The 56,893-nt window shown below is 61.3% G+C and carries 47 protein-coding genes, 1 pseudogene and 1 riboswitch (1 of these 49 cut by a window edge); of the genes and pseudogenes, 32 read left to right on the top strand and 16 right to left on the bottom strand.

Annotated elements, in window-relative coordinates; genetic code table 11:
- On the top strand, window positions 1-1,761 hold the 3' portion of the coding sequence (locus ACQ7C1_RS16345) for a L,D-transpeptidase family protein (RefSeq protein WP_430959026.1). The gene continues 141 nt to the left of window position 1, outside the view; only the last 1,761 of its 1,902 coding nucleotides appear in the window; the start codon falls outside the window, past its left edge; it ends in the stop codon at window positions 1,759-1,761.
- A 298-nt stretch (window positions 1,762-2,059) separates the two neighbouring features.
- Here the strand turns inward: ACQ7C1_RS16345 and ACQ7C1_RS16340 are convergent, their stop codons facing one another.
- Window positions 2,060-2,764: an HAD family hydrolase gene (locus ACQ7C1_RS16340; protein ID WP_430959025.1), complete on the bottom strand. Its 705-nt coding sequence runs from the start codon at window positions 2,762-2,764 to the stop codon at window positions 2,060-2,062.
- 238 nt (window positions 2,765-3,002) lie between these two features.
- Here ACQ7C1_RS16340 and rpiA point away from each other — a divergent pair, with 238 nt between their 5' ends.
- The 3 genes from rpiA to ACQ7C1_RS16325 all read left to right on the top strand — a co-directional run bounded on the left by rpiA (window position 3,003) and on the right by ACQ7C1_RS16325 (window position 4,671).
- Window positions 3,003-3,701 carry a ribose-5-phosphate isomerase RpiA gene (rpiA, locus tag ACQ7C1_RS16335; protein ID WP_430959024.1) on the top strand — a complete coding sequence of 233 codons (699 nt, stop codon included), beginning with the start codon at window positions 3,003-3,005 and terminating at the stop codon, window positions 3,699-3,701.
- Window positions 3,702-3,716: 15 nt separating this feature from the next.
- Window positions 3,717-4,292 (top strand): DUF2059 domain-containing protein, encoded by a 576-nt coding sequence (locus tag ACQ7C1_RS16330; protein ID WP_097599180.1) that lies wholly within the window; start codon window positions 3,717-3,719, stop codon window positions 4,290-4,292.
- Between the two features lie 94 nt (window positions 4,293-4,386).
- A complete protein-coding gene (locus ACQ7C1_RS16325) occupies window positions 4,387-4,671 on the top strand; it encodes an acylphosphatase (RefSeq protein ID WP_183700147.1) in 285 nt (94 codons plus the stop codon).
- Window positions 4,672-4,711: 40 nt separating this feature from the next.
- Here the strand turns inward: ACQ7C1_RS16325 and ACQ7C1_RS16320 are convergent, their stop codons facing one another.
- Window positions 4,712-4,930: a hypothetical protein gene (locus ACQ7C1_RS16320; protein WP_041678876.1), complete on the bottom strand. Its 219-nt coding sequence runs from the start codon at window positions 4,928-4,930 to the stop codon at window positions 4,712-4,714.
- 202 nt (window positions 4,931-5,132) lie between these two features.
- Between ACQ7C1_RS16320 and gor the strand changes: the two genes are divergently transcribed.
- Entirely contained in the window at window positions 5,133-6,518 is a 1,386-nt protein-coding gene (gor, locus tag ACQ7C1_RS16315) for a glutathione-disulfide reductase (protein ID WP_183700149.1), read from the top strand.
- A gap of 6 nt (window positions 6,519-6,524) precedes the next feature.
- On the opposite strand, the gene ACQ7C1_RS16310 is transcribed toward gor, so the two are convergent.
- The gene (locus ACQ7C1_RS16310) at window positions 6,525-7,808 is read right to left on the bottom strand and encodes a pilus assembly protein TadG-related protein (protein WP_430959023.1); all 1,284 of its coding nucleotides are present in this window, start codon (window positions 7,806-7,808) and stop codon (window positions 6,525-6,527) included.
- Between the two features lie 187 nt (window positions 7,809-7,995).
- On the opposite strand from ACQ7C1_RS16310, the gene ACQ7C1_RS16305 reads away from it, so the two are divergent.
- Window positions 7,996-9,369 (top strand): class II 3-deoxy-7-phosphoheptulonate synthase, encoded by a 1,374-nt coding sequence (locus ACQ7C1_RS16305; protein WP_430959022.1) that lies wholly within the window; start codon window positions 7,996-7,998, stop codon window positions 9,367-9,369.
- Between the two features lie 55 nt (window positions 9,370-9,424).
- Here ACQ7C1_RS16305 and ACQ7C1_RS16300 read toward each other — a convergent pair whose 3' ends face one another.
- A complete protein-coding gene (locus ACQ7C1_RS16300) occupies window positions 9,425-11,263 on the bottom strand; it encodes an ABC transporter ATP-binding protein (protein ID WP_430959021.1) in 1,839 nt (612 codons plus the stop codon).
- 286 nt (window positions 11,264-11,549) lie between these two features.
- Here ACQ7C1_RS16300 and ACQ7C1_RS16295 point away from each other — a divergent pair, with 286 nt between their 5' ends.
- Entirely contained in the window at window positions 11,550-11,951 is a 402-nt protein-coding gene (locus tag ACQ7C1_RS16295; protein ID WP_183700158.1) for a GFA family protein, read from the top strand.
- A gap of 17 nt (window positions 11,952-11,968) precedes the next feature.
- Here the strand turns inward: ACQ7C1_RS16295 and ACQ7C1_RS16290 are convergent, their stop codons facing one another.
- The gene (locus tag ACQ7C1_RS16290) at window positions 11,969-12,499 is read right to left on the bottom strand and encodes a DUF1003 domain-containing protein (RefSeq protein WP_430959020.1); all 531 of its coding nucleotides are present in this window, start codon (window positions 12,497-12,499) and stop codon (window positions 11,969-11,971) included.
- A gap of 189 nt (window positions 12,500-12,688) precedes the next feature.
- Between ACQ7C1_RS16290 and ACQ7C1_RS16285 the strand changes: the two genes are divergently transcribed.
- Window positions 12,689-14,368 carry an NAD+ synthase gene (locus tag ACQ7C1_RS16285; protein WP_430959019.1) on the top strand — a complete coding sequence of 560 codons (1,680 nt, stop codon included), beginning with the start codon at window positions 12,689-12,691 and terminating at the stop codon, window positions 14,366-14,368.
- A 44-nt stretch (window positions 14,369-14,412) separates the two neighbouring features.
- Window positions 14,413-15,243, top strand: a complete 831-nt coding sequence (locus ACQ7C1_RS16280) for a TolB family protein (RefSeq protein WP_430959018.1) — start codon at window positions 14,413-14,415, stop codon at window positions 15,241-15,243.
- Window positions 15,244-15,919: 676 nt separating this feature from the next.
- Here ACQ7C1_RS16280 and ACQ7C1_RS16275 read toward each other — a convergent pair.
- Complete coding sequence (locus ACQ7C1_RS16275) at window positions 15,920-16,987, bottom strand: 3-deoxy-7-phosphoheptulonate synthase (protein ID WP_430959017.1); 1,068 nt, start codon at window positions 16,985-16,987, stop codon at window positions 15,920-15,922.
- 281 nt (window positions 16,988-17,268) lie between these two features.
- Window positions 17,269-17,454, top strand: a riboswitch (cobalamin riboswitch).
- A gap of 42 nt (window positions 17,455-17,496) precedes the next feature.
- Between ACQ7C1_RS16275 and bluB the strand changes: the two genes are divergently transcribed.
- The gene (bluB, locus tag ACQ7C1_RS16270; protein ID WP_430959016.1) at window positions 17,497-18,186 is read left to right on the top strand and encodes a 5,6-dimethylbenzimidazole synthase; all 690 of its coding nucleotides are present in this window, start codon (window positions 17,497-17,499) and stop codon (window positions 18,184-18,186) included.
- A gap of 3 nt (window positions 18,187-18,189) precedes the next feature.
- Here the strand turns inward: bluB and ACQ7C1_RS16265 are convergent, their stop codons facing one another.
- Window positions 18,190-19,290, bottom strand: a complete 1,101-nt coding sequence (locus tag ACQ7C1_RS16265; RefSeq protein WP_430959015.1) for a DUF2865 domain-containing protein — start codon at window positions 19,288-19,290, stop codon at window positions 18,190-18,192.
- Between the two features lie 437 nt (window positions 19,291-19,727).
- On the opposite strand from ACQ7C1_RS16265, the gene ACQ7C1_RS16260 reads away from it, so the two are divergent.
- Window positions 19,728-20,255 (top strand): ribonuclease H family protein, encoded by a 528-nt coding sequence (locus tag ACQ7C1_RS16260; RefSeq protein ID WP_430959014.1) that lies wholly within the window; start codon window positions 19,728-19,730, stop codon window positions 20,253-20,255.
- Window positions 20,256-20,428: 173 nt separating this feature from the next.
- Here the strand turns inward: ACQ7C1_RS16260 and ACQ7C1_RS16255 are convergent, their stop codons facing one another.
- Window positions 20,429-21,070, bottom strand: a complete 642-nt coding sequence (locus ACQ7C1_RS16255; RefSeq protein ID WP_085778371.1) for a GntR family transcriptional regulator — start codon at window positions 21,068-21,070, stop codon at window positions 20,429-20,431.
- 175 nt (window positions 21,071-21,245) lie between these two features.
- Here ACQ7C1_RS16255 and ACQ7C1_RS16250 point away from each other — a divergent pair, with 175 nt between their 5' ends.
- The 7 genes from ACQ7C1_RS16250 (at window position 21,246) to ACQ7C1_RS16220 (ending at window position 28,449) form a co-directional block, all read left to right on the top strand.
- Entirely contained in the window at window positions 21,246-22,670 is a 1,425-nt protein-coding gene (locus ACQ7C1_RS16250; protein ID WP_430959013.1) for a M20 family metallopeptidase, read from the top strand.
- The gene (locus tag ACQ7C1_RS16245) at window positions 22,663-24,339 is read left to right on the top strand and encodes a M28 family peptidase (RefSeq protein ID WP_430959012.1); all 1,677 of its coding nucleotides are present in this window, start codon (window positions 22,663-22,665) and stop codon (window positions 24,337-24,339) included. The genes ACQ7C1_RS16250 and ACQ7C1_RS16245 overlap by 8 nt, the downstream gene beginning before the upstream one ends.
- Window positions 24,340-24,395: 56 nt before the next feature.
- A complete protein-coding gene (locus tag ACQ7C1_RS16240; RefSeq protein ID WP_430959011.1) occupies window positions 24,396-25,250 on the top strand; it encodes a transporter substrate-binding domain-containing protein in 855 nt (284 codons plus the stop codon).
- A gap of 81 nt (window positions 25,251-25,331) precedes the next feature.
- Window positions 25,332-26,054 (top strand): ABC transporter permease, encoded by a 723-nt coding sequence (locus ACQ7C1_RS16235; RefSeq protein ID WP_430959010.1) that lies wholly within the window; start codon window positions 25,332-25,334, stop codon window positions 26,052-26,054.
- The gene (locus tag ACQ7C1_RS16230; RefSeq protein WP_430959159.1) at window positions 26,054-26,794 is read left to right on the top strand and encodes an ABC transporter permease; all 741 of its coding nucleotides are present in this window, start codon (window positions 26,054-26,056) and stop codon (window positions 26,792-26,794) included. The genes ACQ7C1_RS16235 and ACQ7C1_RS16230 overlap by 1 nt, the downstream gene beginning before the upstream one ends.
- Window positions 26,791-27,558 carry an ABC transporter ATP-binding protein gene (locus tag ACQ7C1_RS16225; RefSeq protein ID WP_430959009.1) on the top strand — a complete coding sequence of 256 codons (768 nt, stop codon included), beginning with the start codon at window positions 26,791-26,793 and terminating at the stop codon, window positions 27,556-27,558. Before ACQ7C1_RS16230 ends, ACQ7C1_RS16225 begins: the two co-directional genes overlap by 4 nt.
- Before the next feature lie 69 nt (window positions 27,559-27,627).
- Complete coding sequence (locus tag ACQ7C1_RS16220; protein WP_430959158.1) at window positions 27,628-28,449, top strand: transporter substrate-binding domain-containing protein; 822 nt, start codon at window positions 27,628-27,630, stop codon at window positions 28,447-28,449.
- Between the two features lie 77 nt (window positions 28,450-28,526).
- Here the strand turns inward: ACQ7C1_RS16220 and ACQ7C1_RS16215 are convergent, their stop codons facing one another.
- Window positions 28,527-30,839, bottom strand: a complete 2,313-nt coding sequence (locus tag ACQ7C1_RS16215; protein ID WP_430959008.1) for an NADP-dependent malic enzyme — start codon at window positions 30,837-30,839, stop codon at window positions 28,527-28,529.
- Between the two features lie 235 nt (window positions 30,840-31,074).
- Between ACQ7C1_RS16215 and ACQ7C1_RS16210 the strand changes: the two genes are divergently transcribed.
- The gene (locus ACQ7C1_RS16210; RefSeq protein WP_430959007.1) at window positions 31,075-32,514 is read left to right on the top strand and encodes an FAD-binding oxidoreductase; all 1,440 of its coding nucleotides are present in this window, start codon (window positions 31,075-31,077) and stop codon (window positions 32,512-32,514) included.
- 65 nt (window positions 32,515-32,579) lie between these two features.
- On the opposite strand, the gene ACQ7C1_RS16205 is transcribed toward ACQ7C1_RS16210, so the two are convergent.
- Both ACQ7C1_RS16205 and ACQ7C1_RS16200 read right to left on the bottom strand, forming a co-directional pair.
- Window positions 32,580-33,329, bottom strand: coding sequence for a histidine phosphatase family protein (locus ACQ7C1_RS16205; protein WP_285193857.1), 750 nt, complete (start codon window positions 33,327-33,329; stop codon window positions 32,580-32,582).
- Between the two features lie 182 nt (window positions 33,330-33,511).
- Window positions 33,512-33,844: a hypothetical protein gene (locus tag ACQ7C1_RS16200; RefSeq protein WP_085780089.1), complete on the bottom strand. Its 333-nt coding sequence runs from the start codon at window positions 33,842-33,844 to the stop codon at window positions 33,512-33,514.
- 265 nt (window positions 33,845-34,109) lie between these two features.
- Between ACQ7C1_RS16200 and ACQ7C1_RS16195 the strand changes: the two genes are divergently transcribed.
- Together ACQ7C1_RS16195 and ACQ7C1_RS16190 are read left to right on the top strand one after the other, a co-directional pair.
- Window positions 34,110-34,922 carry a UDP-2,3-diacylglucosamine diphosphatase gene (locus ACQ7C1_RS16195; RefSeq protein ID WP_430959157.1) on the top strand — a complete coding sequence of 271 codons (813 nt, stop codon included), beginning with the start codon at window positions 34,110-34,112 and terminating at the stop codon, window positions 34,920-34,922.
- A gap of 165 nt (window positions 34,923-35,087) precedes the next feature.
- Window positions 35,088-36,305, top strand: a complete 1,218-nt coding sequence (locus ACQ7C1_RS16190) for an MFS transporter (RefSeq protein ID WP_430959006.1) — start codon at window positions 35,088-35,090, stop codon at window positions 36,303-36,305.
- Here ACQ7C1_RS16190 and dgcA read toward each other — a convergent pair.
- Window positions 36,257-37,240, bottom strand: coding sequence for an N-acetyl-D-Glu racemase DgcA (gene dgcA / locus ACQ7C1_RS16185; protein ID WP_097599205.1), 984 nt, complete (start codon window positions 37,238-37,240; stop codon window positions 36,257-36,259). The two genes, ACQ7C1_RS16190 and dgcA, sit on opposite strands and share 49 nt — an antisense overlap.
- Before the next feature lie 97 nt (window positions 37,241-37,337).
- Here dgcA and ACQ7C1_RS16180 point away from each other — a divergent pair, with 97 nt between their 5' ends.
- The 5 genes from ACQ7C1_RS16180 to ACQ7C1_RS16160 all read left to right on the top strand — a co-directional run bounded on the left by ACQ7C1_RS16180 (window position 37,338) and on the right by ACQ7C1_RS16160 (window position 42,772).
- Complete coding sequence (locus tag ACQ7C1_RS16180) at window positions 37,338-38,507, top strand: MlaE family lipid ABC transporter permease subunit (RefSeq protein ID WP_285193821.1); 1,170 nt, start codon at window positions 37,338-37,340, stop codon at window positions 38,505-38,507.
- A 1-nt stretch (window position 38,508) separates the two neighbouring features.
- Window positions 38,509-39,354, top strand: a complete 846-nt coding sequence (locus ACQ7C1_RS16175; RefSeq protein WP_085778360.1) for an ABC transporter ATP-binding protein — start codon at window positions 38,509-38,511, stop codon at window positions 39,352-39,354.
- Window positions 39,355-39,362: 8 nt separating this feature from the next.
- Window positions 39,363-40,733 (top strand): MlaD family protein, encoded by a 1,371-nt coding sequence (locus tag ACQ7C1_RS16170; protein ID WP_430959005.1) that lies wholly within the window; start codon window positions 39,363-39,365, stop codon window positions 40,731-40,733.
- A gap of 25 nt (window positions 40,734-40,758) precedes the next feature.
- Window positions 40,759-41,370: an ABC-type transport auxiliary lipoprotein family protein gene (locus ACQ7C1_RS16165; RefSeq protein ID WP_085778358.1), complete on the top strand. Its 612-nt coding sequence runs from the start codon at window positions 40,759-40,761 to the stop codon at window positions 41,368-41,370.
- A gap of 148 nt (window positions 41,371-41,518) precedes the next feature.
- Window positions 41,519-42,772 carry a sensor domain-containing diguanylate cyclase gene (locus ACQ7C1_RS16160; protein WP_430959004.1) on the top strand — a complete coding sequence of 418 codons (1,254 nt, stop codon included), beginning with the start codon at window positions 41,519-41,521 and terminating at the stop codon, window positions 42,770-42,772.
- 36 nt (window positions 42,773-42,808) lie between these two features.
- Here ACQ7C1_RS16160 and ACQ7C1_RS16155 read toward each other — a convergent pair whose 3' ends face one another.
- Window positions 42,809-43,684 carry a D-alanyl-D-alanine carboxypeptidase family protein gene (locus ACQ7C1_RS16155; protein WP_430959003.1) on the bottom strand — a complete coding sequence of 292 codons (876 nt, stop codon included), beginning with the start codon at window positions 43,682-43,684 and terminating at the stop codon, window positions 42,809-42,811.
- A 369-nt stretch (window positions 43,685-44,053) separates the two neighbouring features.
- On the opposite strand from ACQ7C1_RS16155, the pseudogene ACQ7C1_RS16150 reads away from it, so the two are divergent.
- A pseudogene (locus ACQ7C1_RS16150) lies at window positions 44,054-44,802 on the top strand (aminoacyl--tRNA ligase-related protein).
- A gap of 81 nt (window positions 44,803-44,883) precedes the next feature.
- Here ACQ7C1_RS16150 and ACQ7C1_RS16145 read toward each other — a convergent pair.
- Together ACQ7C1_RS16145 and ACQ7C1_RS16140 are read right to left on the bottom strand one after the other, a co-directional pair.
- Complete coding sequence (locus ACQ7C1_RS16145) at window positions 44,884-45,444, bottom strand: cysteine hydrolase family protein (RefSeq protein ID WP_430959002.1); 561 nt, start codon at window positions 45,442-45,444, stop codon at window positions 44,884-44,886.
- Window positions 45,445-45,548: 104 nt separating this feature from the next.
- Window positions 45,549-52,655, bottom strand: coding sequence for a hypothetical protein (locus ACQ7C1_RS16140; RefSeq protein ID WP_430959001.1), 7,107 nt, complete (start codon window positions 52,653-52,655; stop codon window positions 45,549-45,551).
- Window positions 52,656-53,118: 463 nt separating this feature from the next.
- On the opposite strand from ACQ7C1_RS16140, the gene ACQ7C1_RS16135 reads away from it, so the two are divergent.
- A complete protein-coding gene (locus ACQ7C1_RS16135; protein ID WP_085778354.1) occupies window positions 53,119-53,502 on the top strand; it encodes an Hpt domain-containing protein in 384 nt (127 codons plus the stop codon).
- A gap of 206 nt (window positions 53,503-53,708) precedes the next feature.
- Window positions 53,709-54,029: a 2Fe-2S iron-sulfur cluster-binding protein gene (locus tag ACQ7C1_RS16130; RefSeq protein ID WP_011425597.1), complete on the top strand. Its 321-nt coding sequence runs from the start codon at window positions 53,709-53,711 to the stop codon at window positions 54,027-54,029.
- Window positions 54,030-54,379: 350 nt separating this feature from the next.
- On the opposite strand, the gene ACQ7C1_RS16125 is transcribed toward ACQ7C1_RS16130, so the two are convergent.
- The gene (locus ACQ7C1_RS16125) at window positions 54,380-55,006 is read right to left on the bottom strand and encodes a DUF922 domain-containing Zn-dependent protease (RefSeq protein WP_183700216.1); all 627 of its coding nucleotides are present in this window, start codon (window positions 55,004-55,006) and stop codon (window positions 54,380-54,382) included.
- 102 nt (window positions 55,007-55,108) lie between these two features.
- On the opposite strand from ACQ7C1_RS16125, the gene folP reads away from it, so the two are divergent.
- Genes folP through folK form a run of 3 tightly spaced genes read left to right on the top strand, consistent with a single transcriptional unit; the run spans window position 55,109 to window position 56,851 of the window.
- Window positions 55,109-55,978, top strand: a complete 870-nt coding sequence (gene folP, locus ACQ7C1_RS16120) for a dihydropteroate synthase (protein WP_183700218.1) — start codon at window positions 55,109-55,111, stop codon at window positions 55,976-55,978.
- Window positions 55,975-56,340, top strand: a complete 366-nt coding sequence (folB, locus tag ACQ7C1_RS16115) for a dihydroneopterin aldolase (protein ID WP_008525873.1) — start codon at window positions 55,975-55,977, stop codon at window positions 56,338-56,340. Before folP ends, folB begins: the two co-directional genes overlap by 4 nt.
- Window positions 56,333-56,851 carry a 2-amino-4-hydroxy-6-hydroxymethyldihydropteridine diphosphokinase gene (folK, locus tag ACQ7C1_RS16110; protein WP_430959156.1) on the top strand — a complete coding sequence of 173 codons (519 nt, stop codon included), beginning with the start codon at window positions 56,333-56,335 and terminating at the stop codon, window positions 56,849-56,851. The genes folB and folK overlap by 8 nt, the downstream gene beginning before the upstream one ends.
- Window positions 56,852-56,893 lie beyond the last annotated feature (42 nt).

Below are 56,893 nucleotides of genomic sequence, written 5' to 3'. Positions count from 1 at the left end.
GATCAGATGCCGCCCGGGCGTGTGGCGCCACGTGGCGGCGAAGGCGGATCGCTTGGCGGGCTTGATCCGGAGGCGCCGCTGCCGAAGGTGAGCGGTCCGCGTTATTACACCTATAAGACCGAAGCCCTGCAGTTCGTCGATACCAGCAAGTTTGCCGATCCTATCGTCACTGGTGCGGTTGCTGAGGTTTCTCCTGGGAGCGATTCCGAACCGGTGGTGCAGCGCCGCTTCCTGGCGCAGGCCAAGGTTCGTGCCAATGCCGACGTCGCCAAGGCGCTCGAAACCTATTACAGCGACAGCCGCAATCCGCTCGTCTGGGTCGACGGCAACCAGATCAACGAGCGCGCCCAGTCGGCAATGGCGGCCCTGGCCGATGCGGCTTCCGTGGGTCTCGACCCTGCCGATTACGCCGTGCAGGCGCCGGCGGTCGATCCGGCCAATCCCGATCCTGCTGCGCGCGACCGGGCGCTGACGCAGTTCGAGCTGGAACTTTCGGCCAAGGTGCTTGCCTTCGTGCAGGACACGGTCCGCGGCCGCATCGATCCGAACAAGATTTCCGGCTATCACGATTTCCAGCGCAAGGTCGTCAATCTGGCGCCGGTGCTGAAGCTTGCCCGCATGAGCCCCAATGCCGGCGCCTACATCGCCAGTCGTTCGCCCGATAGTACGCAGTTCGAGGCGCTGAAGGCGGAGCTTGCCAAGCTTCGCGCTGCCGATAGCAATGAGGAGCAGATCGTCATTTCGCTCCAGGGCCTGCTCAGACCCGGCGACAGCTCGCCCGAGATCGCCAATATCGTCAAGGCGCTGCAGAAGCACGGGTCCGAGACACTGAAGACCGATCATGCGGCGACGTTCGCAGCTTACGCCGGAGGCAGCGACTATTCGCCAGATATCGTCTCACTCATCGAGGACTTCCAGAAAGAGCACGGCCTGAAGCCGGATGGTGTTATCGGCCAGGCGACGGTGCGCGCCATGACCGGCGGCGACACCAATGCCTCGAAGATCGACAAGCTCGTCGTCGCCATGGAACAGGTCCGCTGGCTGCCGGAAGATCTGGGTTCCCGTTACGTCATGATCAACCAGCCGGCCTACATGGCCTACTACCACAATGACGGCAAGGAACAGCTGTCTATGCGCGTGGTGGTCGGCGGCAAGAACAACCAGACCTATTTCTTCAACGACGAGATCGAGACGGTGGAGTTCAACCCGTTCTGGGGCGTGCCGCAGTCGATCATCATCAACGAAATGCTGCCGAAGCTGCGCTCGGACCCCAACTACCTCGATCAGCTCGGTTATGAGGTTGAGGTGAATGGCCATGCCGTCGCCTCGTCCAGCGTCGACTGGTACGGCTCGACCGCGAATGTTTCGGTGCGCCAGCCGCCAAGCGGCGATAACGCCCTCGGCGAACTCAAGATCCTGTTCCCGAACAGCCACGCGATCTACATGCACGATACGCCCTCGAAGAGCTTCTTCAAGCGCGACATGCGGGCGCTCAGCCACGGTTGTGTCCGTCTTGCCAATCCGCGCGCGATGGCGGCCGCCGTGCTCGGCACGACGGTTGACGATGTCGCCAGGCAGATTGCAAGCGGCCAGAACCATGCGGTGAAAGTGCCGCAGAAGATCCCGGTCTACGTCTCCTATTTCACCGCCTGGCCGAACAAGGACGGCGTGGTGGAGTATTTCGATGACGTTTACGGCCGTGACGCCTATGTCGACAAGGCTTTCGACGCCACGACCAAGGCGCGTGGGGCGCAGATCTGACGCCTGATTTGTGGCGGTTTTGACGGGCGGTCTTTGGGCCGCCCATTTTGTTTTAGGTGGTGGTGTTTCAGATAGGATGTGCCGTGTGGTACCCCCCTCTGTCCTGCCGGACATCTCCCCCACAAGGAGGGAGATTGGCTGGTAGCACCGGTTTCCCCAAACAATCAGCGGCGCAAGCTGCGCAACGTTAGTGATGCGCGAAGGTTAGGCCTCTGGCCAATCTCCCCCCTTGTGGGGGAGATGGTCGGCAGACCAGAGGGGGTGCCTCACCGAATGCCGTCAGAAGCCAGCCTCGTCTCTAAACGGCAACCTTGGCCGCAGAACCCTTCAGCAAACCTTCCACCAGTTCCGGCGTCAGCTCATCGTAATGGGTGATGATGACATCCGGATCGAGGCTTGAGACCGGTACATCCGAGTAGCCGAAGGGCACGGCAATCGACGGCACGGCGGCGTTTCTGGCCACGGCGATATCGTTGATGCTGTCGCCGATCATCACGGTTCGGGAAATATTGCCGCCGGCGCGCTCGATGGTGCCGGTGAGGTGACGGGCGTCGGGCTTGCGGTATTGGAAGGTGTCGCCGCCGATGACTGCTTCGAAATAGTGGGCGAGGTCGAGCTTGCCGAGCAGACCGAGCGCGAGGCTCTCCATCTTGTTGGTGCAGACGGCGAGGCGGTAGTCAGCGGATTTCAGGCGGTTCATCGCGGCGACCAAACCGGGATAGGGTTCCGTATGGCCGGGCATATTGCCGGCATAATGGGCGACGAAGCGTTCCACCAGCAGCGGCAGGCCGTCTTCCGCGAGCGAATGGCCGCGCAGCCGGCAGGCGCGCTCGATCATCACCCGCGCTCCCTGGCCGACGAGGTGAGTGAGGTCGTCATAACTGACCGGTTCGAGGCCGAGGGCTGCGATCGTATGGTTCAGGCTTTCGACGAGATCGGCATGGGTGTCGAGAAGGGTGCCGTCGAGATCGAAGACGACGAGCGGGGCGGGGGCAGGGGTCAAGGGGTTTGCCTCTTTGAGCGATGGGCGTCTTGCGAGCGGCTTCGATGGACGACGCGTCATTCCCAGGAATGATGATATCGGTAGGCGATCGCGGGGACGAAAGCAACGGCCTGAGGATTAGCGGTAAGCCGCAGGCGTTTGTTTCGGCTTTTCATTTTCCGTGATGATTTTGACTTTCGTTTGCCAGGCGAGCCGTGTAAACAGCACACCCAACGCAATAATTCGGAGCTGGCGGCGCATGGATGCGCGCGAAATGAAGATCAAGGCCGCCGAGGCCGCGCTCGCCCATGTCGAAAGCGGGATGCGACTCGGCATCGGAACTGGGAGTACAGCGGAAGAATTCGTCCGTCTGCTGGCGGAGAAGGTCGCAGGCGGCTTCCAGGTCGAAGGTGTTCCGACGTCCGAACGGACGGCGCGGCTCTGTGTCGAGCTCGGTGTGCCGCTGAAGTCGCTCGACGAGCTGCCGGCGCTCGATCTGACGGTTGACGGTGCCGACGAGGTCGATCCGGCGCTCAGGCTGATCAAGGGCGGCGGCGGCGCGCTGCTGCGCGAAAAGATCGTCGCCGCCGCTTCGCAGATGATGATCGTCATTGCCGACGAGAGCAAGCTGGTCGAGACACTCGGCGCCTTCGCGCTGCCGATCGAGATCAATCCGTTCGGTCTCGTCTCGACGCGGATCGCCATTGAAAAGGTCGCCGCTCGGCTCGGGCTTTCCGGCGAGCTCAACCTGCGCCAGTCCGGTGACGGAGAGTTTACCACGGATGGCGGCCATTACATCATCGATGCATCTTTTGGCCGCATTCCTGATGCAGAGGCGCTTTCGAGCGAGCTGAATTCCATACCCGGCGTCGTCGAACACGGGCTCTTTATCAATATGGCGGCACTTGCGATCATCGCCGGTCCTGCGGGTGCGCGCACGCTGCAGGCAAACAGATAACAGGAGCATACACTTATGATGAACATTGCAGGTCTTGGCCGTCTTGCCGCTGCGACCATCGTTCTTTCCGGGCTTGCCTTCGGCTCCGCCGTCAAGGCGCAGGAAGTTTCCGAAGAGCAGCTGAAGGCTGCGCGCGCGGCGATTGACGCGATCGGCGCCACCGCCCAGTTCGACAATATCCTGCCCGGCCTCGCCGAGCGCCTGAAGGCCGGCCTGATCCAGGATTCGCCGAACTATCAGGACATCATTTCATCGACCGTCGACGCGCAGGCGCTGAAGCTGGCGCCGCGCCGCGGTGATCTGGAAAAGGAGGCGGCGCTCACTTATGCCAAGGCCTTCACGGTCGACGAGCTGAAGGCGATTGCGGATTTCTATAATTCCGACGTCGGCAAGAAGCTGCTGCGCGATGGTCCAGTCGCCTCCCGCGAAACGGCCAAGGCTGCCGACATCTGGGCGCAGGGCATTTCGCGAGACCTGGAAAAGCAGAGCAATGCCGAGCTGTCCAAGGTCATCAAGGCGCCACCGCCGGCAACCGAGAGCCCAGTGGCCCCTGCACCCGCTCCGGCGCCGGCCCCGGCTGCCCAGAAGTAAGGGCTGCCTCCGCAGATTTGCAAAAGCCCGGCATCGTCCGGGCTTTTTTGTTATGATGGATACGGCAATAACGGCGAGGTTTTGGTGAGGCTACATGTCCGATCATCACGAGGCGGTGCAAGTGCGGATATCAGGCAGGGTCCAAGGTGTCGGTTTTCGCATGTGGACTCGCGATGAGGCGCTGCGGCTCGGCGTAACGGGTTGGGTGCGCAACGAAGCGGACGGATCTGTCTCCGTCTTGATCGCTGGAGCGGATAATGCGATTTCGACGATGATCGAGCGTTTGAGGCGCGGACCTGCAGGGGCATCGGTCTCAAGCGTCGAGACGGAAGCGGCTCAGCTCGAGAATATGCCGAGGGATTTCCGCATTACCGGCTGAGAGCGTCAAATCCTCGAGAGAGAAAATACGCCACGGGCGATCAGCCCCAATCCTTCGAACTCTTGGCCAGCTGCCATACGCCGGTCTCATCCGGCTCTACGCGCTTGTTGCCGCGGTAGAAGATCGGCAGCCCTGTTTTCTTGTCCATGGCAAAGCGGCTTGGCGTGAATTTTTCGCCCTCGTGGCCCTGGATGGCGAGGTTGAGCGCTTCCTTGAACTTGCCGGCCCTGCACAGGTTGGCGAAGAGAGTTTGATCCATCTTTTGCTCCGGCATCCTTTCAGTCTCGTGCATTGCCTGCCAGCCTCTGCCGACGCGGTCAACCGTAAACGGTGACCGGGGCACCTTCCGATCAAGATTCGGCCATGGAGTACGGTAAGACGCAGCAGCGGGGCTTTTGTTTTTATGATGATCACCCCTATATCAGCAACGTCCTTCCAGCGATTCCCTTCCGGAGCTTCTCATGTCTTCCTATGATTACGACCTTTTCGTCATCGGCGGTGGTTCCGGAGGCGTGCGCGCTGCGCGCGTCGCCGCCTCGCTCGGCAAGAAGGTGGCGATTGCCGAGGAATATCGCTATGGCGGGACATGCGTCATCCGCGGCTGCGTGCCGAAGAAGCTCTTCGTCTATGCTTCGCAATTCCACGAGCACTTCGAGGATGCGGCGGGTTTCGGCTGGACGGTCGGCCGAAGCAGCTTCGACTGGAAGAAGCTGGTGGCCGCCAAGGATGCGGAGATCGCGCGGCTGGAAGGCCTCTACAAGAAAGGGCTCGCCGGCGCCAATGCCGAGATTCTGGAAACGCGCGCTGAACTCGTCGATTCCCATACGGTGCGGCTCGTGAAAACAGGGCAGACGGTGACGGCTAAGACGATCGTAATCGCCACCGGCGGACGCCCGAACCCGCATGTCGCGCTTCCCGGACACGAGCTTTGCATTTCTTCCAACGACGCATTTCATCTCGAGGAACTGCCGAAATCGATCGTGATCGCAGGCGGCGGTTACATCGCCGTGGAATTCGCCAATATCTTCCATGGCCTCGGCGTGGCGACGACACTGATCTATCGCGGCGCCGAGATCCTGTCCCGCTTCGACGAGGATCTAAGGCGGGGGCTGCACGAGGCGATGGTCGCCAAGGGCATCCGCATCCTCTGTCATGACACGCTGCAGCAGGTTTCGAAGACCGACGATGGGCTGGTGCTGGAGACGCTGAACAGCGGCACGCTGCAGGCCGATGTCGTGATGCTTGCGCTCGGGCGCGATCCGAATGCGGAAGGCCTTGGCCTCGAGGCAGCCGGCGTCGCCATCGACGAGCGCGGCGCCATCATAGTCGATGATTATTCCCGTACAAACGTAGAAAATATCTATGCTCTCGGTGATGTCACCAATCGGGTACAGCTGACGCCGGTGGCGATTCACGAGGCGATGTGCTTCATCGAGACCGAGTACAAGAACAATCCGACCCGGCCGGACCATGACCTGATCCCCACCGCCGTCTTCTCACAGCCCGAGATCGGCACCGTCGGCCTGTCGGAAGAGGAGGCGGGCAAGCGTTATGGCGAGCTCGAAGTCTACCGGGCCCAGTTCCGGCCGCTGAAGGCGACGCTTTCGGGCCGGTCCGAGCGGATGATCATGAAGCTGATCGTCGATGCGGCGAGCCGCAAGGTGGTGGGGGCTCATATCCTCGGGCACGATGCCGGTGAGATGGCGCAGCTGCTCGGCGTCACGCTCAAGGCCGGCTGCACCAAGGACGATTTCGACCGGACGATGGCGCTGCACCCGACCGCGGCCGAAGAGCTCGTCACCATGTATGCGCCGAGCTACCGCATCCGTGATGGGCAGCGCCTCTGAGCCCTGTTAACTGGTGATGCGCGGCGCGCGGATGACTTTGAGGAAAAGCGCCTTCATCGCGTCGGCGATGCCGTCGGTCGGCGTGACTTCGAAATAAAGGCCGGGCGAGGCGCAGGCCTGCATTTTCGTCGGTATCTCGCTCTGGAAGGGCTTGATCCAGGTGTTGTACCAGTTGTTGCTGGGCAGCGGCAGGTAAGTGGTATAGAGCACGGCGATCTTGACGCCTCGGTCCTTCAGCGGCTTGCAGAAAGACGTGTCGATCGGCTCCTGGCAGCGACCGCCGGTCGTCTTCTTGGTACATGTCGAGGGCTTGTAGCTGTCGCCGACGCCGTCGGCGACGAAAAACAGGATTTTTTCAGGGCTGATATTCGAGGTTCCGTCGCCCGCGGGGTCGATGATAGTGTTGATCTGCGTCATCGCGCTGTCGAAGCTCGTGAGCTGGTCACTGTTGTAATTCTGGTAAGGAATTGTCATCAGGTCGACCGCGTCGGTATAATTCTTGACTTTTGTCAGGTCGGAGGTGAGGCCGGAAATCGTCGTCAGCTTCGCGTCCTCGGCCTTGGTGCCGAAAGTGTAGACACCCATCCGAAACTGATCGCTGCTGACGCGCTCGGCCTTGGCCGTATCGGTCAGCGCCTGGGTAGCCTGGCGAACCACGTCGATGCGCATGGTGACGCCGAGGCTCTTGGCTATGGTGTAGTTGTTGGTGCTCTGGTCCATCTGGTGACAGGCGAAAGCGCAGCCGGTCTTGGCTTGCAGCTTCGAAACGTCGGTTGCGGTCGCGCCGACGCCCATGGAAGGCGTGTTGTCGAGCAGGATGTAGAAATCCATGAAGGCGGCAGTCTGGTATTCAGCTGTCGCCGTGCCGGAGATGGTGATCGAATCCCGGCCAAAAATGCGCATGAAGGTAGTCGGCACGGTCGCGGTGAAGGAAACTTGCGAGTTCAGCTTATTGGCGGACTTGGTGACGTCGATGCCGAGATCGATATGAATGTCGGTCAGTTCACCCGACGTCTGCGACATGAAGATGTTGCGGGCGTCGGTGTTGCCGAGCGAGACCGTGCCGTTGCCGTTCATTGTCATTGCGGCGGCGACCGCGCCCGATTTTTCGGCGATCGAACCGACGGCCGCAGCATCGGCGGCGGCGTAGAGCTGCGTTCTCAGGCTCAGTGCGTGGGCCACATCGACCGCCATGCCGGCCGCACCCACGAGCGGCACCATCAGCAATGCCGTCATGATGCCGAAATTGCCCGAGCGGTCCAATATGAAGCCGGGCGGAAAGATCGCCATGACATGTCCCCGAATTGAAACTCCTTCAGCTTCTACATGCAAAGTCTGAAATATGGGGAAATCGACATGGTATATGCTGGTTTAAAGCTTCCGGCGATTGGCCTTTGCAAGCTTGATCTAAAGGTCTATAAGCCGCCGGATATTAAGACAGGGCATCCGAGGAATGGATGTGAGTGAGGTTGGTAAAATGGCAGAGAACTGGACCCCGAGCAGCTGGCGGCAGAAACCGATCCTGCAGGTTCCCGAATATCCCGATGCAGCCGCTTTGGCGGCAACAGAGGCCACTCTCGCCAGCTATCCGCCGCTCGTCTTCGCAGGCGAAGCGCGCCGCCTGAAGAAGCATCTCGCCAATGTCGCTGAGGGCAACGGTTTTCTGCTGCAGGGCGGCGACTGCGCCGAGAGCTTCGCCGAACACGGCGCCGACAACATCCGCGACTTCTTCCGCGCTTTCCTGCAGATGGCCGTCGTGCTGACCTTCGGCGCGCAGCTGCCGGTCGTCAAGGTCGGCCGCATCGCCGGCCAGTTCGCCAAGCCGCGCTCGTCGAATGTCGAGAAGCAGGGCGACGTGACGCTGCCCGCCTATCGCGGCGACATCATCAACGGCATCGAATTCACCGAGGAGTCGCGCATTCCGAACCCGGAACGCCAAGCCATGGCCTATCGCCAGTCGGCCGCGACGCTGAACCTCCTGCGCGCCTTTGCGATGGGCGGTTACGCCAACCTCGAAAACGTGCATCAGTGGATGCTCGGCTTCGTCAAGGACAGCCCGCAGGGCGAGCGCTACCGCAAGCTTGCCGACCGCATCAGCGAAACCATGGATTTCATGAAAGCGATCGGCATCACCTCGGAAAACCACCCGAGCCTGCGCGAGACCGATTTCTTCACCAGCCACGAGGCGCTGCTGCTCGGCTACGAGGAAGCGCTGACCCGCGTCGATTCCACCTCCGGCGACTGGTATGCCACGTCAGGTCACATGATCTGGATCGGCGACCGCACGCGCCAGGCAGATCATGCGCATATTGAATATTGCCGCGGCATCAAGAACCCGATCGGCCTGAAATGCGGCCCGTCGCTGCAGGCCGATGATCTGCTGCAGCTGATCGACATTCTGAATCCCGCTAACGAAGCGGGCCGTCTGACGCTGATCTGCCGCTTCGGCCATGAAAAGGTCGCCGAAAACCTGCCGCGTCTCATTCGTGCCGTCGAGCGCGAAGGCCGCAAGGCCGTCTGGTCCTGCGACCCGATGCACGGCAACACGATCACGCTCAACAACTACAAGACCCGTCCCTTCGAGCGAATCCTGTCGGAAGTCGAAAGCTTCTTCCAGATTCACCGCGCCGAAGGCACACATCCCGGCGGTATCCATGTCGAGATGACCGGCAAGGACGTGACGGAATGCACCGGCGGCGCCCGCGCCGTCACAGCCGACGATCTGCAGGACCGCTACCACACCCATTGCGACCCGCGCCTCAATTCCGACCAGGCGCTCGAACTCGCCTTCCTGCTTGCCGAACGAATGAAGGGCGGCCGCGACGAGAAGCGCATGGTCGTCAACGGCTGAGGATAGCCCGAAACAGATGATGAAAAGCCCGGCTCGACCGGGCTTTTTATTGGCTTCAGATGCTGGCCTGAACGCTGTGCAGGTTGGCGTAGACGCCGCCTCGCGCCATCAGATCATCATGCGTGCCCTGTTCGACAATGCCATCGCCCGTCAGGACCAGGATGCGGTCGGCGTGGCGGACGGTCGAGAGGCGGTGGGCGATGACCAGGGTGGTCCGGCCGTTCGCCAAGCTCAGCAACGCCTGCTGCACCGCCCGTTCGCTCTCGTTGTCGAGCGCGCTGGTCGCCTCGTCGAAGATCAGGATTTCCGGATCTTTGAGGAAGGCGCGGGCGATGGTGATGCGCTGGCGCTGGCCGCCCGAAAGCTTGACGCCGCGCTGGCCGATATCGGTGTCATAGCCGTTCGGCAGAGCCATGATGAAGTCGTGCGCATTGGCGGCGCGGGCGGCCGCTTCGAGCTCGCCATCGGTCGCGTCCAGCTTGCCGTAACGCAGGTTTTCCGCAACGGTGCCGGCAAAGAGATAGACGTCCTGCTGCACCACCCCGACATGGCGTCGCAGCGAAGCCAGCGTGACGTCGCGGATATCGGTTCCGTCGATACGGATCGCCCCAGCTTCGACATCGTAGAAGCGCGGTATCAGCGCGCAAAGCGTGCTCTTGCCCACTCCAGAAGGGCCGACCAGCGCGACAAACTCTCCGGGGGCGATGGTGAGGGAAAGCCGCTCCAGCACCCTGGGACCATTGGCTTGGTAGCCGAAGGCGACGGCGGAAAAACTGATCTCGCCTTTTGGCGCCGGCATCGGGCGGGCGTCCGGTCGATCGGTGATATCGGGATCGATTTCCAGGATCTCCATGGCCCTCGTGAAGCCGGTATAACCCTCCTGCCAGAGGCGCACGAAATTCGCGAGCCGCTGCACGGGATCGACCAGCACGCCGACGCAGAGCAGGAAGGTCAGCATATCCGGGACGGTAAGGTCCGCAGTCAGGATGCGCAGGCCTCCTGCGATGATCACCAATATGGTGACGAGCTGGGCAAAGGTTTCGGTGCCTACCGAAAACCAGGCCTCGCTGCGGTAGCCGTCGGCGCGGCTTTGCAGGAAACGCTGGTTTTGTGCGGCGAAGCGCTGCCGTTCCAATGCTTCGTTGGCGAAAGACTGGACGACACGGATGCCGGCAAGCGCATCCTCGACACGCTCGTTAACGGCGGCGACCTGGCGCTTGCTGGCTTCGAGCGCATGGTTCATGCGCCGGTTGAAATAGAGTGCATAGGCCACCGCCACCGGAGTGAGCAGCAGGATGAGGGTTGCCAGCAGCGGGTCGATGAAGAACAAGACCAGCATGGCGCCGCCATATTTCAGGACGGCAATGGAGAGATCCTCGGGGCCGTGGTGAAAGAGCTCGCCCAGCCAGAGGGAATCGTTGGTGATGCGGCTCATCAGCTGCCCGGTGCGTTGGCCATCGTAGAAGCTGAAGGACAGCTTCTGGTAATGCTCGAAGAGTTCCTGCCGCACCGTCGCCTCGATGCGGGCCCCCATGACATGGCCGCGATAATCGACGAAGAAAATCGCCGCTATCTGGACCGCGAGAACGGCCAGCATCACACCGCCCATGGCAAGGATCTGAGCGAAGGCGTCGGGGGCATCCGGCAGAGCCAGAAGCCGGCTTGTGACGATGTTGGCACAGAGGGGCAACGCCACGGCGGTGGCGGCCACGAGGATGGCGCAAAGCAGATCCGCCAGCAGCAAAGGCAGATGCGGGCGGTAATAGGAGATGAACTTTCGCATACGCGACCAGCGCCGCTCGCGTTCAGCGGCGTTCGAATCGTCGCGGAAGAAGTTCAGGAAGGGGTTATGGCGTCGCGAGCTTTTCCTCGCGCGAGAGAATTGCGTGTGCATGAAGCAGAATGTCCTTGTGGGCGATGTTTCCTTTCTGTCTGGACAGGGTCGCTCTCATGTCAGTCTCCCGGCGGTTGAATAAATTGAGCCATTAGTATCATCGAGATCAGCGTCCGGTTCAACGCGGTGACGAGAGGAGATCGGCGGGAGTGGTCAACGGGCAACATCCGGCGACCGCCGGCCAATCGTGAACGCTTCAAGATTTCTGATCGCTTATTCAGGGGAATGGATTTGACGACGAGGTCTCGTGGCCGCAAGTTTCTCCAGGAGCGAGGAGAGAGCTATCATGAGCGAACAACATCTAGGCGGCTGTCTTTGCGGCGCCGTGCGATTTTCAATTCGGGCAAAGCCCGGGCCTGTTGTCGGTTGCCACTGTTCGCAATGCCGCCGCCAGACGGGACTTTATTATGCTGCGGTCAACGTGCCGCGCGCGGCGCTTTCGGTGGAAGATCCCGGCGCAGTCCGGTGGTATCGGTCGAGCGGCGAGGCGCAACGCGGCTTCTGCGGCAATTGCGGCTCCGCGCTGTTTTGGCAGGGGGATGAATCGCTGGAAGTTTCGGTCCTGGCCGGAGCCTTCGATGAACCGAGTGGCCTTGCCTTCAGCCATCACATTTATTGCGCCGACAAGGGTGATTTCTACGAGATAACGGATGGCCTGCCGCAATATGACAGGTATCCACCCCGTTGATTTGAGGATGCCCCGCATCAGGTCTTGGCTGCGAGCGCGGCGCTGAGACGAGCGACGTCTTCGCGCAGCGCCGTCAGCTCCGTCAGGACGCGCATATCGATCTTCTGGTGCAAGGAGAGCACTTCGAGTTCGGCCTTGAGATTGACTTCGTAGTCCTTGGCCGCCTCGAAGCGGTCGCGCTCGGCCTGACGATTCTGCGACATCATGATGATCGGCGCCTGGATGGCGGCGAGCATCGACAGGATCAGGTTCAGGAAGACGAAGGGGTAGGGATCGAAAGCGCCACTCGCCAAAACGATGGTGTTGATCGCCGTCCAGACCACGAGGAAGGCCAGGAAGCCGAGGATGAACGACCATGAGCCGCCGACACGGGCGATGCTGTCGGCGATACGTTCTCCAAAAGAGGCCTCGGCAGAAAAGGCGGCGTTGACGTCGGTCGAGATGATCTTGCGCTCGTGCGCTTTCGCCAGCACGCGCTTTTCCGTGTCGCCGAGTTCGTCGGCCGGTTTGTCGAAATGATGGTGCACGAAGTTCGAAAAGTTATTCATGGCCTGTTTCCAATGACCGTTATGGATGCTGCCGCGTTCGTGCGCCAGTATTCCGCTCCGCCGGTAAATTGCAATGCATCGGTGCCGTAAGCCTCCAGCAGGCCTGTTCACAAAAAATTCGTGAGCCGGATGCAACGCTTTGGCCGCGAACGTGTTGCGGTAACGGGAGCCGCAGGCTAAACAAATGACATGACACAGGAAAACGCTCTCTCCGATATCTTCCGCATCGCTATCGGCCAGCTCAATCCGACGGTCGGCGATGTCGCCGGCAATCTTGCCAAGGCACGTGAAGCACGCGCTGATGCGGGCCGAGAGGGCGCGCATCTGCTCGTGTTGACCGAGCTTTTCATCTCCGGCTACCCGCCGGAAGATCTGGTGCTGAAGCCGGCCTTCATCCGTGCCTGCTGGAAGGCGGTGGAAAGCCTTGCGGCCGACACCGCCGATGGCGGGCCGGGCGTCATCATCGGTTTTCCCCGGCAGGACCAGACCGGACGCTATAATTCCGTCGCCGTACTCGACGGCGGCAAGGTAATTGCTGTGCGCGACAAGGTCGACTTGCCGAATTACGGCGAGTTCGACGAGAAGCGGGTCTTCGTGCAGGGGGCCATGCCGGGGCCGGTGAATTTTCGTGGTATCAGGCTCGGCATTCCGATCTGCGAAGATATCTGGGGTGATCTCGGCGTTTGCGAGACGCTGGCCGAAAGCGGGGCGGAGATCCTGCTGTCCCCGAACGGGTCTCCCTATTATCGCGGCAAGGTCGATATCCGTCACCAGGTGGTACTGAAGCAGGTGATCGAGACCGGCCTGCCGCTGATCTATGCCGCCCAGCTCGGAGGGCAGGACGAGCTCGTGTTCGACGGGGCGAGCTTCGCCTTCAATGCCGACAAATCGCTCGCCTTCCAGATGAGCCAGTTCGAGACGGCACTTGCTGTGACGACGTGGAAACGTGGGGAAGCCGGCTGGCGCTGCGCCGAAGGACCGATGGCGCGTATTCCCGAGGGCGAGGAGGCCGATTATCGTGCCTGCCTGCTCGGCTTCCGCGACTACGTCAACAAAAATGGTTTCAAAACCGTCGTTCTCGGCCTTTCCGGCGGCATCGATTCGGCGATCTGCACAGCGATCGCGGTCGATGCTCTCGGAGAGGAGCGGGTGCGAACGGTGATGCTGCCCTATCGTTACACCTCGGAAGATTCACTGAAGGATGCAGCCGACTGTGCCAAGGCGCTCGGCTGCCGCTATGACATCGTACCGATCGAGCAGCCAGTAACCGGCTTCAGCAGCGCGCTGTCCAACCTCTTCGAGGGAACGGAGAGCGGAATCACCGAGGAGAATTTGCAGAGCCGCGCGCGCGGCGTCATCCTGATGGCGATTTCCAATAAATTCGGCGCGATGGTGGTGACGACGGGCAACAAGTCGGAAATGTCGGTTGGTTACGCCACGCTCTATGGCGACATGAATGGCGGCTTCAATCCCATCAAGGATCTTTACAAGATGCAGGTCTATGCGCTGGCGCGCTGGCGCAACGAGAATGTGCCGCCGACTGCGCTCGGGCCGTCGGGCGAGGTGATCCCGCAGAATATCATCGACAAGGCGCCATCGGCCGAGCTTCGTCCGGACCAGAAGGACCAGGATTCGCTGCCGCCCTATCCCGTCCTCGACGATATTCTCGAGTGCTTGGTGGAGAAGGAAATGGCGGTCGAGGAGATCGTCGCGCGCGGCCATGACGTGGCGACCGTTCATCGAGTCGAGCACCTGCTCTATCTCGCCGAATACAAGCGCCGGCAATCGGCGCCGGGCGTTAAGATCACGAAGAAGAACTTCGGCCGCGACCGACGCTACCCGATCACCAACAGATTCCGGGATCGCTGACGAAATCGAGATCGCTGACGCAATCGAGATATCAGGGAGGCAATATGCGCAGCTCGGTCGAGATCTACAATGTCGGAACGGGCAGGGCTCGCGAGGTTTGGCAGACGGACAGGCTGGTGGAGGCGCCGAACTTCTCGCCTGATGGTTCCTACCTGCTGCTCAACGGTGACGGGCTGCTCTTCCGGCTGCCGCTCGATGGCGGCGAGGTGGTCAAGGTCGATACGAGCTTTGCCGTCAATTGCAACAATGATCACGGCATTTCACCTGATGGCACCAAGATCGTTATCTCTGACAAGACCGAATTCGGCAAGTCGGCGATCTATATCCTGCCGATCGCAGGCGGCACGCCGCGGCTCGTCACGCAAAACCAGCCGTCCTATTGGCATGGTTGGTCGCCGGACGGGCGGCAGCTGGCCTATTGCGGCATTCGCGACGATCTCTTTGACATCTATACCATTTCCGTTGATGGCGGCGCCGAGACTCGGCTGACCCATGGCGAGGGCCGCAATGACGGACCGGACTATTCCGCCGACGGACAATGGATCTACTTCAATTCCAGTCGCACCGGGTTGATGCAGATCTGGCGTATCCACCCCGACGGTACGGGCCTCGAGCAGGTGACGTCGGACAATCAGGGCAACTGGTTTCCCCATCCATCGCCCAAAAACGACAAGGTGCTGATCCTGTCCTACGATCCTTCGGTCTTCGACCATCCGCGCGATCTCGACGTGCGGCTGCGGCTGATGGACATGGACGGCGGCAATCTGAAGACGCTGTTCGAGCTGTTCGGCGGGCAGGGCACGATCAACGTGCCCTGCTGGTCTCCTGATGGCGAGGAATTCGCCTATGTACGGTATTTTCCGGCGAAATCTTGAGAGGGCGCACCGCCAGTTCATGATGGCGGGATGCAGTCACTGATTAGCGGGGGCTGTTTCCGCCGGACACAATGTTTCAGAAGCGCGGTGCACAGTAACTCTTGAGTGCCCTCCGATGCTTTGTAGTTGCACCGAAACAGACTCACCCCCGGAAGGGGGAAATTTTGAATCGATACTTGAAACTGTGGTCGGTCCCGACTGAAATGCCACTACGGTTGTCTCCGGTCGACCATACTTGGATGTGAACGAATAGAACACGATCGAGGCGAACTCATCAACGCCTCCATCTCGTGTTTTCGTCACCGCGACGATTTGGTTGTTATCGCAAACGACAAGACTAACTTCTGCGCCATCAACATACCATTGACCGGGCAGCTCAGGTGAAAGCACCCTTACGTTCCAACCCCGCTCGCTTGAGATGCGCCTGGCCTCATCTAGCGAGCTACCTAATTTAAAAACGCTTGGGCTATCAGCTGTGTCAGCCTTGGCGCGCTCGGCACTGAATCCCATGGTTGACGCGATACAACAGGCTAAAAGCAAGCGAGCAGGTGCGGCAATCAAGTTTCTTGTCCTTAAAATATTCAGTCATACGGCGTACGATTGCATCGATGCCGCCGACTCCACAAGCCATTTTTGAATGGGCGGCGGGTCTGCCCGCCGCGTTGAATGCGGCCGCCTAAGCGGCAACGGCGGCCTTGCGGCGGTCGCGGACAGCCTTGGCGAGATCCTCAAGTACTTCCACCGATATATCCCAGCCGATGCAGCCATCGGTGATGGACTGGCCGTAGACCAGCGGCTTGCCGGGGATGAGATCCTGGCGACCGGCGACGAGGTTGCTTTCGATCATCATGCCCTTGATGTGATGCTTGCCCGTGGCGATCTGTCCGGCGACGTCCTTGACCACCCCCGGCTGGTTCATCGGATCCTTGCTGCTGTTGGCATGGCTGGCGTCGATGATGATGCGCGGGGCGACCCCGAGTTTCAGGCATTCCGCTGTGACGGCTCCGACATCGGCCGCCTCATAATTCGGCCGCTTGCCGCCGCGCAGGATGATGTGGCAGTCCTCATTCCCCTTCGTCGAGGCGATTGCCGCCTGTCCGGCCTTGGTGACGGCCGGGAAGTGATGCGGCTGTGAAGCGGCCAGGATCGCGTCGAGCGCGACGCGTGCGCCGCCGTCGGTGCCGTTCTTGAAGCCGATCGGGCAGGAGAGGCCGGAGGCGAGCTGGCGATGGATTTGGCTCTCGGTCGTGCGCGCGCCGATCGCACCCCAGCTGACGAGGTCGGCAATGTATTGCGGTGTGATCGTCTCGAGGAATTCGACCCCGGCGGGAAGGCCCATCGCGTTGATGTCGAGCAGCAGCCTTCTGGCAATTCTCAGCCCTTCCTCGATACGGTAGCTGCCGTCGAGATGCGGGTCGTTCATCAAGCCCTTCCAGCCGACTGTGGTGCGCGGCTTTTCGAAATAGACGCGCATGACGATTTCCAGATCACTGGAGAAGCGCTGTCGCTGCTCGGCCAGCCGCGCGGCATACTCGCGTGCAGCAACCGGATCGTGGATGGAGCAGGGGCCGATGACGACGATCAGGCGGTCGTCTTCACCCTCGAGAATCTTATGGATCGCGTGGCGGTTGCTGGTCACCGTCTCGCTGACGGCGGCGGTTCGGGGGATTTCCGCGATGACATCGGCGGGTCTGGTCAGCGGGGTGATCTCGAGAATACGCAGATCATCGATGGTGTCGGGCACGGCATGGCTCCTGTTTGGTCATACCGTGCGGAACAGAAAAGCCGCCAGGTAGACTAGCGGCTGTTCGGGTTGTCGTCGCGTTGAATTCAGTTACGCACAGACCCGCATCCGCTGGAAGCAGCGGTACGAATAAAATCGCGAGGAGGCGTAGGCTGAAGTCGTCGACATTCCGCGTATGTAGCGTCGCGGCCGCTCATTGTCACGCAAAATTTGCGAGGCGAAATCACGGGTTCGCCTCTTTAAGGCTGACGTGCCGACGCTTGCCTCCGTTCCGATTTCCTGAAATAGATGCGCCGTCAGGTGCCCGCCGTCCAGGCGGGAGAATCGGGAATCCGGTGCAAGGCCGGAACGTGCCCAACGCTGTAAGGCCGACGTCTGCCGCTTCATCACGCCACTGGCTTTGCCGGGAAGGCTGCGGCAGATGGATGAAGCCGAGTCAGAAGACCGGCCTGGCGAGATAGACCCAACCCGCGCGGACGGCGGGCGGTTGCGTTGTTGGGGATTTGACGATGCGACCCTCTTATGCGGATGCCCTTTCGGCGGCATCCGGTTTTTCCATGGCCGAACGTGAAGCCGTCTATCACGCAATCATGACGCGGCGTGACGTGCGCAGCCAGTTCCTGCCCGATCCCTTGCCCGACGATGTCGTGGCGCGGCTCCTGACCGCCGCCCATCATGCGCCGTCGGTCGGCTTCATGCAGCCATGGAATTTCATTCTCGTTAAAAGTGCAACCGTCCGCGCCCGCGTGCGCAACGCCTTTGCCGTGGCCAACGAAGAGGCAGCTTCGATGTTCGAAGGCGAGCGGCGGCAGGCCTATCGATCCCTCAAGCTCGAAGGCATCGTGGAGGCGCCGCTCGGCATATGCGTAACCTGCGATCCCACCCGCGGCGGCAGCGTGGTGCTGGGACGGACGCACAATCCGAGGATGGATTCCTATTCGACCGTTTGCGCCATTCAGAATCTCTGGCTCGCGGCCCGCGCCGAAGGGGTCGGCATCGGCTGGGTCAGCATCTTTCATGAAGGCGACCTGAAAACAATTCTCGGCATACCGGAGCATATCGAGGTGGTCGCCTGGCTCTGCGCCGGCTTTGTCGACCGTCTTTATGACGAACCGGAACTTTCGGTCAAAGGTTGGCGGCAGCGGCTGCCGCTCGAGGAACTCGTTTTCCACGACGGATGGGGACGCAACGACCCGTAGCAATTACTGCTGCTGTGGTTGCGGGCCCGGCGTCGCCGGATTGGCAAGGTCGATCGAGCCCTGGTCGCCGGCAAGGAATTGCGGGCCGACCTGACGAACCTTGTTCTGCGTGGGGTCGTAGGGACGTTCGGCAACGGATGGCTGCGGCGGGGCTGATGCTGCCGCAGTATCTTTCGTCGGCGGTTTAGTGCGGACCGTCGTGATCGAGCCCTGCTGCGGCGGTTCGCTCAGGGCCTGCTTGCCGCGCATCTCCTCGTAATAGGCGGTGAGATTGCAGGCGCAGGAATTTTTCTCGCCAGGCGCGCGGTTCTTGTAGACAAAAGCGTTCTTCATGGCGCTATAGGGCGCGCCCGTTGCGACCGAGATCATGTTCGAGGAGTCGGTGCTGGTCACGTCGCGATAGAAGAGCTCGGTTTCAATGCCGGGGCACATCTTGGCGCAGGTCTGGGCATCGCGGCCGAAATCCACCGAAGTGGTATTTGAGCTGATCGGGAAGAAGCCACCGTCGCAGCTGCGCACGCAGATGGTGCTGATCGGTGAAAACATTTCGGCCCTCGGCAGGCCGTAACGCAGATCGGTCTCTTCACCGCCGCCGAGCGGAATGAAGGTATCGGTGCGCATCGCCTGTTCCTCGACACTCGGGGCGGGGTCGTCTGCGCTACGCTCGGTCGGGGCATAGAAATTGTCGCTGTTGCAGCCGTTGCGTTCGAGTGCCGCCGTCAATTCTCGGCGCGAGTCGTCAGTGCCGTCACCCTGGTTGCGCAGCTCGTCGCGGCGCTCCTGGAGATAACGGATATTGTCGATCATCCGGGCTTCGGCGTCAGAGAGTTCGGCGCAAAAATCGGCGTTGTCACTGCCAATCACGACCATGCTGCCGGAAGTGCATCCGTTATTGCGCAGATCGTTGCGGACCTTGCGCAGCTCGAGGTTCTGCTCGGCCATGGCATTTGCATATTGGCGCGCTTCCGGCCCATTATTGCTACCGATCGATCGTGGCAGGTCGGCAAGGCGACCGCGCAAGTCGTTGCAAATAGCGCTGGTCTGTGCTGCGGCCGGTGATGCCAGCGCAAGCACAAGAGCAAGAGACAGATTTCGGCGTTTCACGGCGTCGTCCGGGAATGAGAAAGTGTCGATCGGTCAAAGGTGGCGTCCATCCGCCGTACCTTGTCTCTTAACGTGTTTCTCTTAATAAGCTTGGATCAATTCCTAGCGCATTTTCGAGATTTTATCCAGAAGATGTGGGTAATCTTCCGTTAGGTAAGTAGAACTTCGACGAGGCGCTCATCTGGTATGAGAAGCTCATGGGACGTCCGCAGAAAGCAAACCGATACCGGGCATGGCTTAGTGGCGTAACATGGGCGGGGCCGCCCTGCAGGACGGATTGTCCATGGCGCTGCCCCTCACAGTTTCCCATCGGCAGTAGGCGCTTTCGGTGCCACCGTCGTCAATAGTTGACACGAGGGAACGTGCAATTCCAATGTCGGCTGCGGGTGGCCGTCGCAAACCGCGCAGGTCAGGGCAGGGGCGCAGCGAAGGCGAAAATGGCAGGCATTTGCAAGGAGCTAAGCTCCCCCACAACGACGGCCCCGACAGCCCAACACGGTCTCCACGTCTTCGTGGATGGTTGTTATGACCCCGGTTCCGGGCACGGAGGCTGGGCCTTTGTCGCCTATCGCGATTCTGTGGAAATCGCGTCCAGCTTCGGCGGTGTGCGTGAGTCCGCCAATAATTCGATGGAATTGACCGCCGTCTTGCAGGCAGTCATGTGGATCAGTAGCGATGCAACGGGCGAAGCCGCGACCGTCTGGTCGGATTCGATCTATGCCGTCAAAGGCTGCAACGACAGGCGGCACATTTGGAAGAACAACGGCTGGAAGAAAAACAATCCGAATGGGAACGCCCGCAGCCGGGCAATCGCTAATGCGGAACTCTGGAAAGCGGTCGATCTTCAGCTATCCCGGAACGCCCTCGTAACCATTGCCTGGTGCAAGGGCCATTCCGGCATATCAGGCAACGAACGCGCGGATGAGCTTGCGGATGGAGGACGGCTGTCGATACGGGGCCCGTGATATGGGGATATCCACTGGCTGCGGATGCCTGGGATGGCACGGCGTCAAAACTCCACGCGGCGCGATTGCATCAGGGCACAAGGCCGCCGCCAGAGATGGCATAAATGCACCCTTCAGTGATTTCCGGTTTATGTCCAAGTTTCAGCATCAGCTAACGGCGTCATCGAGGCCGATCAGGCTTGAAGAATGTGCCTGCGCGTCAGCTCCATCAGACCATCGGTATCGCGTCGCTCTATCGCATCGACCATCTGCTGATGTTCGCGGCCGGATTGCTCGATGCGGGCGCGCGTTCGCCACTGCGACACCGGCGCGGAGGATGTCCGCTGGCGAATTTCCGTGATCAGCTCCACGAGTTCCTGGTTGCCTGCGAGAGCAAGCAGATGGCGGTGGAAGGCGAGATTGGCTTCGTAAAGTTCGAGCGTGGTGCCGTTCAGCACCAGATCGTCGAAGCGTGAAGCCAGAACCCGCAACTTCGCAATATCTGCCTCGCTCGCATTCGCGACGATGCGGTCGCTGACGGCGACTTCGAGGATGACGCGAATGTCGCTGACCTCCCGGGCGCGGCGCCCGTCTTGCTCATGGACGTGGTAACCACGATTGGGGACATGCTCCACCAGTCGCTTCTGCACCAACCTGTCGAGAGCTCTGCGGACCTCGGGCCGCGTACAGTTATACCGCCTTTCGAGATCGATCTGCTTCAGCCAGGTTCCGGGCGGGAGACGGCCGGCAAGGATATCCTGGAGAATGAGTTCGGTCACATCGGAGGTTTGCGGCTCTTGTGCTTGCGCCGTCGCTCCGCTTTCCAGCGAATTCATGCAATTCTCCCCAGCCCGATTTCGGCGATGACTATCATAGCTCTCCCCCGGCCAACAACGAGGCCGATTGACAGCGTCGAAAAATATTCCAGCTCATGGCTTGCGTGCCCGATTTAATTGGAGCATAAAATTGGCGCCAATTTGATTACCATTATATGAGGCGGGTTGTAAATCCATGCAGAACTCCGATGCGGTCTGGGAAATCGTCGAGAGAAAGCGCGCGGCGTTCTTCGAGTTGAGTGACCGCATCTGGGATATTCCCGAGACCAATTACCTCGAACATCAATCTGCCGAAGAGCACGCCCGCATGCTGGAAAGAGAGGGCTTTCGTGTCGAGCGCGGCATTGCCGGGTTGCCGACGGCGGTCATGGGAGAGGCGGGCGAGGGTGGCCCGGTCATCGCAATCCTTGGCGAGTTCGATGCGCTGCCGGGATTGAGCCAGGAGGCCGGTATTGCCGAGCAGCGGCCCTTGGTCGACAGCGGCAATGGTCACGGCTGCGGCCATAATATGCTGGGCGCCGGATCCATGCTCGCTGCCGCTGCGGTCAAGGATTTCCTTGCCGAAAGCGGCTTGAAGGGAAGGGTGCGCTATTATGGCTGCCCCGCGGAGGAAGGCGGCTCTTCGAAGGGTTTCATGGTGCGCGCCGGCGTTTTCGACGACGTGGATATCGCGATCTCCTGGCATCCGGCAGCCTTTGCCGGCGTCAACAACCCCATCTCGCTCGCCTGCAATGAGATCAACTTCCATTTTTCGGGGCGGGCGTCGCATGCCTCCGCGACGCCGCATCTCGGCCGCAGCGCTCTCGACGCAGTGGAACTGATGAATGTAGGCGTCAATTATATGCGCGAGCACATGCCTTCCACCGCGCGCATCCACTATGCCATCACTGACGCGGGTGGTGGGGCGCCTAACGTCGTGCAGGCACGCGCGACGGTACGCTATCTCGTCCGTGCTCGGACCTTGCCGGAACTCCTGTCTCTGGTTGCCCGGGTCAAGAAAGTTGCCGAAGGTGCTGCCCTGATGACCGAGACGACGGTCCGGAGTGAAATTGTCAGCGGGGATGCCAATCTCGTTGGCAATACCCCACTCGAAGAGTGCATGTTCGCCCATCTGCAGCGGCTTGGCCCACCCGTGTTTGATGATGCCGACCGAGAAACGGCCCGCAAGTTCCAGCAGACCTTCAACGCAGAGGATATCGCCGCGTCCTATGGTCGTTTCGGGCTGAAACCGAACGACGACCAGCCGCTCTGTGAGGAGATTTTTCCGTTGAATGCCGGTGACGGCACTCTGGTCGGCTCCACTGATGTCGGGACGGTCAGCTGGGTGGTGCCGACCGTGCAGATGCGAGGGGCTACCTACGCTGTCGGTACGCCCGGACACTCCTGGCAGCTGGTTGCGCAAGGGAAACTGCCGGCTGCCCACAAGGGAACCGAACACGCCGCCAAGGTGATGGCGAGCACGGCCGCCGATCTCATCGGTAACCCCGCATTGATCGAAGCTGCCAAGGCCGATCACAGGGCGCGTCTGGAGCGTACGCCTTTCGTCAATCCGATACCGGATGACGTTAAGCCGCCATTGCCGGAGAAGGCTGATGCCTAACCCCGACCTGCTGCCCGACCGTGACCGCCTGATGGCGCATATCCGCGAGTTTGCCCGTCGGGTGAAATTGTCCGGAACGCCGGAGGAGCTCGAGAGCTTTCATTATCTTCAGGCGCAGATGGAGAGCTACGGATACGGAACGCAGCTGCTGTCGCATGATGCATTCATCAGCCTGCCCGGCCCGGCGAAGGTCGGGGTCGAAGGCGAAGACCTCCGTTGCATTACCCATTCGATGTCGGTTTCCACGGCTGCAGCGGGCATCAGCGGAGACCTTGAATATGTCGGCGACGGCAAGGAAGCCGATTTCGTCGGCAAGGACTTGTCCGGCAAGATCGTCCTGGTCGACGGGATTGCGACGGAGGAAGTCGCCGCGTTGGCGAGCGCGGCCGGCGCCCTCGGCGAAATCCATGTCAGCCCGAATGAGCATCTCTACGAAATGTGCGTGTCGCCGGTCTGGGGCAGCCCGTCGCAACACACGTGCGCCTATCTGCCGAAAACAGTGATCTGCACCATCGCGCGGGAAGATGGAGTGCGCCTGAGCGACAGGCTCGCGCGCGGCCAGAAGGTCCGTGCGACGCTCACGGCAGAGGTCGACACCGGCTGGCGCAGGACGCCGCTGCTTGTTGCAGAGCTTCAGCCGGCAGGCGAGGACAAACCGTTCGTACTGTTTTCGGGCCATCATGACACTTGGCACTTCGGCGTCATGGACAATGGCGGCGCGAACGCGTCCATGCTTGAGGCGGCACGCTTGCTTGCCCTTCATGCGGGTGATTGGCGACGCGGCCTGCGTATCTGCTTCTGGTCAGGCCATTCGCACGGTCGCTATTCCGGCTCGGCCTGGTATGCGGATGAATTTTTCGACGAGCTCGATCGCCGGTGCGCAGTGCATGTCAACGTCGATTCCACGGGCGGAGAGGGCGCAACCGTCCTCACCAATTCCGGTGTCATCGATGAGTTGAAGCCGCTGGCGCTTGAGGTGATCGAGAATGTCACCGGACAAAGACATGCCGGCAGGCGGCATGGCAGAGCCGCGGATCATTCATTCTGGGGTGTCGGCATCCCCTCAATGTTCGGCAGCGTCAGCCATCAGCCGCCCGGGCCCGTCAAGACGCTGACGGCGCTCGGTTGGTGGTGGCACACGCCGCATGACACGGCAGAGCACATCGATGCCGGCAATCTGAGCCGGGATACGCGAATCGTGCTGGAAACACTTTGGCGGCTGCTGACCTCGCCGGTCCTGCCACTTGACTATTCCGTCTACGCACAGGCTCTCAGCCAACAGCTTGCGCGACTGCAGGCTGAGCTTTCCGGTCGCATCGACATTTCGGCTCTCGCAAATGCAATTGACGAGTTGGGCAGCAGCGCGAAGGCGGTATTGGAAATGAAGGGCCTGTCTTCCGCTAAGACTGCGCGCGTCAACGCATCGCTGATGCGCGCCGGCCGCCATCTCGTGCCGCTGAATTATACGAGCGGCGAGCGCTTTCACCATGATTCCGCCCTCCCGCACCCCCCCTGGCCGTCACTTGAGGGGCTGCGGGCGCTGGCCGCGCAGCCCGTCGGATCGCCAGACATACCTTTCTACGCTGTTCATGCGCGCCAGACGAGAAATCGCCTGATCCATGGACTGAGGGAAGCCAATGCGGCTTTGCGTGCGGCCCTGGAGGACTGACGCAGCCATAGCAGAACTGACAGGTGGCCATTTGGCCGCCGAAAGGGGAACAGAAAATGAAAAATAGAAAATTGCCTGCCGTTTTCTTCGGCGCCATTGCCTTCCTGACTTCATTCGCTGCCGGCGCCAAGGACTGGACGCATGTCAAGGTCGGCATCGAAGGGGCTTTCCCGCCCTGGAACCTCATGGATTCCAGCGGCAAGCTGGCCGGCTTCGACGTCGACCTCATCAATGACCTGTGCAAACGCGCCAAAGCCGACTGCGAACTCATCGCAGGCGATTGGAATGCGATGATCCCGAGCCTCAATGCTGGAAAATTCGATCTAGTGATGACCCTCGGCATCAACGAGAAGCGGAAGCAGGTGGTCGATTTCACCGTGCCCTACGCGAGCGGGGTCGCGAGCTTCCTGCTTCTGAAGGACGGGCCGGTGTCCCCTCTGCCGATGGCCGGCGAGCGGCTGAATTTGAACGATAAGTCCAAGGCAGATCCGGTGATGGCCGCAATCGGCGAAGCCCTCAAAGGCAAGACCGTCGGCGTCGTCCAGTCGACCAGCCAGGAGCAGTTGATCAACGCCTATTTCGGCTCCGACGTAACAGTGCGCGCCTACAAGAATTCCGGCGAGCGCGACCTCGATCTGAAGGCCGGGCGCATCGATGCAGGCTTCGATAGCGGCGTTTATGAAACCTCCGTGCTCGGCAAGCCCGGCAATGACGATCTGATGATGTCCGGCCCGCTGGTGAAAGGCGCGATGTTGGCTACCGAAGTCGCACTCGGCATGCGCAAGGGCGAGACCGATCTGAAGGCCAAATTTGATGACGCAATCAGGCAAGCCGCCAAGGATGGCACGATCAGGCAGCTCTCGGAAAAATGGAGCAAGATCGACCTGACACCGACCTTTGACGCTCCCTAAGCGCCTTTTCGGCGCATCATGCTCAGCAGAGGCTATGATAATGTCAGTTGCTGCAAAAACATGCTCTTCCGGAGCAGCATCATGAGCCAGCCTGGTTTTTTTGAGCTTGCCGGCTTCGGTGCGGATGGCTGGGGCCATGCTCTTCTGGCCGGAGCCTGGATGACCATCCTTGTTGCAATCGCCGGCTATGCCGTCGGCGCCTGTATCGGGACCCTTGGGGCATGGGCCAAGATTGCCGGCAACGGTTTTGCTCGCGCGGCCGCCGATGCTTATACGACGGTGCTGCGGGGCATTCCGGATCTGCTGGTCATCTACCTCTTCTATTTCGGCGGCAGCGCCGTGGTTACGGCGGTCGGCCGGCTTCTCGGCGCCGAAGGTTTCCTCGGCTTTCCGGGCTTTCTTGCGGGCTCCCTCGCCGTGGGCGTCACCTCCGGCGCTCAGTTCACGGAAGTGCTGCGAGGTGGATTCAGGGCGGTCCATCCGGGTGAGATCGAGGCGGCTATTGCCTGCGGCATGCCGCGCTGGCTTCGCCTGCGGCGGATCGTTGCGCCGCTGACCCTGCGTCACGCGCTTCCCGGTCTCGGTAATGTCTGGCAGGTCGTCCTAAAGGAGTCGGCACTGGTATCGATCACCGGTGTTGCCGAACTCCTGCGCCAGGCGCAGGTCGGCGCTGGATCGACCGGGCTGCCATTCGATTTTTACCTGATGGCCGGCGCGATCTATCTGATGATCTCGACAGTTTCGAGCATCCTTCTCCAGCAGGCGGAGCGGCATCTGTCGCGCGGCGTGGGGAGGAGCGGATGATGGATTGGCAGTTTCTCAACGAAACATTTGTGAGCCTGGTCGCCGCAATTCCGCTGACGATCGAGCTTGCCGTGACATCGATCTGCCTTGGTGCCATTCTGGCCCTGTTGCTGGCGCTTGCCCGCCTCTCCGGCGTTGCCGCGCTCGATTGGTTCGCGCGGCTCTATGTCTTCATCTTCCGCGGCACGCCCCTGTTGGTGCAGATATTTCTTATCTATTACGGTCTCGGCCAGTTTCCAGCCGTACGGCACAGCGTCTTCTGGCCGTTTCTCCGCGATCCTTATTGGTGCGCGGTGCTGGCGCTGACCTTGAATACAGCCGCCTACGCCAGCGAGATCATTCGCGGCGGCCTGCTCTCGGTACCGCACGGGCAAGTTGAGGCTGCCCGCGCTTGCGGCATGCATCGCTTCCTGTTGTTTCGCCGGATCGTCCTGCCGCTGGCAATCCGGCAGGCATTGCCCGGATACGGCAACGAGATGATATCAATGGTCAAGGCGACGTCACTTGCCTCGATCATTACGCTGATGGAGGTAACCGGAGTCGCCGCCAAGATCATCTCCGAGACCTACCGGGCAATCGAGGTCTTCGTCGTCTCCGGTGCCATCTACCTCGCCCTCAATTTCTTGCTGACGCGTCTCATTCAATTCGCCGAGTACAGACTTAGCCCGCATTTGCGCGCTCCCGTTCCTGTCAGCCGAGAGAGCAGCACCATAGCCACCCCTGCAGGAGAGCATCGATGACGGCCACAACAATCGCACTCAGCGTGCGCGACATGCACAAGAGCTTCGGACCTCTCCAGGTCATCAGGGGCATCTCGCTTGATGCTCTGGAAGGCGATGTCGTTTCCATTGTCGGCTCGTCGGGTTCCGGGAAATCGACGTTCCTGCGTTGCATTAATCTGCTGGAAACGCCGGATTCGGGTGAAGTGACTGTCGACGGCGAAACGATCTCGATGCAGCGCAACGCCGACGGTGTGCACCGCCCGGCGGATCGAAAGCAGGTCGATCGTATCCGCTCTCGGCTCGGAATGGTGTTCCAGAGTTTCAATCTCTGGTCTCACAAGACGGTCCTCGAAAACCTTATCGAGGCACCGATCCATGTTCAGCGCCGTTCACGCGCCGAATGCATAGATGAAGCTGAAGCGTTGCTGGCCAAAGTCGGCATCGCCGATAAGCGCAATTTCTATCCCGCTCATCTTTCCGGCGGTCAGCAGCAGCGCGCGGCCATTGCCCGCGCCCTCGCCATGCATCCAAAGGTGATGCTCTTCGATGAACCGACATCGGCGCTCGATCCGGAGCTTGTAGGAGAGGTCCTACGCGTCATGCGCGCCTTGGCGGAAGAAGGACGCACCATGCTGGTCGTCACACATGAGATGGGATTTGCGCGCGACGTCTCCAGCCGCGTCGTCTTTTTACACAAGGGCGTGGTCGAGGAAGAGGGCAAACCTCAGGATGTCTTTTCGAATTCGAAGTCGGAGCGCTTCCGCCAGTTCATCAATCAATAGTTCATCAAGCTCAATCAAGAAGGGGAACTCAGTATGAAATACCTGACCGCAATCATAGCCGCGATCACTATGGTCGCCAGCTTAGCCGTTTCGACGGCGGCACGCGCCGAGGAGAAGAACTGGACGCATGTGACGATTGCGACCGAGGGAGCGTTTCGGCCGTGGAACTTCACCAAGGCAGACGGTAGCCTTGACGGGTACGAAATCGAGCTGATCAAGTATTTTTGCGCTCATATGAAGGTCGAATGCACGACCGTGATCCAGCCTTTTGACGGCATGATCCCGGCTCTTAACGCTGGAAAGTTCGACGCAATCGTTTCGGGGATGTCTGCAACCGCCAAGCGCGAGGAGGTCATTGCCTTCAGCGATTCCTACGGCACGACGGGTCAGACCTTTGCGACATTGAAAGACTCCCCGCTCGCAAATCTGCCTTTGAAGGGCGAGGTATTTTCGCTCGCCACCGATGAGGCTGGCGCTGTGGCCGCGCTGAAGCAGATCGAGCCGTTGCTCAAGGGTAAGACAGTCGGCGTGCAGACTGCATCGATCGCCGCGAGCTTCCTCGACAAATATTTGAAGGGCGTCGTTGATCTCCGTGAGTACAAGACGACGGAACAGCACGATCTCGATCTTAAGGCCGGTCGCGTCGACCTCGTCATGGCGTCCATGGCATATCTTTCGACAGCGCCGGCGAAGCCGGGCAACGAGGACTTCATCGTCACTGGCCCTCGTTTCCAGGGCGGCATGCTTGGGCGTGGAAGCTCAGTTGGTCTGCGTAAGGAGGATACGAAACTCAAATCTATGTTCAACGAGGCGATCGCAGCAGCCAAAGCAGACGGCACGATCGTCAAGCTATCGCAGAAGTGGTTCGGCTTTGACGTAACGCCGAGGTAAAACGCGGCTGGATGCCAGCACTTGCGAAATCTCGGCGAGTGCTGGTTATCCGTGAATCTTCTGGTCGCAATGCCGGCTTATGCCGGCTGCGATGCCTCGACGACGGCGAGCGCTGCCATGTTGACGACGCCGCGCGAGGTAACCGACGGCGCGAGGATGTGCGCGGGCATGGCGGCGCCGAGCAGAATCGGGCCAACATGCAGGCCGTCGGTCATCGACTTGACCACACCAAGCGTGATGTTGGCGGCGTCGAGGTTGGGGAAGACGAGCAGGTTTGCCTCGTCGTGCAGCGTGGTGTGCGGCATGACGCGCTTGCGCAGCGCTTCGGTGATCGCGCTCTCGCCGTGCATTTCGCCGTCGACTTCGAGATCCGGGGCAGCATCGCGCACGAGCTGCAGGGCATAGCGCATTTTCGTGGCGCTTTCGGATTCGCGTGAGCCGAAGTTTGAATGCGAGACGAGGGCGGCGCGCGGGGTGATGCCGAAGCGGCGGATTTCCTCGGCAGCCATGACAGTCGCCTCTGCTATCTCTTCGGCGCTCGGATTGAAGGTGACGTAGGTGTCGGTGAAGAAGGTGGCGCCGCGCTGTGAGATCATCAGGCTGAGGGCCGAGAAATCGCGGACATCCTTGCGCTTGCCGATGATCTGGCGCACGTCGCGCAGGTGTTTCTCGTAACGGCCTTCGAGGCCGCAGATCAGCGCATCGGCCTCGCCGCGTTTCAGCGCCAGCGCGCCGATGACGGTGGTGTTGGTGCGCACGATAGTGCGGGCCGCTTCCGGGATGACGCCTCGGCGGCCGACGAGCGAGAAATAGAGATCGACATATTCGCGAAAGCGCGGATCGTCCTCCGGATTGATGACCTCGAAATCCTGCAACGGCCGGATGCGCAGACCGTAGCGCTTGAGGCGTGTCTCGATGACCTGCGGGCGGCCGATCAGGATCGGTTTGGCCAAGCCTTCCTCAAGCAGCACCTGGGCGGCGCGCAGCACGCGCTCGTCCTCGCCTTCGGAGAAGATGACGCGCTTGTGTTCTGCTGCCTTGGCTGCCGTGAAGATCGGCTTCATGACGAAGCCGGAGCGGAAGACGAAACGGTTCAACTGGTCGAGATAGGCGTCGAAATCCTGGATGGGCCGGCGCGCAACGCCGCTCTGTTCGGCGGCCTTGGCGACTGCAGGCGCGATGCGCAGGATGAGGCGCGGATCGAAGGGGGAAGGGATCAGATAGTCGGGCCCGAAGACCGGGGTCTCGCCGGAATAGGCGCGGGCAGCGACGTCGGACGGTTCTTCGCGGGCAAGCGCTGCGATGGCGCGCACGGCCGCCATCTTCATTTCCTCGTTGATCGTCTCGGCGCCGCAATCGAGCGCGCCGCGGAAGATATAGGGGAAGCAGAGGACGTTGTTGACCTGATTGGCGAAATCCGAGCGGCCGGTGCAAATCATCGCGTCGGGGCGGGCGGCGCGGGCGAGATCCGGCATGATTTCCGGCGTCGGATTGGCGAGCGCCATGATCAGCGGTTTGTCGGCCATCTGTGCCAAGAGTTCCGGCTTCAGCACGCCGGCCGCTGAGAGACCGAGGAAGACGTCGGCGCCGCCGATATTTTCGGCGAGCGTGCGGGTGTCGCTCTTCTGGGCATAGACGGACTTCCATTCGTCCATCAGTTCGGTGCGGCCCTCATAGACGAGGCCTTCGATATCGTGGACCCAGATGTTTTCGCGCTTGGCGCCGAGGGTCACCAGCAGATTGAGGCAGGCAAGGGCGGCAGCACCCGCGCCCGAGGCAACGATCTTGACGTTCTCGATGGCTTTGCCGGCGAGTTCCAGCCCGTTCAGGATAGCGGCGGCGACAATGATCGCCGTGCCGTGCTGGTCGTCGTGGAAGACCGGGATCTTCATCTTCTCGCGCAGGCGCCGCTCGACCTCGAAACATTCCGGCGCCTTGATGTCTTCCAGGTTGATGCCGCCAAAGGTCGGCTCCAGCGATGAGACGGTCGAAACCATCTGCTCGACGCTCGCCGCATCGATCTCGATGTCGAAAACGTCGATGCCGGCGAATTTCTTGAAGAGCACGGCCTTGCCCTCCATGACAGGCTTGGAAGCGAGCGGGCCGATATTGCCGAGTCCGAGCACGGCGGTGCCGTTGGAAATGACGGCGACGAGATTGGCGCGCGAGGTATATTCGGCCGCCATTTCAGGGTTGTCACGGATGGCAAGGCAGGGAGCGGCAACGCCCGGCGAATAGGCAAGCGCGAGGTCGCGCTGGTTGCCGAGCGGCTTGGTTGCCTGGATCTCCAGCTTGCCGGGGCGGGGATAGCGATGAAAGAAGAGCGCCTGCTCGTCGAGATCGCCGCCCGGCAGGTTCTTGTCCGTCTTGGATTTATCCTGGTGATCCATTGCCGCCTCCGTGCACGTCTTTTTCTGGAGTTTCTCCATACATCAATCGGATACGGGCGACAGTATGGAAATGAGGGATGGGAGAAGTTTTCGCGCGGGGCATGTCCCACGGAACCACGGGCCGGCCGAGTATCGGCATCGCCGGTACTAATCCTTTTGGAAACTTGTTTGATGCCGCCTGCAAGCGCAAAATGCCGCCGCGACGGTGCGGGGCGCCGGTCGCATGGAGGAAATCATGGACAATTTGAACCTCACGACCCTGCAACGGGGTCAGACGATGGTTAATGACGTGGCCATGGATGCGTTTGCCGCCGGTTTTCGCGGCAGTCTCCTGACCAGCAAAGACATGAATTACGGTGAGGCGCGGGCGATCTGGAATGCGATGATCGATCGCCGGCCGGGTCTGATTGCGCGCTGTGCAGGGGCGGCTGATGTCGTGCGCGCGGTGCGCCTTGCACGCGACAACAATCTGCTGGTTTCGGTGCGCGGCGGCGGGCACGGCATTGCCGGCAACGCGGTCTGCGAGGGCGGCGTCGTCATTGATCTGTCGCCGATGAAATCGGTGCGGGTCGATCCCGAGACGCGCCGCGCCAGGATCGAGCCGGGCGCGACGCTCGGCGACGTCGACAAGGAAACGCTGGCATTCGGACTGGTACTGCCAACCGGCATTAATTCCACGACCGGCATAGCCGGCCTGACGCTCGGCGGTGGTTTCGGCTGGCTCACGCGGAAATTCGGGCTGACCCTCGACAATCTGATTTCGGTCGATGTGGTGACGGCCAACGGCGAACTGGTGAAGGCGAGCGAGACGGAGCGGCCGGACCTGTTCTGGGCGCTGCGCGGCGGCGGCGGCAATTTCGGCGTCGTGACCTCCTTCGAATTCCAGCTCAACCCGCTCCAGCCCGAAGTTTTCGCCGGACTGGTCGTGCATCCCTTCGCCGATGCGGAAAACGTTCTCAGGGAATATCGCGAGGCGCTGGAAACAGCACCCGACGAGCTGACTTGCTGGGTGGTGATGCGCCAGGCGCCGCCGCTGCCGTTCCTGCCGGCCGAATGGCACGGAAAGGAGATATTGGTGCTCGCCATGTGCTATTGCGGGGACATGGCGGCGGGCGAAAAGGCGGCAGCGAGATTGCGCGGAATCGGAAAGCCGATCGCCGACATTGTCGGCCCGATGCCGTTCATCGGCTGGCAGCAGGCATTCGACCCGCTTCTAACGCCCGGCGCCCGTAACTATTGGAAGAGCCAGGATTTCGCCTCCCTTTCCGATGCGGCGATCGAGGTTCTCATCAATGCCGTGCGGAAGCTGCCAGGGCCGGAATGCGAAATATTCGTCGGCCATGTCGGCGGCGCCGCCGGCCGCGTGCCGACCGAAGCCACGGCATTTCCACAGCGCAGTTCGCATTTCGTCATGAATGTCCATGCACGCTGGCGGGAAACCGAGATGGACGGAAACTGCATCGGCTGGGCGCGCGAACTTTTCGAGGCAACCAAGCCGCATGCTGTGGGCACTGCCTACATCAACTTCATGCCTGAGGACGAGACCGACCGGGTCGAAATGGCCTACGGGGCTAATTATGCGCGCCTTTCGGAAATCAAGCTGCGCTACGATCCGAACAATTTGTTCCGGATGAATCAGAATGTGAAGCCGATGGCGGCGGTGCGAGCTGCTTGAATAGATGCAGCGTAGAAGACCCCGCCCCAAACCGCTCCCCACAAGGGTCCCTTGTGGGGAGCGGTTTACCCACCACGCTTCGGCGTCATCGTCACGTCAGCGCCATAGGCATCGCGCAGCTTGTTCTCCTGTCCCGGCTGCCGGTCGGCGGCCTGGTGCAGCGGTATCGTGTCGTAGCCCTGCAAACGCGTTCCCTCGATCAGCGTAACGTCGGAATTCCCAGGATTGTCGGAGCGCTCGAACCAGTCGACGGAGTGGTGCAGGAAATTCATTTCGACCGCCCGGTTGGTGACCCCGTGGCCGACGATCGCGACGTTGTGGTCGCCGTTTTCGGCCTCGCGCATGACGGTCTGAAGGAAGAGACGCACCCGCTGCGCCACGTCCGCCCGGCTTTCGCCGTCCGGCGGCCGCGCATAGAACTTGCCGCTATTGTTGCGCAGCCTCGCCCATTTTTCGAACTCCTCGGGGAATTTCTGCTTCTGCTCGGCACGGTCGTAGATTTCGGTGAAGAGGCCGAAATCCTGCTCGCGCAGAAGATAATCTTCCCTGACATCGCCGACGAAGTTTTCCGGCAGCGCTTCGAGCAGCGCATCCTTGCTCTGGCGCGTGCGCAGAAACGGCGAATACCAGATATGCAGCTTCTGGAATCCCTGGCTCGGCAGCCCTTTGAGGTACGAAGCGATGACAGCGCCTGCCTCAGCCGCCTGGCGATAGCCCCATTCAGTCAGCGGCACATTATGATCGCCGAATTGGCGGTAGGCCTGTTCGTTGATGTTGCCGAGGGATTCGCCGTGGCGAACGAGAAAGAGACGCATCGGCCATCCCGCTTTGTCGGACATGGAATCGTTGTCATCATGAACGCGCTCGATCGGCAGGGCAATATTGCCGGCCGAAAAGGGGCGTAGCGTCTGGTCGCCGCTTGCCCCCAATCCGCTTGGCCCGTCGATCTTGTTCACTCGGTTCCAAATCGAGGAGCGAGAGAGCGTCTTCCGGGCTATCAGCGGCCCTGGAAGATCTTGATGAGCTTTGGCGTAAACCGGTGAGCCTTGATGTCGAGCAGATCCTGATACGTAGCGCGACCGGAGATCGCGGCCGTCAGATATCGCTGGCAGGCGATCCTCGGAGCGTCATTGTCGGAGACGTTTGTCACGATCCCCGCGGCGCGCCGCGCATTTGCATCGAAATCCTTTGTGCACACTTTGACGAACTCGTTTCTCGCTCTCGCGCTGCCTTGCAGCAGCGTTACCGTCGCATCATAGTCCTGCTGCGTCGGTGCACAGCCGGCAAGCAGTGCCATAGAAATCATTATTGTCGCGGTTCGGGCGCGCATCATCAATATCCCCAGGTTACGCCTTGATCGGCAGCTGCTGTTAATTTGATTCTCGGCATGCGGGAAAGATCCAGGACCTCGCGGCGAGAAATTATGAATCGGATTTCCGATATCGCTATTGCGGGCTTCGATGGGATCTGCGTTTACCACCAGACGGAACGGCGGGTTTGCAGGGCTTTTCCCCAGCTTGTCATCTTCCTGAAACACGAGTCTGGTTTTGGAAGGCTAGATGAAAGATGGGGCACGAGCACTGTTCGTGACAGACATGATGGAACCCAGACATTTCCGCACGCTCTTCATTTCCGATGTGCATCTCGGCTCGAAGGCCGCGAAGGCTGATTTCCTGCTGGATTTCCTGCGCTACCACGAAGCCGATACGATCGTGCTCGTCGGCGACATCGTCGACGGCTGGCGCCTGAAGCGCAGCTGGTACTGGCCACAGGTCTGCAACGACGTCGTCCAGAAACTGCTGCGCAAGGCGCGCAAGGGCACGCGCGTCGTCTACATCCCCGGCAATCACGACGAATTCCTGCGCGACTTCCCGGGCATGCATTTCGGCGGCATCGAGGTCGTCGAGCGCATGCTGCATGACGGCGCGGACGGCAAGAAATACCTGATCCTGCACGGCGACGAGTTCGACGTCGTTGTCCGCAACGCCCGCCTGCTCGCCTATCTCGGTGACTGGGCCTATGATACGGCAATCCGCATCAACATCCTGCTCGCCGCCGTACGCCGTCGCCTTGGCATGCCATATTGGTCGTTTTCCGCCTGGGCGAAGCTGCAGGTCAAGCATGCGGTCAATTTCATCGGCGAGTTCGAACGCGTCGTGGCTGAAGAGGCGCGCAAGAGCGGAGCCGACGGGGTGATCTGCGGCCACATCCACCACGCCGTCATCCAGGAGATGGACGGCATCCGCTACATCAACACTGGCGACTGGGTGGAAAGCTGCACAGCGGTTGCAGAGCATGAGGACGGCACGTTCGAACTGATCACCTGGCGAGCGCTTGCTAGCGCAGTGCCGGCGCTTACCGCAGTCGAGCGTCTCGAAGAGGCGGAACTCGCCGCGCAGGCAGCGTGAATTTACAGCCGTCGCAGTCGCGGCGGCTCGCCAGCAATTTAGCCGTTACCGCGAGGTAACAGGCCCAATTTATTTTCTAAAACGTTTCCGGACGGCTATTTCTCGCAATGGTCGCGCCCCAGGGTGGTGTGTTAGGACAACATCTAGTTTCCTTCAGGTCCACCGATGATTCCCGCTCAACATTCTCCGGGTGAGGGAGCGCCGCCGCGCTTCCGGCTGCTCAGCGCGCTGTCCTATTGCGCGCCGCTGCTCGTCAATGGCGTCGTGCTGCCATTTTTCCCGGTTTGGCTGCAAACCCATAGTTTCAGTGACCGTGAAATCGGCATTATTCTCGCCATACCGATGGTGGTTCGAGTCCTGGTAGCACCTGTCGTCGCCATGATGGCCGACCGCATGAAGGAGCGCGCCACCGTGCTGCTCTGGTCGGGTGGCCTGTCGCTGCTGACGGCGATCGCGCTTTACTGGACGACCAGCTTTTGGCCGGTGACAATCGTCTTCGCGCTGCAGGGCGCCACCTTTGCGCCCTATGTGCCCGTGGTCGAATCGATCGTCATTTCAGGCGTGCGCCGCTGGGGGCTCGATTATGGGTCGATGCGCGTATGGGGCTCAATCGCCTTCATCGTCTCGACGCTCCTCGGCGGTCAGCTGATCGGCCGGGGGGGCGGCGGCATGGTGCTCGTCGTCATGGTGTTCGGCTTCACGATGACGGTGGCGATGGCGATCTTCTGTCCGCGGATCGGGCCCACACGGCGGCGCGGCCAGCCGATCGACCTGCCGGCCGCCACCGGCACCGGGTTGCGCGAACCACATTTGCTGCTGCTCCTGATCGGAGTTGCCATCCAGCAGTCGAGCCACGCGGTGCTCAATGCTTTTTCCTCGATTTATTGGCATCAGCTCGGCTTTTCCGGCACCGAGGTCGGCTTGCTCTGGAGCGCCGGCGTTGCTTCGGAGGTGACGGTGTTCTTTCTATCGAAGCGTCTCAATCGGCGCTTCAATGCCTGGACATTGATCCGCTTCGGCTGCGCCATCAGCGTCTGCCGCTGGATCCTGTTTCCCATGAATGCCGGCTTTGCCGGCTTCTTCCTGCTGCAATGTTTCCACGGCTTCACCTATGCCTTCGTGCATACCGGCGTGCAGCGGAGAATCGTGGCGACGGTGCAGGAAACGCAGGAGGCCTCGGCGCAGGGCGCCTATTTCTTCTATGTCGGCATGGCGATGGGGTTGATGACCATCGCTTCGGGCTACCTCTACGCCTGGCTCGGCCTTGTCAGCTATTACGTCATGGCGCTCGTCGCGCTTTCCGGCCTCGGGCTGGTCATCTCAGCCTACTATCTTCAGCCCCAGAGGGTGCTTTCCGGCGGAAAGACCAGGGAAGCGGCGTAGCGCAGGCCGGGTTGGCGGTCGCGGGCAAGCAGCAGCGGGCCGTCGAGATCGACGAAATCGGCATCCTGCGCGAGCAGCACGGCTGGCGCCATCGCAAGCGAAGTGCCGACCATGCAACCGATCATGATCGAAAAGCCGAGCCTCTCCGCTTCGGCCTTCATCGCCAAGGCCTCGGTGAGGCCGCCTGTCTTGTCGAGCTTGATATTGATCGCATCATAACGGTCGGCAAGGCTTGCGAGGTCTCCGGTGTGATGCACACTCTCGTCGGCGCAGACGAGCAGCGGGCGGCGGATTTCGGCAAGCAGCGCATCGCGGCCTGCCGGCAACGGTTGCTCGACGAGGGCAACGCCCGCCTCCGCGGCGATCTGCAGATGACGTTCCAGCACCGCCTCCGGCCAGCCCTCATTGGCGTCGAGAATGATCGCAGCATCGGGTGCGGCCGCGCGGACTGCGCGGATGCGGCTTTCATCGTCACCGGTTCCCACCTTGACCTTGAGCAGAGCGCGACCGGCATGTTCGCGCGCCTGCGCGGCCATCATTTCCGGCTCGCCGAGCGAGATGGTGTAGGCTGTCGTGAGCGGTTTGAGCGCCGTGAGGCCGAGGCGGGCGGCGACCGTTTGGCCCGTCCGTTTTGCTTCGAGATCCCAGAGAGCGCAATCCACGGCGTTGCGTGCGGCACCCGGCGGCATCGCCGACAAGAGGTCGTCGCGCGAAATGCCGGATTCGATCAGCGGGCGCGCTGCCTCGATCTGGGCCAAGACGCTCTCCATGGTCTCGCCGTAGCGGCGGTAGGGCACGCATTCGCCGTGCCCTTGCGCGCCTTCTTCCGTGACTTCGCAGCTAATGACCTCGGCCTTAGTCTTTGCGCCGCGCGAGATGGTGAAGGTCCCGGCAATCGGAAAGGAATTCATCTGGATATCGAGGGTGCGCGGCATTATTGCTATCCTGCGAGCATGGAAATTGGACGTTGCTTCTGTATATTGACGCGCCGGCGGCGATCCGCTTCGCGAGTCGGCAATGTCGCCGTAAGCCTTGAAAGACACAAGTATCTTGAACGCCGAGAATCGCAACGCCGCCTCACTGCAAGTGGACGACCGGCCAGATGGTTCGGGGCAGCATGTTCGTCTCAGCGGCAATTGGCGCAGCGCCTATGTGCATCTTGTGCTGCGCGACTTCGAAAAGCTTCGGCGAGAGAAGACCGGCAATCTGACGCTCGACCTCTCTGATATATCGGAGATCGATACCGCCGGCATCTGGCTTCTTTGCCGGCTAAAGAAGGAGGAGGAAGCAGCCGGGCGCACGGTGCGCTTCGTCGGCACCAATCCGCATATCGATGAAATGCTGGAGATGTTTTCCGAGGAACCGGCCAAACCGGAGCCGGAACAGAAGGAGAAGGTCTCGCTTGCCGCGCGCATCTTGGCGCCGATCGGCAAGATGACTTACGATATCTGGGATAATCTTGCTGCCTCGATGTATATCCTGGGTTCGGCGGTGCGCGGCGCTCAGATGAAGCTCGGCCGCGGCAGCGGCGTCTCGCCGGCCTCCATCGTCAACCAGATCGATCATATGGGGGTTCGCGCCGTTCCGATCATCCTGCTGATGTCGTTTCTCATCGGCGCGATCATCGCCCAGCAGGGCGCTTTCCAGCTGCGTTATTTCGGGGCGGAGGTTTTCGTCGTCGATCTGGTCGGCATTCTGCAGCTGCGCGAAATCGGCGTGCTGCTGACTTCGATCATGATCGCCGGGCGCTCCGGCAGCGCGATCACGGCTGAAATCGGCTCGATGAAGATGCGCGAGGAAATCGACGCGCTGAAGGTGATGGGGCTGAACCCGATCGGCGTATTGATCTTCCCGCGGCTGGTGGCGCTGACCATCGCGCTGCCGCTTTTGACGGTATTGGCGAATTTCGCTTCGCTGGCGGGGGCTGCGGTCGTCGCCTGGGGCTATTCCGGTATCACCTTCGCCAATTTCCTGGCGCGACTGCACGAGGCGATTACGCTGTCGACCGTGCTGTCGGGCATGATCAAGGCGCCATTCATGGCGCTCGTCATCGGCATCGTCGCCGCCGTCGAAGGGCTGAAGGTCGGTGGCAGTGCGGAGTCGCTCGGCCAGCACGTGACGGCCTCGGTGGTAAAGGCGATTTTCGTCGTCATCCTGATGGACGGGCTTTTTGCGATGTTCTATGCAGCAATCAACTTCTAGTATGGCGGGCAGGGTGGACGAGCAGCCGATCGAAAGCGAAGGACGGGGCAGGGATGTCGTGCTTTCGGCGCGCGACGTCACCGTCGCCTTTGGCTCCAAGGTGGTGCTCGACAAACTGAATCTCGATATCTATCGCGGTGAGATCCTCGGCTTCGTCGGTGCTTCGGGCACCGGCAAATCGGTGCTGATGCGAACGGTGCTGCGGCTGCTGCCGCGCCGCTCCGGCACGATCAAGATCCTGGGCCAGGACTTCGACGAGCTCAACGAGCCGCAGCGCAACGCGCTCGACATGCGGCTCGGCGTGCTCTTCCAGCAGGGCGCATTGTTTTCGTCGCTGACTGTCAAGGAAAACATCCAGGTGCCGATGCGCGAATATCTCGATCTGCCGCACTCGCTAATGGATGAGCTGGCGCATCTGAAGATTCGCATGGTGGGCCTCGCGGCCGATGCCGCCGACAAATACCCGTCCGAACTCTCAGGGGGCATGATCAAGCGCGCAGCTCTTGCCCGCGCGCTGGCGCTCGATCCGGAGCTCGTCTTCCTGGACGAGCCGACCTCCGGTCTCGACCCTATCGGTGCAGCCGAATTCGACGAACTGATCGCCAACCTGCGCGATAGTCTCGGACTGACCGTCTATATGGTGACGCACGATCTCGACAGCCTGTTTTCGGTTTGTGACCGTATTGCCGTGCTCGGAAAGAAGCGAGTAATGGTGGAAGGCACGATCGACGACATGCTGGCCTATGACGATCCGTGGGTGCAGGCCTATTTTAGAGGTAAGCGAGCACGGTCGATCGTGCCGCAGGACAATGGCGCGCGGCACGGCAACGGCAGCGGCGGGAAGTGACCGGATAGATGGAAACCAAAGCCAATTATACGATTGTCGGTTTTTTCACGGTGTTGGTGATCGCGGCCGCCTTCGGCTTCGTCTACTGGATGGCCGAATATGGCCGTGGCGGCCCGATGACGGAGCTGATCGTACGTATTCCCGGCTCGGCGAACGGACTCAGCGTCGGCTCGCCGGTACGCTTCAACGGCATCCAGGTGGGCTCGGTGCAGACGCTGTCGATCGATGCCGACGATCCGCAATATTCGCTGGCCTTCACCCAGGTGCGCACAGACGCACCGATCTACCCCTCCACCAAGGCCGCGCTTGAAATTCAGGGCCTGACGGGCGCCGCCTATATCGAACTGTCGGGCGGCCGCAAGGGTGAGGAGAGTATCCTTAAACATGCGATCGAAAACGGCAAACGCGCCGTTATCGTCGCCGACCAGTCGAGCGTCACCAATCTCCTGGCGACCGCCGATAAGATCCTTGATCGCGCCAATGACGCGGTTGGCGAACTTCAGGGTTTCATCGAAGATTCGCGTGCTCCGCTGACCCAGACGTTCAAGAATGCCGAAACCTTCTCGGATGCGCTGGCCAAGAATTCCGGCAATATCGACGCCTTCCTGCAGAGCGTCGGTGAGCTCTCCAACACGGTGAAGGCGGTTTCCGGGCGTGTCGATTCGACGCTTCAGGCCGTGGAATCACTGGTCAGGGCCGTCGACGCGCAGAAGGTCGACAATATCGTCTCCAATGCCGAGAAGATCACCGCCAATGTGGCCGATGCCTCAGGCGATCTCAAGGGCGCGATCAGGAAGTTCGACGAGACGGCCACCACCTTCAACGATTTCGGCAAGCAGGCGCAGGCAACGCTCGACCGCGTCGATACGCTCGTTGCCCAGATCGACGCGGCGAAGATCAAGGGTTCGGTCGACGATATTTCGCAAGCCACAAAGGATGCGCGTGCGGCAGTTGCCTCGATCCGCGACGTCGCCAATACGGTTTCGTTGCGCCAGAAAGATATCGACCAGACGATCCAGGACGTGTCGCAGCTTGCCAATAAGCTGAATTCGGCTTCGACACGCATCGACGGCATTCTCATCAAGGTCGATGCGCTGCTTGGAACCGACAACACGCAATCGCTGTTCGCCGAGGCGCGCGATACGCTGGAATCCTTCAAGAAGGTGGCCGATAATCTGAACTCGCGAATCGGTCCGATCGCCGATAATCTTCAGAAATTCTCGAGCGGCGGCTTGCGCGACGTGCAGACCCTCATCAACGACATGCGCGGAACCGTGAGCAATCTCAACGATACGATCAGCAACTTCGACCGCAATCCGCAACGCCTGATCTTTGGCGGGGACACGGTCAAACAGTACGACGGCCGGACGCGGCGTTAACAGGGAAAGTCAGGGGTAGCCCAGTATGGTCGCATCGCATCTGTTGTCGCGCCGTTCGTGGATCAGGGGAACGGCGATCGCGCTGCCGCTGACTGCGTTGATCCTGTCGGGCTGTGGCACTTCAGCCAAGAACGATACCTATGATCTCTCTGCGGCCGTCGATGGCGATGGACCTGCTGCCAAATCCCGCCAGATCCTGATTGCCGGGCCGACGGCACTCAGATCGCTCGACAGCGATCAGATCGTTATCCGCGTCTCGCCGTCGGAAATCCAGTATCTGTCGCGGGCGCAGTGGGGCGACAAGCTGCCGCGCATCGTGCAATCGAAACTGGTCGAGGCCTTCGAGAATTCGGGAAAGCTCGGCGGCGTCGGCATGCCGGGGCAGGGGCTGGCGATCGATTACCAGATCGTCACCGATATCCGCGCATTCGAAATCGACGCCTCGAGCGGCAACCAGGCGGTGGTCGAAATCTCCGCCAAGATTCTCAACGACCGAAACGGCTCGGTACGCGCCCAGAAGGTGTTCCGCGCCATGACGCCGGCCGGCGGCGACAACGTCGGCTTCGTCAAGGGTCTCGACCGCGCCTTTTCGACGGTGGTGTCGGAGATCGTCGGCTGGACGCTGCGCGCAATCTGAGATTGCGTTTTCGCAGGTGCAGCTTGGAAATCATAGGTTGCCGATACGGAAAAAATATTGGCGCTACGAGGTTGAGGCGTTCAGCCTATTAAATTTATTCATGAATTTGTGGAAAGCGTCGTGTTAGCGCTGTCAGGAGGCATGCTGCATGGTGGTCGCACGAGTATTCGGAAAGTCGTCATCTGAAGCGGTTCAGCGAGAAAAGGAACGGCTGGCAGCGTTGCAGCAACTCGATCTGCTCGACACGCCCAAGGACGAAGGCTTCGAGCGAATCGTCCGCCTTATACAGCAGGTATTTTCCGTCGACATCGGCATCGTGTCACTGATCGATGCGCACCGGCAATGGTACAAGGCCTGTTCCGGCATGTCGGGCGACGAGGTCTCGCTCGAAGACACATTCTGCCGCTACGTGGTGGACTGTGACGAGCCTGTCATCGTTCCTGATGCCAGCAAGGATCTGCGCTTTGCAACGCATCCTGCGGTCACCGGCGCGGACCATATCCGCTTTTATGCCGGTGTTCCGCTCAGAACGAAGGCCGGCCACATGATTGGAACCGTGTGCGCCATCGATCGCCGGCCCAGATCGTTCGGCAGCAAAGATCTTTGTATTCTCGAGGAATTGGCGGGAGCAGCGATGGACCGCCTCGAACTCATGCAGTCCGCCGCTACCGACAGCCTGACCGAGGCCATGACGCGGCGAGCTTTCAAGCAGGAAGCCGATCAGCTGATTTCCCTCGCCCTGCGGCATCAGCATGACCTGTCCTGCATCGTTTTCGACATCGATCATTTCAAGAAGGTGAACGATGGGTACGGGCATGCCGCAGGTGACGCGGTTCTCAAGTCGGTCGCATCGATCTGCAGGGCGACCCTTCGCGCCGGTGATTTGTTCGGCCGTATCGGGGGCGAGGAATTTGCCGTCGTTCTGCCGCATGTCGATCGGGAGAGAGCGGCCGCCGTCGCCGAAAAACTCAGAACCGCCATCGCCTCGCAGGTCATTTTCGGCGATCACGGCTCGCTGACCGTCACGGCAAGCCTCGGAACTTCGGCGCTATCTATCGTCAGCAGAGACATCGAAACACTGCTCGCTCAAGCGGATGCGGCGATGTATCAGGCAAAACAGGGCGGGCGCAATCGCTGCGTCTCATGGAGTTCTATTCACGCCGATCACGCCATTGGCGCGCGGCGGCGCGTGCTGAAGGCAGGTTCGATCCTATTTAACGACCGGCGCTCGACTATCGACTGCACCGTCAAATCGATCGGCGCGGAGAGCGCAGGCATTTCGGTTTCGAATACGGCGGGCATCCCCTCGGAATTCACTCTTGCCATCAAGGGCGAAGGTTTCGAAACCAATTGCCGCGTGATCGCGCAAGACCGGCAAAACCTGGAAGTGGCTTTTCGGTAGCAAAACGTGTCGCCATCCTTCAACGTCGCATGCCGGTTACTTCGTCGGCTGCGCATCCGTCATCGTCGCTGCAGGCTGGCTGCCTGGCGTGGTGGAGGCGGTGGCGGTGGGCGATGACGGCAGCGTGCTGTCGAGGAGGCTCGCCATCTTGTCGTCGCGCAGGCTTGCAGTCTTTTCACCCATGACGACGCCGACGACGCGGCGGCCATCTTTCAGCGCCGAGGTCACGACATTGTAGCCTGAGGCATCGGTATAGCCCGTTTTGATGCCATCGACGCCGTCATAGCGGTACATCAGGTTGTTGTGGCCGCGCAGTTTCATGCCCCGGAACTTAAAGCCGCGCATGGAGAAGAGCTTGAACTCCTCGGGGAAGTCCCGCATCAGCGAGACGCCCAGGGTCGCCATATCACGCGCCGTGGTGACCTGCTCCGGATCAGGCAGGCCCGAAGGGTTCTTGAAAACCGTGTCGTTCATGCCGAGTTGGTGCGCCTTGTCGGTCATCGTTCTGGCGAAGGTCTGTTCGGAGCCGCTGAGATGTTCGGCGATCGCCACGGCAGAATCGTTGGCGGACAATACCACGATGCTTTCGACAGCTTCACGCAGCGTCACCTGGCGGCCGGCGCCAATAGCGAGTTTGAAGGGTTCCTTGCTCTCGGCATTTTCCGACATGGTGAGCTTCTGGTCCCAGCTGAGACGTCCCTCGTGCAGCGCCTCAAAGGCGAGATAAAGCGTCATCATCTTGGTCAGCGACGCGGGATAGTTGAGATCGTCCTGGTTAGAGGCTTCAAGGACCTGACCGGATTGCGCATCAATCACAAAGCTTGCCTGACCGGCCTCAGCCGGAATGAAAGCGCCCATCAGCAGGGTGGACGAAAACGCGATGGCAAGAAGCCGGGATGTCGTCGTGGTCATCGGTATTGCTGTCTCTTTCGTTACGCGGCCGAGGAACCGTTGGCTTTAAACGCAAGCGGATCGAAAAAGTTTGTGACGGAATGAAGGAAGGCGGGCAATAAAAAAGGCCTGTCCACAGATGATACCTTTTGTCTCGGCCCCTGCGGTTTTGACAATCGCGCGCATGGCACGTAGAAATCCGTCATGAGCATTAAGCGCGCGCCGTTCTCCCATCATGACCGCACCTGCCTGCAGGTCGCGATCGCGCGCGCCATTGGCGGACGAGGTCTCCGCGTCCTGCTGTGACGTCCGGGCGCCACATGCGTCCGGCGCGCCGCCGGACGTAAAGCCCTTCACCACGTCAACAGGGTTGCCAGGGAGACAGGCACCATGCTCAATATTTATCACGTCAATTCGCTCGTCCATTGGGAGGAGCGCGAGATCAATCTTCGCGATCATATGATCGGCTTCTTCTCGCAGGAAGTCCGCAACTTTCTCAGATCGGTCAATCCGGCCTGGGATATGCGAAGGGTCGAGGCGCCGGCGCTGATGCCGCGGCCGCTGGTTTCAAGTGCCTATTCGAACGCCGACATCTGGGTACAGGAGCAACTCGGGGCTGGCGATGCTGTGCTGGTACTGAGGCCGGAGACCACGCCTTCGACCTATGTCTACATGCAGCACATGCTCGGAAACCATTCGAAGACGCGGTTGCCTCTCTGCGTCTGGCAGGCCGGCAGGTCGTATCGCCGCGAGCAGGAGCAGCCGACGAAACACATGCGACTGAAGGAATTCTGGCAGCTCGAATGTCAATGCGCCTTCACCGCCGACAGCGGCAACGACTATCACGCGGCCTGCCTCGAACCGGTCCGCCGCATGATCGCCTCGCTGATCCATCTGCCGACGCGGGTCGTGCCCTCCGACCGGCTGCCGGCCTATTCAGAGGTGACGATGGATATCGAGGTCGATAATGGCGACAAGTGGATGGAGGTCTGCTCGATCTCGCGTCGTACCGACTTTCCGCACCGTTACCGGTCGCAGCCTGGGAAGGAGCGGCCGTCGATCACAACGTCCTCGTGCTCGAAATCGCCATCGGCCTCGACCGCTGCGTCTACAACTGGGGCATAGCGGCCGAGGCGTGAGGGGCGGAAAACCGGGACCGCATGGCAATCCCGGTTTTCGCTGCAGTTGTTCAGAAGATATAAGCGGTGGTTGCCGGAGCCTTATGAAAAGGTAATGTCGCCGGCAGAGCGGACGTTCACACCCGCCTTGCCGGCATCGAAACCATCAAGCGTTTCATTGTGGTGAGCGATGATCGCGGAGAAGGTGAGGGTCGCCGTGTCACCGGTTGTGTGGCCGTCGGCAACCAGGGTCACGTCATAGCCGAGCGAAACGGCCCGCCTGACGGTCGTGTCGACGCAGAATTGCGACATGCAGCCGCCGACTATGAGGTGTGTAATTGAACGTTCTTGCAAGCGGTCGGCAAGATCGGTCCCGAAGAAGGAGTCGGCGCTTTTCTTGCGCACGACGATCTCACCTTTTTGCGGCGCAATCTCCCGGCGCAGCGCCCATCCCGGCGTGCCCACGGCCAATCGATGACCGCTGTCGCCATCATGCTGCACTAGCACGACCGGCACGCCGGCCTGTCGCGCTTTTTCCTTGAGCAACGCCAGCCGAGCAACGGTCTCATCAAGTGCGGAATCGACCTCGGCCTGGCGCTCCGGCGTTGCCTTTCCGGAGAGAATTGCATTCTGTACGTCGATAATTAGGAGGGCCTTGGTCATCTTGTTCGCGGTTCCAGGCTGGGGAGAAGATCATACCCCCGGCATCAGTGAAAGCCGCCTGACACATGTTCAGGCGGCTTCATTTCCACGATATCGGCCAGACTCTATCTCAGCCTGCCCGCTGCGTGGGCGAGCATGGTGTAAACCTTGCCCGTATCCGACGTCAGATAGGACTGTGTGACTGTCTGGTTCGGGTCGGTTCGGGCGACGTCGGCGAGCAGCTTTTCGAAATCGCCGATATAGCGGTCGACGGCGGTGCGGAATTCCGGTTCGCGGTCGTATTTGCGCTTGATCTCGTCGAAGGTCTGCTGGCCCTTCAGCGTGTAGAGGCGTCGGGTGAAGACGTCGCGCTCGCCGCGCTGGTAGCGGCGCCAGAGATCGACCGAGGCATCGTGATCGATGGCGCGGGCGATATCGACGGAGAGAGAATTCAGCGATTCCACGACATGGCGCGGATTGCGGCTGTCGTTGCTGCGTGCGGCCGGTGCGGCGGTTTCCGCCGAGCGGGCGGGAGCACGGGCAGGCGCTTGGTCGGCGGCCTCTTCACGGGATGCGCCCCGCAGAAGATCGCTAATCCAGCCACCGCTTTCCCGGGCCGGTTCCTGGCGGCCCAATTCCTGGCGAGTGGGGGCTGGCTGCTGCGCGGCCCGCTGAGGAGCGGCGGCCGAAGCGGGCGGCGTAATCGTTCCGCGCAGACCTGCCGCTTCGATCGGCGCAGGCGCTGCCGGCCGCGGCGGCTGGGCTGCGATCGGCTGAGCCGGGCGCGGAGCCGGCTGCGCCTGGGCAAGCGAGCGGGCGGCGGGTTCGGAGATTTCGAGCTGCTGGCTGGAGCGGCCGACAAGCTGCGAGATATCCTGCAGGGCCTTGATCTGTTCGGCGACGGCGCGGCGCATGGCCGAGGCGCTTTCCTTGGCTTCCTCGGGCAGGTCGAAGGCGCCGCGCTTCAGTTCGGCGCGGGTGGCGTCGAGCTCGTTGCGGATGTCGGCAGCGGAGCGGCGGATGTCCTCGGTAGCGCCGGAGAAGCGGCCGACGGCATCTTCAATCGCCTCGCGCAGCGATTCCCGCATGTGCTGGGCAGCACCGTCGGAGGCGCGGCCGGCTTCGCCGAGCATGCGCTCGACTTCCGACAAGGAGGCGGTGAGGCCGCCGCGAATGCGATTGGAGAGATCGCCGGAACGGCGTTCGACATTGGCGAAGGTGCTGTCGATCGTCGTATTGGCCTCATCGCCGGCGCGGGTGATCGCCTCGCGCATCGTCTCGGCGGCCTCCTGAGCGCGCTTCTCGGTCTCCGTCAGAACGCGGCCAATATCGGCGAAGGAAGATTGTACGCCCTGGCGCAGGTTGCCGGTGACCTGGTTGGAGCGTTGCTCGGCCCGCTCGAACACGGTTTCGATCATGTCGCCGAGGCCGCGCATGGTCTTTTGGATCTCATCGGAGCGCTGGACCAGGCTGACGGATAGGGCCTGCAGCGCGCCTTCACGCTCCTCGAGCGTCGAGGCAAGGTTGGACTGGGCGGCACCCAGAAGCTGCGAGGCCTGGGTCAGAACCTTGGAATGTTCGTCGAAGCGGCCGATGATGCTGCCGACCTGGGCCAGCGTCTGGCCAGAGATGTCGGAGAGGCGGTCGACCTTGCCTTCGAGAAGCCTGGTCGATGCGTTGACCATTTCGGCCGCCTTGGTGGCGGAGTCGGCAAAGCGGGTCGTGGTTTCGCCGAGACGCCCGTCGACGCTCGTCAACTGTTCGGCGGCGCGGTTCATCATCATCGCCATCGCCGCGCTGCTTTCCGACATGCGCTGAACCAGGCCGTTGACGTTGCCGACCAGGCTATTCTCGATGGCGCTGACGGCGTTGGCGACATTCTCGGTGCGGGCGGCAACGGCGCTGGCGAGCGCTTCGTTCTCGGCGCGCAGACGGTCGGCGCTGAGATTGGCTGCGGCGGTAATGCGGGCAGCCGCCTGCTCGCCGGCATCGGTGTAGCGATCGATGATCGGGCGGGCGGTTTCGTCAAGGATGCGGGTCAATTCGACAGAGCGGCCTGACAGCATCGAATTGAGGTCGCGGGTGCGTTCCTCAAGCGTCGAGCGGATCGAGTTGCCGCGCGCTTCAAGCGCCCGGTCGACGTCGGAGAGAGAGGTGTCGATCTCGCGGGCGCGCTCCTCGAGATTGGAGCGGATGGCGCTGCTGCGCGCTTCGAGCGCCCGCTCGACGTCCGCCATGGTGGCGGAAATCTCGCTGCCGGCCCCCGACAGCGTCGTGCGGATGGCATTGCCGCGCGCCTCGAGAGACTGGCCGGCGTCCGACAGGGCCCTGGAAATGGCATTGACCTGCGTGCCGACAACGGTCTCTGCCTCGGCGACCTTGTTGACGATGGCATTGCCGGCTTCCGAGAAGGTCTGGGCGACGGCAGCGGCCTGGGTTGCCAGGCGGTTCTGAGCTTCGGCAACCCGCGTGACGATCTGCGAAGAGCGTTCATCCATGGTGCGGGTGAATTCCTCGCTTTTCGCACTGAGATCCTCGGCGAACTGCTGGCCGGTCTTGCCGAGCAGTTCCGTCGTTCTCGTCGCTTCGCCTTCCATTCCCTGGGCTGCTTCGGCCACCGCGCTGCGCAGCGTCGAGGCGAGGCCGGCGGCCTTGCCCTCGATGGTGCGGTTGACGGCGTCGAGGCCGACGGTCAACGCGCGATCCATAGTGGAGAGGCGTTCCTCGATGCGTGCGTTGCCGCGGTCCAGGGTTTCGCCGAGACTTGCCGTGCGACCCTCGATGGCGCCTGCAAGCGTGGTCGTGCGGCTGTCCAACGTCTCGGCGAGATTGGCGGTGCGGCTGTCGATTGCCTGTGTAAGATTGGAAGCGCTGCCTTCGAGCGTCGCCGAGATGCGTCGGGTGGCGTCGTCACCGAGCGCGCCGAGGCGGGAAATGCCGTCGGCAAGCACGCCGGAGAGCTGGCTGCTGGCGGCTTCGACCTTTTCGGCAACGCCGCCGACGCCGTCGCGGATGCGGGTCTCGATCGCCGTAAGGCCGGCCTCCATACGAGAACCGGTTTCTTCAAGACGTCCCGCAAGGTTCTCAACCGACTGGTCGAGATGGGCGGAAAGGTCTTGGGCGGAGCTCGAAATCGTGTTCGCCGCCTCCTGGAAGCGGCCGGCGATCTGGCCGGCGCCGGCGCGCATGCGATCTTCCAATGTCTGGGCGCCGGCATCGATCGCCTGGCGGATCGAGGCTTCACGGTCTTCCAGCGACATTTCGAGCATGCTGACGCTCGTCGCCACCGAAGTGCCGATGCTGGTCGCCTGTTCAGTGAGCGTATCGCTGATCTGCGCATGCGCCTGGCTCAGCGACAGCTCGATGGCATTGCCGCGATCCTCAAGCGTCGTGCGGATGCGCTCATGGGCGGAAGCGAGCCCGCCTTCGATGCGCGCCGCGGCCTCCTCGGCCAGGCTCCCGAGCCGCGCATGGGCATCGCTGAGGCGGCCTTCGATGCGGCCGGTCAAGCCGCCGACGAGATCTTCAAAGCGAGCACCGCCCGCATCGAGAACCCCCGAAATCACCGCACTGTGCTCGGAGAGCGCGGATTCAAGCCGCCGCTGATTATCGGCATAGGCGTTATGGATGGCGTCCGTCTTGTCGGCAAAGGCGCCGGCGACGCGGGCCTCGGCGCTGGTGACAGCCTCCATGATTGCATTGCTGCGGGCTTCGAGGGCGCTGTCGAATCGGCTCTGGTTGTCATCGAGCGAAATAGCGAGCGCCATGGTCTTTTCGTCGAGCGCATCGGTGAGCCGATCATGGCTTGCCGTTACGGCACCGACGAGCGCGGCTGCGCGGTGTCCCAGGGCTTCCTCGATGCGGATCTGCCCTTCGCTTAGCGAGGCGGCCAGCGCGCTGGCCTTCTGGTCGAGCACACCATTCAGGCGTTCATGTGTGCCGGAGACCGCATTGTTGATCGCATCGGCGCCGGATGTCAGCGTCTCCTCGAGACGGCTCTGGCTCTCGTTCAGCGAAATGGCAAGGGCCATCGCCCGATCGTCGAGCGTCTCGGACAGGCGGTCATGGGTGGCGGAAACTGCGTTGAGGAAGGATTCCGAGCGGCTCTCCAGCGTGTCCTGCAGACGGCTCTGGCCTTCGTTCAAGGAGGCGGTAAGTGCCGAAGCCTTCTCCTCGAGGGTCGCGGCGATACGCTCATGCGTACCGGAGACGGCCTTGAGGAAAGCCTCGGAACGGGATTCCAGCGTGTCTTCGATCCGCGTCTGATTCTCGTTGAGAGAGATTGCGAGCGCCATCGCCTTCTCGTCCAGCGTTTCCGACAGGCGGTCATGCGTGCCTGAAACGGCATTCAGCAGCGCCGCCGACCGGGTCTGCAGCGTGTCCTCGATGCGAGCCTGGCCTTCGGTCAGCGAGATGGCAAGCGCCATCGCCTTTTCATCGAGGGTCTCCGAGAGACGCTCATGAGTGCCGGATACGGCATTCAGCAGGGCAGCGGAGCGGGTTTCGAGCGTATCTTCGATGCGTGCCTGAGTTTCGTTCAGCGAGTTGGCAAAAGCTGCCGCCTTACCTTGCAGCGTTTCGGCAAACCGGTCATGCGTGCCGGAGACGGCGTTCAACAGGCCTGCGGAACCATTTTCGAGCGTTTCCTCGATGCGGGCCTGGCTCTCGTTCAAGGAAATAGCAAGCGCCATCGCCTTTTCATCAAGGGTCTCGGCAAGCCGGTCGCTCGTGCCCGACACGCTGTTCAACAAGGCTTCGGCGCGGGTTCCGAGCGCGTCCTCGATGCGGGCATGGCGCTCGTCAAGCGAGGTCGTCAGGGCCGCAGCCTTGGTATCCAATGTTTCCGACAGCCGATCATGCGTGCCTGAGACGGCGTTGAGGAAGGCTGCGGAACGGGTCTCCAGCGTGTCTTCGATGCGGCTCTGGCTCTCGTTCAAAGAGATGGCGAGCGCCATTGCCTTTTCGTCGAGCGTTTCGGAGAGGCGGTCATGCGTGCCGGAAACGGCGTTAAGCAGCGCCTCGGAGCGGGTTTCGAGCGTATCCTCAATGCGGGCCTGGCTCTCGTTCAAAGAGATGGCGAGCGCCATCGCCTTTTCGTCGAGCGTTTCCGCAAGACGGTCATGGGTGCCGGAAACCGCGTTGATAATGGCGTCGGAGCGGGTCGTCAGCGCTTCCTCGAAGCGGCCGTGATGGGTTGTCAACGCATCGATCAGCGCTCCGCCGCGCTCCGCCATGACGCTGTCGATACGCTCATGGGCTGTGCCAACCGCGTCCCGGATTTCTGCTGCGCGCGCTGTCAATACGCTGGTGAGTTCCTCGGCGCGGCCGCCGAAGGCCGTCGTGACCTGCTCGGTGCCGGCGGCAACGGCGGCGGTCAAGTCGGCAGTGGTCGTGCGCAGCGTATCGCGGAATTCGGCTGAGCGGGCCTGAAGATTGTTGTGCAGGTCGGAGGTACCGGATGCCAGCGCCAGCGCGATGTCCGAGGTGGCGCTCTGCAGCGCCGAGGTCAGCTCGCCGGTGCGGCTGGTGAGTGCGGTGGTGATTTCTTCGGTGCGGCTATTGAGCGTGCTCTCCAGCACTTCATGGCCGGTTGCGAGCGCCGTCGCAAGCGCCAGCGACTGGTCGGTCATCGACGAGCCGAGCCGGTCGATACTGGAGCTCAAAATGCCCTCGATCGAATCCGAACCGCCGGTCAGCGTTTCGTTGATGCGGGCAAGGCTCTCCATCAGCTTGGTGTCGAGCGACCCGGTGCGCTTGTCGAAAGCGCTGGTGAATTCGGCAACACGCTCATCGAAGGCGGTCGACAGCTGGGCAACGGTCGTCTGCAGGCGCTCTTCGAAGAAGCCGGAGCGCAGATCAAGATCCATGACGGCGTCATCGGCGGTACTCTGCAGGCTCTGGCGGAAGCTTGCGCCCTTCTCATCGAGCGCGCTGTTCAGCTTCGAGAGCACGTCGTCGAGCGTGCCGCTGATGGTGCGTTCGCCCGATGTCAGGCTCTCGTTGATCTCGCGGGTGCGGGCGATCAGGATTTCATTGAGCTGATGCGTGCGCTCGTTTAGCGCCGCGTTCAGCTTCTCGGTGCTGCTGTCCATGGTCGACGCGCGCGTCTCGAACTGGCTGAGCAGTTTTTCGCCGTGTTCATTGAGGTTGACGGAGAGCGCCTCGAGGCGGTTGTCGAATTCGGTGGCGAGCGCAAAACCGGAGGCGTTGAGGGTCTGGAGCAGGCTGTCGGTCTTGGCGGCGAGCAGGCTGCCCATCGACTGCAGGGCGCTGTCCGATTTTTCCAGGATCGTCGCCGCGCGCGTGTCGATCAGCGAGGCGAAGGCTTCGCCCGACGTGGCGAGCCGCACGGCGATCTCTTCGGTCGCCAGCGACAGTTCTTCCTTCAGCTGGTCGTGGACGCTGCCGATCGAGGTGCGGATGCGGTCGGCATGGTTGACGATCGCCTCCCGCTCCGAACCGAGTTCATGGACGAGGCCGCGCACGCGCAACTCGTTGTCCGCATAGGAGCGTTCCAGCGCGTTGACCTCGGAATGGACCAGCGTTTCCAGCTCGGAAGCGCGCGCGATGGTGCGCTCGATGCCTTCGTTCATGGCCGAGACCTCGCGACGCACCGCCTGGCCAACGGTCATGATGCGTTCGGAGGCAATGGTTTCCGGCTCCGCCAGGCGCAATGCCACCTCTGCCATGGAGCGGGCGGCGTTGCGCATGTCCTGAGCGCGGGAGATCATGATGGCGAAAGCATAGAACATCATCACCGGAATGATGATGCCGACGAGGCCGGCAATAACGCCGGGCAGGGCAACCAGATCGGCGATCGAGCGGATCTGCCAGATCTGCGGCGTATAAATCAGCGACATCAGGCCGAGGCCCGCCATGACCCAAAGCACGGAAAACAAGGTAGCGGTGCGCACTGCCGAGCGGCTGGAGGCGCCGTCGAAGGATTTTAGGATCGAGGCGGGCGTATTGCGGCTGGCATCATTGGCGGGCGCGAAGGCCGGCGCTCGGGAAGCCTGCTCGGCCCCGGCGCCGCGGCGGTTGCGGCGCTGCGCTTCTTCCTGGGCCTGCTGATTGCGCGCATTCGATGGATCAGACACATTTCCCTCCGGCGCCTGAGGCGCGTCGCCGCGGCGAGACGGCACGTTATCCTTGCCGAAGTCGATCTGGAGCGCCTCGTCCAACGCCTTGAACGCCTTGTCCTCGATCGACTCATTGTATTTGTTATTCGCCATTCGATTACGCCTCGTTACTGTCGGCCGGCCCGGTAGCGCATCCCCGGTTTCCGCCTGCCCGGGAACAACTTTGCCGTTACGGCTCTCCATCCCAATCGCGGACGGATAAGCATGTCATTTCAGAGTAGATAGCCGCTTTTTCAAACGGAAGGTATCAAAACACTACCATTATCCACTCACTCGGCAAAGGCGCGTACCATAAACCCGCTCCACCAGTATCGTAGTGACACATCTGGGCTCAGCACACAATTAATGAAGGCTTGCGATTCATGACTTGTTAACTTGTTGTTAACACCTTTGAATCCGAAGCCCTGCTTAAAAACCAATAATTTAGGGATGTTTAACGGATGTTAACCATACGGTGAGATTTCGGTGCCCGATGTGCCGGAATTTAACGCGATGGCCACCCTCCTGACGCAGAACTGTAGCAAGTGCGGACGATGTGAGACGGGAGACGTGGCAAATGGCAGGCCAGCTGGCAGCATTGAAAATCGTATTCGAGGCGCCTGATAATGGACAAGGGCCGTGTCCCTCGAAGGTACGGCCGATCGATCTCGTCCATCTCGCGAAACAGACAATGGGCGACAAGTCTCTGGAAATCGAAGTCCTTCAGATGTTTGCGCGCCAAGCGCGGGCGTGCCTCCAGGATATGGCGAGCGGCGAAACCGTGCGTGTCGGCGCGGCTGCGCACCGGCTGAAAGGTGCGGCGAGTTCGGTCGGCGCATTCCGCGTTTCGCAGACGGCTGAGGTCGTCGAGGAAACCGGCGGCGATGCCGGCGCAATGGCGGCGCTCGGCGCTGCCGTCCTCGACGCCGAGAATTTCATTCTCAAGCTCTGCCGCGGCTGACCTCCAACTCTTCTTTCATTGATCGAACGGAGCCCGTTGTTTCATTGCGGAACCACGGGTCTTTTTGCGACGTCCCAGATGACGCTTTGAAGACGGCGGTCGAAGGCCCGATCTGCGAGGTTAGGGCGGATTTCCGAATGTTGACTGACGCGTCGATTTGTCGGAAGAAACTCCGCCCACCCATTTGAAGACCGGAAATAGTCCTGATGCCCAAACTTACCATCGTCGCCTTCGACGGTACGCGCTTCGACCTCGACGTCGACCAAGGCTCCACCGTGATGGAGAATGCCGTGCGCAACTCGGTGCCCGGCATCGAGGCAGAGTGCGGCGGTGCTTGCGCCTGCGCCACCTGTCACGTCTATGTTGACGAGGAATGGACGGAGAAGGTCGGCCAGCCGGAAGCGATGGAAGAGGATATGCTCGACTTCGCCTTCGACGTACGCCCGACCTCGCGGCTCTCCTGCCAGATCCGGATGAAGGCGGCCTATGACGGGCTTGTCGTGCACGTGCCCGAACGCCAGGCCTGAGATATCGCTGCCAGCACATTGTCCCGAAAATCGGAGTCCGATCTTCGAGGCGAATATCCGCCAATCATAACCACAAAAAAGACGCCTCGCGCGCTGGTGCGAGCGAGGCGAGGCGGGCGCATTACCAACGGATGAGGGAGGAACATCCGCGGCTTCGGAACGCGCCAGGAGAACCCAGCGAGGAAAGTCCAGATGCCGTACCTGAACTTTCGAATGTGTTCATATTAACGCGTTCCGGTTGAGTCTGCCAGGATGAAAAATGACCATTAAAACGCTGGGGAAGGCGTAAGTTTCGCACAAGTTTCGCTGCGCAGCTAAGTTTTTCTGCTCGTCACCAGCTCGAAAAAGCCTTATTTTCCGCCGGCTCGACCGTTGATTCGATTTTTCAGCAATCTCAGCATGCGCTTCTGGAAGTTGACCGCCTCAACCCGATCGAATCGCGCCTGCAGCCGATCGTGCTCCTCTATGCCGCGAGTTGATTCGTTGGAGACGAGCTCCTGCATGGCCTCGCAACTGCGCTGCTGCGGCAATGCGCGGATGGCGCGCTCCATGGCGCGGGCCTGATCTCTGGCGATCTCGGCATGACGCTCCTCGTGGCGCTTGATGTCACTCGACAATGCGTCCCATATCATCGACAGCTCCTTGCTGGCGCCTCTGCGGCTTTTCCAGCGCGGCAGGATGATCTGGGTATGAACCGTGACCTTGACATTGCCGACGCGGCATCGGCCGTCATCCTGGATATAGGTGGCCTCGCCGCCGAAGCGAATCTTGGTGGCGCCGGGATGGCGTGCCGACGAACCGCTCGCCGTCGGGCCGCGGCGGCTGAGTTCCCGGTCTAGCTCATCGGCGGTTTTGCCGCGGATGTCGAAATAGGAATAACTTTTCGATGCGATCACTTCAGCTGCCGCTGGACTGCTAAGGGAAAGAGCAATGGAAAAGGCGACAGGAAGGCACATATAACGCATTGCAAGCGGCATTCTGAACGCAACCCATGTTGAAATCGGCAGGAGCTTGGGGCATAGCCACCGTAAGCGCAATATCGGATGGCGGCTTTTTTCGTCATCAATAGGACAAGTCTGGTGACAGGGCTCGAAGGCAGTTTCTGGCGTGTCGGCCATGGCCGGGAAATCGAACTCGGCCGTCGTTCGGCGATCATGGCGATCATCAATGTGACGCCGGACTCCTTCTCCGACGGCGGACGTTTTGAAACCCTCGATGCCGCCGTCGAACACGCATTGCAGGCGGTCAGCGACGGTGCTGCGATCGTCGATATCGGTGGCGAATCGACTCGGCCGGGTGCGGCGTCGGTCAGCCCTTCGGAAGAGCAGGCGCGGGTGTTGCCCGTGATCGAGACGCTGCGCGGTCGTACCGAGGCGCTGATCTCGATCGATACGTACCGTGCCGAGACGGCGCGGCTGGCGGTCGGCGCCGGCGCCCATATTGTCAACGACGTCTTCGGACTGCAGAAAGATGCAGGTATCGCGGATGTGGCCGCGGCCACCGGGGCGGGGCTCTGCATCATGCATACCGGCCGCGACAGGGTCAAACTTGCCGATGTGATTGCCGACCAAGCGTATTTCCTCGAACGGTCGCTGGCGATCGCCGCCGCGGCCGGAGTTACCAGCGACCGGATCGTGCTCGATCCGGGATTCGGCTTCGCCAAGGAGACGGCGGAGGAAAACCTGGAGCTGATGGCGCGGTTTTCCGAACTGTCGCGCTTCGGTCTGCCGCTGCTTGCCGGCACGTCACGCAAGCGCTTCCTCGGCGCGGTGACGGGGCGCGAGGCGCCGGAGAGGGATGCAGCGACGGCCGCATCAAGCGCGCTGCTCAGGCTTCAAGGGGCTGCGGTTTTCCGGGTGCACAATGTCGCAATCAACAGGGATGCGCTTGCTATCGCCGATGCTATGCTCAATGCGCGCCAGGAATTCGAGAGGAAGCGGCCGACATGACCACCTACACGATCACGCTGCAGAACTGCGCCTTCTTCGCGCGCCACGGCGTGCATGACGAGGAGGAATTCCTCGGTCAGCGCTTCTTCGTCGATGCCGAGCTCGATGTCGTCGCGGGCGAGGCGCTGGAAAGCGATTCGATCAACGACACCGTCAATTACGGCATTGCCTTTACGGTGATCGAGGAGATCGTCACCGGCAAGCGACGCTATCTCATCGAGGCCCTGGCGCTCGATATCGCCAAGGGCCTCTGTCAGACGTTCCCGCAGGTGCGGCGGGCGAAGATCACAGTGCGCAAGCCCAATGCGCCGGTGCCCGGGGTGCTCGATTTCGTGCAGGTGAGTGTTGAGCATTTTGCCTGAGGCTGCATCGCAGTCGGCCACACTCGGCCTCGGTGGCAATATCGGCGATCCGGTAAAGGCGATGGCCACGGCGCTGCAGAGACTGGACGGGCGCGACGACTGTCGTGTCACCGCCGTGTCGCGGCTCTATCGCACGCCGCCGTGGGGTAAAACGGACCAATCGTTCTTCTTCAATGCCTGCGCTGCGGTCGAAACCCGGCTCCCTCCTGAGGCGTTGCTCGATGTTTGCCTGTCGATCGAGCGCGAGATGAAACGCGAGCGTATCGAGCGATGGGGACCGCGTACGCTCGATATCGACGTGCTGACCTATGGCAATGTCGTCCAGCAGGCGCCGCGGCTGGAGTTGCCGCATCCCCGTATGACCGACCGCGGTTTCGTCCTGATGCCGCTTGCTGATATCGCCCCAGGACTTCTCGTCAGGGGCCGGCCGGTCAGCGATTGGCTGCTCGAGGCCGACGCGACCGGCATCGAGGTCGCCGATGACAGCGGCGACTGGTGGCGGAGCGCCTGAAGCACGGATCCTAAAACGCGATACGGCGGGGAAACCCGCCGC

The organism is Rhizobium sp. Nf11,1 (assembly GCF_050587665.1).
Taxonomy (GTDB): domain Bacteria; phylum Pseudomonadota; class Alphaproteobacteria; order Rhizobiales; family Rhizobiaceae; genus Rhizobium.
The sequence above is the reverse complement of the archived record's forward strand: the minus strand, read 5'-3'. Positions and strand labels throughout refer to the sequence as shown.

Excerpts from the sequence above, each read along its gene's own strand:
- rpiA (WP_430959024.1), top strand. The coding sequence starts at position 3,003 with ATGGATGCGCGCGAAATGAAGATCAAGGCCGCCGAGGCCGCGCTCGCC.
- ACQ7C1_RS16330 (WP_097599180.1), top strand. The coding sequence starts at position 3,717 with ATGATGAACATTGCAGGTCTTGGCCGTCTTGCCGCTGCGACCATCGTT.
- ACQ7C1_RS16325 (WP_183700147.1), top strand. The coding sequence starts at position 4,387 with ATGTCCGATCATCACGAGGCGGTGCAAGTGCGGATATCAGGCAGGGTC.
- ACQ7C1_RS16320 (WP_041678876.1), bottom strand. The coding sequence starts at position 4,930 with ATGGATCAAACTCTCTTCGCCAACCTGTGCAGGGCCGGCAAGTTCAAG.
- gor (WP_183700149.1), top strand. The coding sequence starts at position 5,133 with ATGTCTTCCTATGATTACGACCTTTTCGTCATCGGCGGTGGTTCCGGA.
- ACQ7C1_RS16310 (WP_430959023.1), bottom strand. The coding sequence starts at position 7,808 with ATGGCGATCTTTCCGCCCGGCTTCATATTGGACCGCTCGGGCAATTTC.
- ACQ7C1_RS16305 (WP_430959022.1), top strand. The coding sequence starts at position 7,996 with ATGGCAGAGAACTGGACCCCGAGCAGCTGGCGGCAGAAACCGATCCTG.
- ACQ7C1_RS16300 (WP_430959021.1), bottom strand. The coding sequence starts at position 11,263 with ATGCACACGCAATTCTCTCGCGCGAGGAAAAGCTCGCGACGCCATAAC.
- ACQ7C1_RS16295 (WP_183700158.1), top strand. The coding sequence starts at position 11,550 with ATGAGCGAACAACATCTAGGCGGCTGTCTTTGCGGCGCCGTGCGATTT.
- ACQ7C1_RS16290 (WP_430959020.1), bottom strand. The coding sequence starts at position 12,499 with ATGAATAACTTTTCGAACTTCGTGCACCATCATTTCGACAAACCGGCC.
- ACQ7C1_RS16285 (WP_430959019.1), top strand. The coding sequence starts at position 12,689 with ATGACACAGGAAAACGCTCTCTCCGATATCTTCCGCATCGCTATCGGC.
- ACQ7C1_RS16280 (WP_430959018.1), top strand. The coding sequence starts at position 14,413 with ATGCGCAGCTCGGTCGAGATCTACAATGTCGGAACGGGCAGGGCTCGC.
- bluB (WP_430959016.1), top strand. The coding sequence starts at position 17,497 with ATGCGACCCTCTTATGCGGATGCCCTTTCGGCGGCATCCGGTTTTTCC.
- ACQ7C1_RS16260 (WP_430959014.1), top strand. The coding sequence starts at position 19,728 with ATGGCAGGCATTTGCAAGGAGCTAAGCTCCCCCACAACGACGGCCCCG.
- ACQ7C1_RS16255 (WP_085778371.1), bottom strand. The coding sequence starts at position 21,070 with ATGAATTCGCTGGAAAGCGGAGCGACGGCGCAAGCACAAGAGCCGCAA.
- ACQ7C1_RS16250 (WP_430959013.1), top strand. The coding sequence starts at position 21,246 with ATGCAGAACTCCGATGCGGTCTGGGAAATCGTCGAGAGAAAGCGCGCG.
- ACQ7C1_RS16245 (WP_430959012.1), top strand. The coding sequence starts at position 22,663 with ATGCCTAACCCCGACCTGCTGCCCGACCGTGACCGCCTGATGGCGCAT.
- ACQ7C1_RS16240 (WP_430959011.1), top strand. The coding sequence starts at position 24,396 with ATGAAAAATAGAAAATTGCCTGCCGTTTTCTTCGGCGCCATTGCCTTC.
- ACQ7C1_RS16235 (WP_430959010.1), top strand. The coding sequence starts at position 25,332 with ATGAGCCAGCCTGGTTTTTTTGAGCTTGCCGGCTTCGGTGCGGATGGC.
- ACQ7C1_RS16230 (WP_430959159.1), top strand. The coding sequence starts at position 26,054 with ATGGATTGGCAGTTTCTCAACGAAACATTTGTGAGCCTGGTCGCCGCA.
- ACQ7C1_RS16225 (WP_430959009.1), top strand. The coding sequence starts at position 26,791 with ATGACGGCCACAACAATCGCACTCAGCGTGCGCGACATGCACAAGAGC.
- ACQ7C1_RS16220 (WP_430959158.1), top strand. The coding sequence starts at position 27,628 with ATGGTCGCCAGCTTAGCCGTTTCGACGGCGGCACGCGCCGAGGAGAAG.
- ACQ7C1_RS16215 (WP_430959008.1), bottom strand. The coding sequence starts at position 30,839 with ATGGATCACCAGGATAAATCCAAGACGGACAAGAACCTGCCGGGCGGC.
- ACQ7C1_RS16210 (WP_430959007.1), top strand. The coding sequence starts at position 31,075 with ATGGACAATTTGAACCTCACGACCCTGCAACGGGGTCAGACGATGGTT.
- ACQ7C1_RS16205 (WP_285193857.1), bottom strand. The coding sequence starts at position 33,329 with ATGCGTCTCTTTCTCGTTCGCCACGGCGAATCCCTCGGCAACATCAAC.
- ACQ7C1_RS16200 (WP_085780089.1), bottom strand. The coding sequence starts at position 33,844 with ATGCGCGCCCGAACCGCGACAATAATGATTTCTATGGCACTGCTTGCC.
- ACQ7C1_RS16195 (WP_430959157.1), top strand. The coding sequence starts at position 34,110 with ATGATGGAACCCAGACATTTCCGCACGCTCTTCATTTCCGATGTGCAT.
- ACQ7C1_RS16190 (WP_430959006.1), top strand. The coding sequence starts at position 35,088 with ATGATTCCCGCTCAACATTCTCCGGGTGAGGGAGCGCCGCCGCGCTTC.
- dgcA (WP_097599205.1), bottom strand. The coding sequence starts at position 37,240 with ATGCCGCGCACCCTCGATATCCAGATGAATTCCTTTCCGATTGCCGGG.
- ACQ7C1_RS16175 (WP_085778360.1), top strand. The coding sequence starts at position 38,509 with ATGGCGGGCAGGGTGGACGAGCAGCCGATCGAAAGCGAAGGACGGGGC.
- ACQ7C1_RS16170 (WP_430959005.1), top strand. The coding sequence starts at position 39,363 with ATGGAAACCAAAGCCAATTATACGATTGTCGGTTTTTTCACGGTGTTG.
- ACQ7C1_RS16165 (WP_085778358.1), top strand. The coding sequence starts at position 40,759 with ATGGTCGCATCGCATCTGTTGTCGCGCCGTTCGTGGATCAGGGGAACG.
- ACQ7C1_RS16160 (WP_430959004.1), top strand. The coding sequence starts at position 41,519 with ATGGTGGTCGCACGAGTATTCGGAAAGTCGTCATCTGAAGCGGTTCAG.
- ACQ7C1_RS16155 (WP_430959003.1), bottom strand. The coding sequence starts at position 43,684 with ATGACCACGACGACATCCCGGCTTCTTGCCATCGCGTTTTCGTCCACC.
- ACQ7C1_RS16145 (WP_430959002.1), bottom strand. The coding sequence starts at position 45,444 with ATGACCAAGGCCCTCCTAATTATCGACGTACAGAATGCAATTCTCTCC.
- ACQ7C1_RS16140 (WP_430959001.1), bottom strand. The coding sequence starts at position 52,655 with ATGGCGAATAACAAATACAATGAGTCGATCGAGGACAAGGCGTTCAAG.
- ACQ7C1_RS16135 (WP_085778354.1), top strand. The coding sequence starts at position 53,119 with ATGGCAGGCCAGCTGGCAGCATTGAAAATCGTATTCGAGGCGCCTGAT.
- ACQ7C1_RS16130 (WP_011425597.1), top strand. The coding sequence starts at position 53,709 with ATGCCCAAACTTACCATCGTCGCCTTCGACGGTACGCGCTTCGACCTC.
- ACQ7C1_RS16125 (WP_183700216.1), bottom strand. The coding sequence starts at position 55,006 with ATGCCGCTTGCAATGCGTTATATGTGCCTTCCTGTCGCCTTTTCCATT.
- folB (WP_008525873.1), top strand. The coding sequence starts at position 55,975 with ATGACCACCTACACGATCACGCTGCAGAACTGCGCCTTCTTCGCGCGC.